Genomic DNA, 57671 nt, shown 5'->3' with positions numbered 1-57671 from the left:
CCGTTTCCGTCGCCAAACTGCGCCACGAGGCGTATATATGTGGGGGGGTGTAGGGCGTGGTAAAACATGGTTGATGGATCAATTTTATGATTCTGTTCCATTTCGCCGTAAGACACGCATGCATTTTCATCATTTTATGCAGCATGTACATCGTGAGCTAAATCGTTTGTCTGGTCAGCGCAATCCATTAGATTTGGTCGCGGATCAAATCTATAAAGATGCTGTGGTGATTTGCTTTGATGAATTTTTTGTATCCAATGTCACGGATGCCATGATTTTAAGCGATTTGTTCCAAAAATTGTTTGCACGTGGTATTACCCTCATTGCAACTTCAAATATTGCCCCAGATGGCTTATACAAAAACGGCATTCATCGAGATCGTTTCTTACCTGCAATTGAACAGGTGAAAAAGAATTGTGTGGTTTTAAATGTAGATGCAGGTGTCGATTATCGTTTACGTGTACTTAAGCAAGCACAACTGTTTAAGTATCCTCTTTCTGATGATGCTAAAATCTGGATGGCACAGCGTTTTAAAGCTATTACCCAAACACAGGGTTATTCGGATGAACCGATCACCATTAATCACCGTGTTGTAGAAACGTTAGGTCATACGGAAGATGTACTTTGGTGTGAGTTTTCAGAACTTTGCTTCAAACCGCGCAGTCCAGCAGATTTTATTGAAATTGCAAACTTATATAATACGGTTTTGGTGAGTAATGTACCGCATTTAACCGATAGTTTATCTGAAGGTGTGCGTCGTTTTATTTATCTGGTGGATGAGTTTTATGATCGTGGCGTCAAATTGCTTCTGACTTCTCAGGATTCCATCATTGATTTATATCAAGGTGAAAAATTGGCTTTTGAAATTGAACGTACTCGTTCCCGCTTGCTAGAAATGCAATCTGATGAGTATTTGCATTCTGAACACAGACAGATTCATCAAGCCGCTGAAAACAGCTAAGCTCGAAATAATGGATACTCAAGGCGTTCAAATTGAACGCCTTTTTCTTTGCATCTAAATCGTTATAAAAGAATGTACAAATTTCTTTGAGCCAATGCTTTCAATGCCATATTTTTTTGTTATAACTATGGTTCATTATGAAAAAGGAGTCGATTAGACTGATCTGAACTTAAGTCTAATTTCGGCATTTTAAAAATTTTATACACTGTAATTGGGTATACGAATTGCTGAAATGAAAGTTTTACCTCGCTAAATAAGAACCAACAAGATGGTTTGTTTTTGAAATGCTTATTATTTAGCAGCGTGATATTACTATTCAGCAAAGTATAAATCGGTATACTTGAAACTCTTGTTATAAAAAGTAGCAACATCAGGAAAGACAATGACGGCACGTATTCAAAAAGGCAAGTTAGCGATTGCTAAAGAACTTTACGACTTTATCGAAAATGAAGCTCTACCAGTTTCAGGTTTGGACAGTGAAACTTACTGGAAGAACTTTGAGCAAGTCGTTGTTGATCTTAGTCCAAAAAACACGGCGCTTTTGGCAAAGCGTGATAAGTTACAGGCTAAAATTGACGAGTGGCACCGTAATAACAAATTTGAATTAGAAGCTTACAAAGCTTTCCTTACAGAAATTGGCTACTTATTACCAGAAGTAGAAGATTTCCAGATCACCACTGAAAATGTAGATGAAGAAATTGCTTTACTTGCAGGCGCACAATTGGTGGTACCTGTACGTAATGCACGTTATAGCCTAAATGCAGCTAATGCGCGTTGGGGTTCTTTATACGATGCTCTATATGGTTTCGATGTGATTCCAGAAACGGATGGTGCTGAAAAAGGCAAGGGCTATAACCCAGTGCGTGGCGAAAAGGTAATTGCTTTTGCTAAAAATTTCCTTGATCAAACATTCGCTTTAACACAAGGCTCACATGCCGATGCAACTCACTATGCGATTGAAAATAAAGCACTCGTAGTGACCTTAAAAGATGGCTCGCAAACCAAGCTTAAGCAAGAATCAGCATTTGTTGGTTATAACGGCGAAGAAGCAGCACCAACCGAAGTGGTGTTACTCAACAATGGTTTGCATGTCATTATTGAAATTGATGCCAATAGTCCAATTGGTAAAACAGATGCTGCTGGGGTCAAAGATTTAGTTCTGGAAGCTGCAGTAACGACGATTCAGGATTTGGAAGATTCAGTTGCGGCTGTAGATGCAGAAGAAAAAGTTGAAGGTTACCGTAACTGGTTAGGTCTAATGAAAGGTGATCTAACAGAGTCTATCGAGAAAAACGGTAAAACGGTTACACGTAAACTTAGCGAAGATCGTGTTATTAAGAATCTGATTGGCGGTACAACGACGTTGCATGGCCGTTCATTGATGCTTCTTCGTAATGTTGGGCATCTGATGACGAATCCAGCGATTTTAGTCGATGGCAAAGAAATTTATGAAGGCATCATGGATGCTCTAGTAACGCCTTTGCTTACCATTCCAGATATTCGTGGCAACAATACATTGAAGAACTCGCGTAAAGGTTCTATGTATATTGTTAAGCCAAAAATGCATGGTCCCGAAGAAGTTGCATTTACGGTTGAATTGTTTGAGCGCGTAGAACAAGCATTAGGTTTACCTGCTAAAGCACTTAAAGTCGGTATTATGGATGAAGAACGCCGTACTTCTGTAAACCTGAAAAACTGTATTGCTCAGGCGAAAGATCGTACCATCTTTATTAATACTGGTTTTATGGATCGTACAGGTGACGAAATCCATACCTTTATGGAAGCGGGTGCGTTTGTTCGTAAAGGCGAAATCAAAGGACAAAAATGGTTCCCTGCGTATGAAAACCGTAATGTTATGATTGGCTTACAGACCGGTTTACGTGGTAAAGCACAAATCGGTAAAGGCATGTGGCCAAAACCAGATATGCTGTTAGACATGTATAAAACCAAAATTGAGCATCCAGAAGCAGGCGCAAGCTGTGCTTGGGTTCCATCTCCATCTGGTGCGGTGATTCACGCAATTCATTATCATCAATGCAATGTATCTGAACGTCAAAAAGAGTTACTCAATACGCAAGCTTTACCACTTGATGATTTGCTTACTCCACCGTTGGCTGAAAATACTAACTGGACAGCTGATGAAATTACCAAAGAACTTGAAAACAACTGTCAAGGTATCTTAGGTTATGTGGTTCGTTGGGTTGATTTAGGTGTTGGTTGTTCTAAAGTTCCAGATATCAATGATGTTGGCTTGATGGAAGACCGCGCGACATTACGTATTTCTTCACAACACGTTGCGAACTGGTTGCGTCACGGTATTGTGACCAAAGAGCAAGTTGAAGAAGTTCTGGAGCGTATGGCGAAAGTGGTGGATGGTCAAAATGCTAATGATCCAGAATACACGCCAATGGCGCCTAAATTTGTCAATGATATTGCCTTTAAAGCAGCTTATGACTTGATCTTCAAAGGTGCTGAGCAACCTTCAGGTTATACAGAGCCTTTACTACATGCAGCTCGTTTAAAATTGAAAGGTTATACAGGTGATTAATTTAATCACTTGTTGATAAAAAAGTCCCTCTGGGGACTTTTTTATTGAAAAATAAAAAATCAGCATCATTTAAATAAAGGGTAATCAAGATTTATTAAAATGTGCGCAAATTTTAAGCCTTTAACTTATAGTCAACTTCAAGCATTGAATCTACCTCCAATTCCTTTTGAATATTTGGATGAAGTTTATCCTGCTTATACGACACCTTTATTATTTAAATCTGAATTGGGTTTGGAATGGCGAGATGTGATGTTCGGTTTAGTGCCTAAATGGGCGACTGATTTATCTTCTGCAAAAAAAACCTACAATGCGCGTAGTGAAACCTTATTACAGCGTTCAAGCTTTTTTGAAGCCGCGGCTAAGTGTAACTTTGGTGTTATCCCTGTCACTGAGTTCTATGAAGCTAAATACATTGATGGGAAACCACAACGTTGGTGTGTGCGTCGTAAAGATGGTGAAGCTTTCTTTATTGCAGCAATTTATGAAATTTGTCGATTAGATGGTGATATTATTCGTTCGGCTGCCATGATTACAATGGACGCCATAGATCACCCGATGATGAAAGAATTTCATGAACCAGGAGATGTCAAACGATCGGTAATCGTCATTCCTCATGAACGTTTGCATGAATGGCTTGATTTAAAAACACCTGACATACAAAGTTTTATAGAGGGTTTTCCTGTTGATGAGTTTGAATGTATGCATGTGCCACGTCAAACTGCTACGAAAATATCACCACAATTAAACTTTTTTGATTAATGTGACAGATTTTTATAAATCTGTTTTAAGTTTTCAATGGTTTTTTCCAGTTGAAGAGGAGTCAAGCCATCAAAAGACTGTTCTAGCACGACACTGGTAATATCGTTAATTTTATAAATCATTTCCTTGCCTTTTTCAGTGAGTTCAACCCGAGTAATTCGCGCATCTTCAGGGCAACAAAAGGTATTGACTAACCCTTCATCTTTTAGGCGGTAAACGATTTTCGTAGTCGTAGACATTTTTGAAATGATCATCTCAGACAAATCTGAAACATTGGCTTTGGGTTTTGAATTTAATGCTAATAAAATACGCCGACGAGAATTATCCAAACCGTATTTTTTTAGGACATTATCAATGTTTAGGACATAACGTGCATGGACTTGTGTAATCCAGTAATATGGAAATTCGTTAAAGTCATAAGACTCTGCGGTTGGTAAAAACCTCGTGTATTTTTTACTCATTTCATAATTCCCAAGTTGGTGAATGTGTAATTATTGTTGCTATACCGTATTGTTCTAAAGTCGTTGTGTTAGCAGAATAATCATAATATTTTGTGATGTGTTTGGCAATATTTTTTGAATTTGTATATTTATTCCGGTGGAAATGCAGTGCTCAAAAGCACAATATGATAATTTATAGCAGTCATTATCCAGTTGTAAAGTATTAATATTTTGGATAAATTTGAGTGTTTCACTTTTTTATTTAATTATGTGCGGCAATTGTTAAAATTATTCGATAAATTAACTTTTTTGATTAAAGTTTATGATATATTTTTATCAAACTTAATTTAAGCTTAAAAAATTCACTCAATATACAAAAAAATAATTACAAGTAGAAAAAGTTATGCATAATGAAACCATCTTAATTGAAAAGGGTATCCGTGAATGGATCCATCGCCGTGTAGGTTATTTTTATTGATTTGTTCTCAAGTATTTGAGGTGATCTAATGATGGAATTTTTATTAGATCCTGGTATTTGGGTAGGGTTGCTGACCCTGATTGCATTAGAAATTGTTCTAGGAATTGATAATCTGGTTTTTATCGCTATTTTGGCCGATAAACTTCCTCCTGAACAGCGTGATAAAGCACGTGTTATTGGTTTATCGCTGGCGCTTATTATGCGTTTGGCACTTCTTTCTGTTATTTCATGGTTGGTTACACTCACAAAGCCTTTGATTGATGTTGCGGGAATGACATTCTCTGGACGAGATTTAATTCTGCTATTGGGTGGTTTATTTCTTGTTTATAAAGCGGTGACTGAGCTTCATGAAAAGATGGAAGGCAAACCTGAAATTAAAACGAATTCTTCAGTTGCCTATGCAAGTTTCTGGGCAGTGGTTGCACAGATTATCGTACTTGATGCTGTATTTTCGTTAGACTCAGTTATTACTGCGATTGGGATGGTGGATAATATTTATGTCATGATGACTGCTGTGACTGTTGCGGTGATTGTGATGCTCATCGCATCTAAACCTTTAACAGCCTTTGTAAATCGACATCCAACCGTTGTTATTTTATGTCTGAGTTTCTTGCTTTTAATTGGCGTGAGCCTGATTGCAGAAGGTATGGGCTTCCATATTCCAAAAGGTTACATCTACTCAGGTATTGGCGTTGCCATTCTGATCGAAGCCTTTAATCAGTTTTCACAGCGCAATGTCGAAAAAAATCAGTCCAAGATTCCATTACGTCATCGAACTGCCAATGCCATTTTCAAAATGATGGGTGAAAAAGATCGAATTTCGGCTGTGGATGAAAACTCGGAATCTCAAACATTATTTGTTAATGATGAGCGATATATGATTGGCGGTGTACTGACTCTCGCCGAACGAACTGTGGCATCGATCATGACCCCTCGTTCTCAGATCTCGTGGGTCAATATTGATGATGATCCTGAACTTATCCGTCAGCAGATTTTGTCTGTTCCGCATAGTTTGTTTCCCGTATGTCGTGGCAGTTTGGATAAAGTGATTACGGTTGCTCGTGCTAAGGATTTAATTGATGCGCTGGATCATCCAGATCATGTCAAAGTTTTATTAAAGCGACAGCGTCCAATCTTTATCTTTGAACGCATGAAAGTGATTGATGCGATTAATACCTTACGTGCTTCCAAAGGATCACTGGTTTTAGTGAGTGATGAGTTTGGTACAGTGCAGGGTCTGATCTCGCCACTAGATGTATTTGAAGCAATCGCGGGTGAATTTCCAGATGCCGATGAACAGCCAGAGTTGGTGAAAATCGATGAGCGTACATGGCAAGCAACTGGGCTTTTAGATTTGTATCAGCTTGAGCTTGAACTGGGTATGATCGAACTCATGCCAGAAGATGGTGAATATATCAGTGTTTCGGGCTTAATCATGGATAAAGCAGCTTCACCGATTCAGATTGGTACCACGATTGATCATGAAGGCATTCGATTTGAAGTTCTGGAAATGGATGAAAATAGAATCAAGACCATCAAGATTACTTATCCAGTCGACGATTAAGCTTTTTCAACCTATTTGATTCGCAGAAACCTCATCAGTTTTAGGCTGATGAGATTTTTTTATTTGAGCTACAAAATAAAGTTGGACTTTTAAAAACTGGCATGTACATTGCTTTTATAACAATATGAATTATTGCAGGAGAGATGTTCCTGTGAACACGCCGAAGGAGCAACGACCCCGGAAACTCTCAGGCAAAAGGACTGTAATAATCGACATCAATCTGGAGAGAAGTATTTAAAAATACTCACCGAAGGGGATGGTTAAAATAATTAATAGGAATTATTGAAAACCGAAGCTCTCAGGTACATAGACAGATGGGGCATTTTTGAGATGAGTTTCATTTCAAGGAGTTGTATATGTCTCATGTAATTGTGGTTGGTTCTGGAATCACGGGTGTCACGTCTGCTTATGAGTTGGCTTTATTGGGCTATGATGTCACCGTGCTCGATCGGCATTTATTTCCTGCCATGGAAACGTCTTTTGCCAATGGTGGTCAATTATCCGCATGTAATGCTGAAGTCTGGAATCAAAAATCAACGGTGCTGAAGGGCATGAAATGGATGTCAAAAAAAGATGCACCATTATTGCTCAATCCGTCTTTCGATGTTCATAAATATAGCTGGTTATTTGAATTTTTAGCCAGTATTAAACACTATGAAACCAATACACTCGAAACGGTAAGACTAGCTTTGCTGGCCCGTAAACGTCTGTTTGAAATTGCTGAAAAGGAGCAAGTCGATTTCAACTTGGAAAAGCGTGGAATTTTACATATTTACCATAGCGAAGCAGATTACAACATTGCCAAAAATGTTAATGATATGCTTTGTAAAGGAACATTGGCACGACATGCGGTGAGTCCAGAGGAAATTAAGCAAATTGAGCCTACACTCTCAGGTGATTACTATGGCGGTTATTACACACCAGACGATGCGACGGGTGATATCCATAAATTTACTGTAGGATTGGCTGAAAAAACCAAAAAATATGGCGTGAAATATCGCTTTGGGCTAGATGTACAACAAGTGCAACTTTCGGATCAGAAAGTGATTGTGTCTTGTCAGCCAAGCACAGAAAACATGCTTGAACCTAAAGATCAACCTATTCGCTTAGAAGCTGATGCAATTTTGATTTGTGGAGGCGTGGGGAGTTATCAACTGGCAGATATGCTGGGTGATCGAGTGAATGTTTATCCTGTGAAAGGCTATTCCATTACGATACATTTAAACGATCAAAAAAGTATTCAAAATGCGCCTTGGGTTAGTCTGCTTGATGAAAGTGCCAAAATTGTGACTTCACGTTTAGGTGAAGATCGTTTCCGTGTCGCAGGAACGGCAGAATTTAATGGTTATAATCGTGATATTCGTGCAGACCGTATTCAGCCCTTGATTAATTGGGTCAATGCCAACTTTGACATATCTACAGAACATGCTGTTCCGTGGGCGGGTTTACGCCCAATGATGCCGAATATGATGCCTGTCATTAAACAAGGAAAGCATCCGCGAGTATTTTATAATACAGGACATGGACATTTGGGCTGGACACTTTCAGCAGCAACAGCGGCTATTATTAGTCAGGAAATCGCGATGAAATTATCTGCCTGACGCTATAAAATTAAAGATTGAAAATAAAATGAGGGGAGACCAACCCTCATTTTTAATCATAAAGACGATAGATACCGCTGAACCGTTCGCAACCTTTCTGGTCAGTTTTTACCACTAAAATACTTTTCTGAAAATTAAAATTGTATTTACAATCATGCTCGTTATCAAAAATTTGCTCTTTTTTATCGGGTGTCGTATACGCCAAAAAAGAAACTATCTGGCTATCATTACTGTTATTGGGATTGCGATACGCCATGCCTTCAATTTTAATTTTGTCTTTGCCTAGTTGATGAACCTGTAAATGAATTGCTGGTTGGGCAATTTTGCCATGTTTAAACTTTAAAAAATGCTGGGTTAAACTTTGATTTAAAGAGGTATAAAAGTTGAGATCGTCATCTCGTAGTGCAAATTGTTGATCAATACAGTGTTGAGATTTACATTGTTGTAAACGATTGAACCAAAGCGAATGCGTGTCGTACAACAGTTTAATAGGCGCATCTGAAACCAGATAAGCAATTAGAAATTTATTATTGAGTTCATGTCGCGTTTCATGAAAATTTTCAGCGCAGATTTTCTTGCTCACAAATGACGCTTTATGATTGTCACAATCAAATTGATCCGTTGCATAGGCTGAGGAAAAGCAAAAACTGATCGTGAGTGCACAAACTACGTTTTTTAAAGGAAATCTATCTGTACGAGACGTCATGATCGCTTATACTTCCATTTCAGTGGCTAGACGTACTATAGCGAAACCAAAAGCCAGAATACAAGTTGTGTGATTTGTTTTATAAGGGAAAATAAATGATATTACCAATTCGCATCGGTCAGGGGCTGGATGTGCATGCTTTTGAAGATGGAGACCATGTGACTTTAGCAGGCGTAAAAATTCCACATACCCATGGTTTAAAGGCACATTCCGATGGTGATGTGGTGTTACATGCTTTATCGGATGCATTATTGGGGGCTTTGGCACTTGGCGATATTGGCCAGCATTTTCCCGATACTGATCCAGATTTTAAAGGTGCGGATAGTCGTGTCTTGTTAAAACATGTCTATCAGCTGATTTTAGATCGTGGCTATGTTTTAAATAATGCAGACATTACCGTAGCGTGTGAGCGTCCAAAACTTGCAAAGTATAATCTGGAAATGCGTCAGAGTATCGCCGATGTGTTAGAGCTAGATATTACTCAAATCAGCATCAAAGCAACCACGACAGAAAAGCTTGGCTTTACAGGCCGCCAAGAAGGAATCCTCTCAACGGCCACTGTTTTAATCACCCATCAAGTAAATTGATTTGGATCGATCAAAGATTGTTGTAAATCTTGAGTTGCCATACGACCTTGAAGTTGTAGGGCAACACTATGCATCAGTCCCGTCCACGTTTCATTCGGTTCCCAAATTTGATGCAATAGCTCTTGTGCAGAGCCGATATCCATTCCCATGAAATATTGGCGGTACAGTGCCATTAAGCAGCTGACACGATAATTTTTTGCGCAATGTATCCAGACGATCTCGTTTGTAACCAAATGGTCGATTAAATCCAGAACCAATAGGCACTGATCTGCTGCTGGCATTTCCCATAAAATAGGTAAATGAATATAGTTTAATCCTAGTTCCAGACAGATTCGGTCTTCCTGATCAAGGTGTGGATCGGCATCATTCAATGCAAGATTGATGACCGTGCTACAGCCATATTCTTTAATATGATGTAACTGCTCGGCTGTCGGTTGTCCTGAACTTAGTAGATGTTCATGGACTGGAGAAAAGTTCGGAATTTGGGATAAAGATTGTTCTAAAGTGGTCATAGAAATACTGATATATCGTTAGAATATAATAAGGTGTTCGTTTCAGTCAAAACTGAATGTTAACCGCATCATCATATTAGCTTTAAATTCCCTATAAAATCTACTGGATTGTTGATCAGAAAATATGATCATTGATCAGTAAGTATTCTTGAATCAGATGAATATAAAAAAAACCCTTAAGAGTTAAGGGTTTTTTTATTCAATGGTTGCTCAAATTAGCGTTTTGGAAGTAACTCTTTAAGTTTCTCATGCATTTCGAGTAAAACTTGTTCTGTAGTATCCCAATCAATACAGCCATCGGTTACAGATTTACCGTATTCAAGATCACATAAGTTTTCAGGAATATCCTGGCGACCGCCTTTTAAATGGCTCTCTACCATCACACCCACAATGGACTTGTTTCCGTCATTGATTTGTTCAACCACATTACGTAATACCAATGGTTGCAGGTAAGGGTCTTTATTTGAGTTGGCATGACTGGCATCAATCATAATTTTGTTACTGACTTTGGCTTTAGCCAAAGCCGTTTCAGCTTCCGCTACAGAGCCCGCATCATAATTTGGTTTACCATTGCCACCGCGCAACACCACATGCGCATATGGATTGCCACTGGTACGAATCACAGAAACCTGTCCATTTTCATTGAGACCAAGAAAGCTATGACCATGCTTAACCGATTGCATTGCATTGGTTGCAACTGTTAAACCACCGTCTGTCCCATTTTTAAAACCGACTGGAGAAGATAAGCCTGATGACATTTCACGGTGAGTTTGACTCTCCGTAGTACGAGCGCCAATCGCAGACCAAGAAATAAGATCTTGATAATATTGTGGTGAGTTTGGATCAAGCGCTTCGGTTGCACATGGCAAACCTTTTTGGTTTAACTCAAGTAATAATTGACGGCCAATGCGTAGCCCTTTTTCAATATTAAAAGAGTCATTCATATCTGGATCGTTAATTAGTCCTTTCCATCCTACAGTGGTACGTGGTTTTTCAAAATAAACACGCATCACGATGTAAAGTGTATCTTTTACTTTTTCACTCAAAGCTTTTAAACGATCAGCATATTCATGTGCAGCTTTTGGATCATGAATAGAACAAGGGCCAATCACAACAAAAACACGGTTGTCGCTACCATCTAAAATATTACGGATGGTTTCGCGGCCTTTGAGAACGGTTTGATACGCATCTTCAGTCAATGGCAGTTCAGACTTTAATTCTGCTGGTGTTACAAGAGGATGGATGCTTTTAATATTAACGTCGTCGATATCTGGCTGAGAGACTGGATTAGACTGTAGAGTATTCATTGCTGTCACTGATTCGATCATTGCTTAGGGTTATCTGTTTAACGAATATACCATGAAATAAGCGGTATCTGACTATATTTACAACGGATTAATCATTTAAAAAAAACGATTAATCCGTTAGATAGCTTATTTTGTGGTGGTTTTTTCGGCAGAAACAGGTTGAGTGATGGCAGGCTTTTCAACAGGTTTGGCTTTAACAGGATGAACAATAAAGTTCACACCCAGTGCAAATAGCGTAACCCCCAAGACCTTACGGATAATTTTTTCAGGTAAACGTGAACTAATTAAAGTTCCAATTATGATCGCAGGAATTGAACCTACTAATAACCACATGAGTAAGTGAAAATCGACATTACCCGCACTCATATGACTCAAACCAGCCACCAAAGTTAACAGTACGGCATGTACCACATCTGAACCAATAATTCGAATCATCGGCAGATTAGGAAACATAATAATCAGTGCCATGATACCAAAAGCACCAGCACCGACCGATGATAGCGTGACAAACACACCCAAAATAATGCCCATGATTATAATATAAATGCGTTTGGTTTCAGAAATAGTGTCATGTGCGATTTGTTCTGGAAGCTCTTTTTTCTTACGCAAACCCATAAAAAACTTTTCAATCGTGGCGCGAAAAATAATTGAAATACCAGTCAGGGTGAGCATAAAGCCTAACACCATAGTTAAAACCATTTTATAGTGCGAGGACTGACTTAAATAATGTTCGAGCACCCATGCGGTAGCAAAAGAAGCAGGAATACTGCCTACTGCCAGCCAGATGACAATCGGCCAGACAATATTGAGTTTTTTGGCATGTACCAGAGAACCGCAAAATTTGGAAATTGCGGCATAGAGTAAGTCTGTACCAATTGCGATATGAGGTTCAATTCTAAAAAGACTGATTAAGATAGGGGTCATTAACGAACCGCCACCAACGCCAGTAATACCTACACAGAAACCAACCAATACGCCTGCTAATATAAACTCAAGAGAACCAAACATGAATAAATCAGCCAAATATAAAAAACCTGCATATCTTATGACTTTTTAAGATAAAGGATTGTGAATAATAATGCTTTGCTTATGCAAAAAAACGCTAAAGACATGATTAGCGTTTGATAAATTAGCAAGTTAAGATTGGCAAATTAAATTTTATGTACTCTGGATGACTGGTTGCGCTTATCGGCTTTGGGTTTTAAGTCATTGAGGTACAATATAAGTGCAAAAACTAAAGGGGTAGCAAACAGCCACCAACTAACAAAGCCAATAGAAGTGCCATAAGCCGCAATAAACAAACTTCCTGCAATCAAAAATAAAAGGCATGCGAAGAGACGCAGAATGTTGATATGCTGGGTCATAAAATGTAATTTAGATTTTTTGGTTTTTTCAATCTGTTTACTGCTCAGCACATATAAAATATACATGCCGAACACGATCAAAAAGACACCCAATACAATACTCATGAGGCATTTACCTCAGGATTAGCAAGCGCTAACTTCTTTTCAAGCTTTTCTCTGGACTTGGTTTGTATCGGATGAATATTTCGAACAATAAATAATCCTAAACCAGCAAACAGAACAAAGACAATATCGACTCTTAAAAATAGCCAGTAACTTCTTAAGTCTGTAATCAGATGATTCTGGATTAAATAAATCACATTGAAAAAAGGCAGGGCGATAGCCAAAAGGATAAAAATGCTGAGTTGCGAACGCCATAGCCAGTGTTTTTTTGTAAAAATTGCCAAGATAAAACTAGCCAGCCAGACAATAAAAAAGGTATAGATTTCATAGTTAGGCATTGCAGGCTGTAACTCGACAAAGCGATTACTATAGAGATAAGCCAGCATAGAAATTGGTAAACCTACAAAAGTAGCAACATTTAGCCGATCGACCAAGTAATGTCCAAAATGAAATGCATCTGTTTTATTTTGAATTTGACGTTTCAGGCTCCAGAGTAACAACCCAGAAGCAATCATAAAGCAGCCTAAAATACCTGAAAAGAAAAAGGCAAGGCGTAATAATGGTTGGGCAAAAGTCGCCATGTGTAAACCATATACCCCAAAACTTAATGTGGCAATCGAACTATCATTTCGTGTGGCAGCCAATTGTTTTCCTGTCGTTGCGTCAAAGGTAATTTGTGGTTTATTGCCTGTAATGGAATGATCTTCAGTTTGACTAATCGTAATTTGGGCTTGATTAGTATTGGGTTTGTCCGCCGTAATGGAATCGATTTCTTTATTTCCCCATTGAGTTTGTGCTTTGGCAAGCAGAACTTCGAGAGGTAAATTTTTCATGTCTATTGGAGGTTGTTTGTTTTCTATGACATTGGTACGAATTTCTTTAAAGAATTGAAAAGAGTTCTCTGGATAAAGTTTCTTCATTCCGAACGGTAAATAGATATAAAAGAAAATTGCCAAACCAGTAAAGGTAATCATCAAGAAAAATGGTAGAGCAATGACGGATGAAACATTATGAAAATCTAGCCATGAGCGCTGCGACTTGAAAGTGCGTAACGTAAAGAAATCGGTAATGATTTTTTTATGGGTAATGATCCCTGAAATCAGGGCAATCAACATAATAAATGCTGCTATACAGACGATGATCCGACCAATAATGACGGGAAAACCAAAAAGTTGATAATGAAAGGTATAAAAGAAATCGCCACCTTGCGTGGCAGAAAGACTGAGCTCTTTGCCTGTAGTGGCATCGAGTGTTTTACTTTCATAGCCACCATCTGCTTTTTGCCAATAAATATTCGTGACAGGAGACTGTTCAGATGCAACACCGATATACCAAGTTTTAGCCCCGACGGCATGTTCTTGCAAATATTGATAGGCTGTTTTAATCGCAGTTTCTTGGTTGACATCATATTGAGCAAGTTTAGGCTGCATCCATAAATTAATTTCATGACGATAATAGGAGGCTGTCCCCATTACAAAAATAGCAAATAGTAACCACCCTAACAGTAATCCTGTCCATGAGTGTAACCATGCCATCGACTGTCGAATACCCTTATGCATGATTTAGCCTAATCCTAATGTCAGAAAAATACAGATGCCACTCACCACAACACTATAAATGGTCAGTTTTAATAAAGATTGAACGCAAAATGCGATGATGACAAAAACGGCATAAAATAAAATAGCGCAAAAAGCAGCTAAATAAACAGAGTCAGCTTTTGGCATCATCATATTAAAAATATAAGCCAAAGCCATACTAAAAAAAGCAGTGCATACAAAACCGATAATAAAGGCAATTACAAAGCGATAGAACACTGTAAATCGGTAAGTAATGGAAAGTGACTGTGTTTTACTCATAATGGCTTGCTTCTTTTAAAATGCTTAAGCCAAGCCTTGTACTAAAGACTTGGCTTAATAGACTTAGTATTTAAATTTTACAGCAACGGTATAGTTGGCAGGTTCACCATAAAAAGCTTGCCCATCTGGAAAACTATTTAGATATTTTTTATCTGTAATATTATTTCCATTGGCTTGCAAACTAATATGCTCATTCACATCATAACTAGCCATTAGGTCTACCAAAGCATAGGCATTTTGTTTGATCAGATTTGAATCACCTAAACTTACATCATAGAGTTTGATTGAATCTTGCCAACGTAAACCCGCTCCAATTTTTAATTTTGGTAAAACTGGAACAGTATAAGTTGCGAGTAAATTTAACGTTTGAGATGGATTATAGGTACGAGCTTCTCCACCATTCTTTTTGTCTTTAATGCTGAACTGCGCATAACCAAAAGATAAATTCACGTTATCTGTAATTTGTCCTGCTAAACCAACTTCGACACCTTGCGAATCTAAATCACTGGTTAAGACTTTCCGATTGAGTGGATTGCCATCGGAACTTCTTAATGGATAATTATTTTGTTCGGTTTTAAAGACAGCGAGTGTTCCAGTTAGTTTATTATCCAACCAAGAGCTCTTCATACCAACTTCGTAACTTTTCCCTTCAACGGCTTTCAATGCTTGGTTCGTGGTTTCATCAACCCCTGTTTGAGGCCTAAAAATAGAGGTATAACTTGCATAGCCCGTATATTCAGGAGTGAAGTTATAAGTAATCCCTGCATATGGAGAAAACTTATCTTTATCATATGACATGTCTGAGCCATAGCTATTACCATTACTTTCAGCTTGTACATAATTACCGCCTAATAATAATTTTAAATCATCTGTAAGATGCAAACGTGTAGCAGCGTAGAATGAATCAATTTTCTGTTTGTAATTTGCAGCATCTGAAAAATCTGACCACGTCACAGATTGAGGAGTCCAACTTGCCCAGTTTGTTGTAAGTTGGCGCAAATATCCTAGTGAATTATCATTATTGATATTAGAGTCGTTAATAAAACCACTGGATTGTTGATCATGTTGTTTATTTTCTACGTGATTGTAACCTAGAGCAGCTTCATGTTCCTGACCAAAAAGTGCATAACTCCCTTGTAAGTCAAAATTGAATAAATTCTGCTCGTTTCTCTCTTTGCCGCCCCAAGCTGTTAAAGATACATCGCTGCCTTGTACCGTTGGGCTTCCGTAATAGTAAAGTAATCTACTGTCATGTTCAGTTTTCGTATAGTTATAAGTGAGCTTAGCTGTCCATTTTTCTCCAAGTTTTTGCTTAAGCTCTGCAAATGCTTCTTGGGTTTTATGATCCCAATGCGTCCAATTTGGATTTGGATTATATGAACGGCTATAGGAAATTTGCTGACCATTATTATCTAAAAGTGGTAAAGCTCCCCAGTTGTTGGCATTTGGATTATTCTGCTGTTCGCTATAACCTACTGTTAGTGTAGTAGTGTCAGTTAAATCAGCATCTAAGATTCCTGCAAAACCATTTTTTTCAGACGAATACCGATCTAAATAAGAGTCGCCAGTCTGCTCAAAACCCATGATTCGACCGCGTACACGACCATCTTTAGTTAAAGATCCAGATACGTCTGCTTCATAACGCTGTGTATCCCAAGAACCATAACTGATTCCAGCATTGGCTTGAAATTCTTTAGTCGGGCGTTTTCGAATATTATCAATCGTGGCACTTGGATCACCGAAAGCATTGGTAAGTGCATCAGCACCTTTAATTACTTCGACTCGATCATAAAAATAAGTATCTGGATTGGTGTTGTTATAATTGTAATTCGAAAGTGGGAAACCTACGCCATCAGTCAAAATGTTTGATATTTCAAAACCGCGAGACATGTAGGTGGTACGTTCAGTTTCTTGATTCGAAACTGTGACGCCAGGAGTATTTTCAAGAACTTTACGCGTTGAGTTTAAATTAAAGTCATTCATTTGCTGACGAGTGACAACATTGATGGTCTGAGGTGTTTACTGAGCATCAATATTAAGCTTGGTTGCACTGCTACTTTTTTTGATGATGTAGGATTTAGTCTGTTCTGAACTTTGATTACCAGAAGCATCCGCCTGAAGTTCGATCACAGGTAGAGTTGTATCTTCTGCATGCGCAAGATGCACTTGGAAGATCGCTAGAGTGATCAGTGATAACTTAAATAAAAGTGGGTTGGATGTGGTCATGAGATAAAGTAATGTGAATAATTCTCATTTATTTTATTATTTAGCTAAATGCTCTACAATCTTCTTGTCATCGTTAATTGTGATAATCATCATATTTCTAAATGTAATTTTAGATAAACTTATGTAACAAATACACGAACACAAATAGAAAAAAATGCGGAATTTCTTGATTATAAAACCTATATGTTAGTATAGAACCCGCTATAAACTTGATGCAGGACGTTTGCAATTGTCTACACGAAAACTAAAAATTGGCATTGTGGTTGGGGAAGTTTCAGGTGATACCTTAGGCGTAAAACTGATGCAAAGTTTTCGTGAGCAGGGCATTGATGCTGAATTTGAAGGTATAGGTGGCCCGCAAATGATTGCGGAAGGATTTAAAAGCTATTATCCGATGGAAATATTATCGGTGATGGGGATCGTTGAAGTTTTAAAAGACCTGAAAAAGTTATTTGCAGTACGCGATGGATTGGTCGAACTCTGGACAGCGCAACCCGTAGATGTATTTATTGGGATCGACGCACCAGATTTTAATTTAAGACTTTCTAAAACAATGAAAGAAAAAAACTTACCAATCAAAACGGTACAGTATGTCAGTCCATCGGTATGGGCATGGCGACAAGGACGAGTACATGGCATCAAGAAAACCATTGATTTGGTTTTATGCCTATTTCCATTTGAAAAGAATTTTTATCAACAATACGGTGTGCCAGCAGCTTTTGTGGGGCATCCATTGGCAAAGCAACTTCCTTTAAATAATTCAGTTCAAGATGCAAAGCGAAATTTGGGACTTGATCCTGAGAAAACCTATATTGCCTTGCTACCGGGTAGTCGTCGGGGCGAAGTGGAACGGCTGTTACCTTTAGTATTAGGTTCAGCCCAGATCTTATCTACAAAATATCCAAATGTTGAATACTTGATCCCTGCAATTAATGATGCCCGCAAGACTCAAATAGAAAGTAGCGTTGCGCAATGTGATCCAGCTTTGATTGCAAAATTACATATTCTTGAAAATAGCGATACTGAATCAAACGTTGGTCGGATGGTGATGAGTGCCAGTGATATTGTGGCATTGGCTTCGGGTACAGCAACCTTAGAGGCGATGCTGTTACATCGACCAATGGTGACTTTCTATAAGCTCAATACGTTGACTTATTTTATTGCCAAGCTTTTGGTCAAAATTCCATATTACTCTTTACCCAATATCATTGCAGGTAAAAAAGTCATTGAAGAGTTGATTCAAAAACAAGCCACGCCTGAACGCTTGGCACAGGAAATTGAATCACTCATGAATATAGAAAAATCTCAGATTCAGGTGATGCAACATCTTTCGATGCATAAAAGACTCATTTCTGGTGATACTGAAGATCCCGTTCAAGCAATTTTAAGCTTAGTAGATCATTAAACATAAAAAATGGAGCAATGATTGCTCCATTTTTCTTGAGAAGGGCAGGTTTTAAGCGCGTAGAATCAACTCGTAACCTGTGTATTTACGTACATTGATTACGCCCATATCAAAAATTAAATATTGCCCTTTGATTCCGTGCAGAACACCACGAATTTTAGGCGTTTTATCTAGGTTTAATGATTTAATTTTTTCTGGATATTGTTCCACAGGATAGACAAACTCACGTGGCTGTTCATTCTCTAGCAATTCAACAGATTCATTAAACTCAAGATTTTGCCCAAATTCTTCACGAATGCTTTGAATTTTTGGCGCAAATTCTTCAATAATTTGATCACGCTGTTCAAGCAGGTTTAAGGGTTCAGCTTCACCTTTTAATAGTTTGCGCCAGTCAGTTTTGTCTGCGATTTGCGTACCAAATAAAATTTCGAGTTGGCCTGATAAGCGTCGTGAGCCAACTTTTAAAATCGGCAGTGCTTGGGTTGCTCCCTGATCTAGCCAACGTGTGGGCATATGGCTGACTCGGGTAATCCCAACTTTAAGTGCGCTAGAGTTTGCCAGATAAACAATATGTGGCTGAAAGCAAACCTTATGTGCAAAATCATCTTCACGGCAAGTCCCAAGATGATAATGACAGGTTTCTGGCTTCATAATGCAAAGATCACATTCAGCTTTGGTTTTAAAACATTTAAAGCAATGACCTTGTGAATAGGATTTCGGAGTTTTAGCACCGCAAGAGGTACAATAAATATTTCCTGTCCATTCAATCTCAACTTCTTGACCCGGAACGAAAGGGAGGTCAATTTCTGAACGGTCTAATATAAATTTGTATTCAACATTTGCCTTGCTTGCTTGCTGATCAGTTACACTACAGTCTTTAAGCGCTGCGTGCATTTTATGACAAATGCCTTGTAGTTCCATCGATTTAAACTCACATCAAAAAAGGTTGCAGTTATGGCTGAATTAAATGTCATCACTTCTATGCTAGACGATTTATCAAGTGAACAGCCCATACATACTGCACTCTGTATAGGTCAAAATATTGACCAGAATAGCGCAATCCAGTGGCACTATTTTAACGTAAATGAGTTTTTAAATCTGCCTTTTAGTCAGCGTTATGATCTGGGTTTTGTGGTTTTTGATACAGCATTGATGCGTGATATTTCAGAAATCCAAAAGTCTCAAATGCTAGTCAAATTACGTGATTTGATGGCAAAAAGAATCGTGGTGGTGAGTCAACGTCAGGATGAAAAATTACTTCGTGCTTTAGGCTTCACGCAATTGATTGATAAGACTTCACACGAAGCAGATTTTGCGCTTTGGCAGTTTAATATTTTAACCTATAAGCACGTACCTGACTGGTTTAACTCAAAATTTTGGGCAAATCCTGATAACTGGGATAAGTTTCGCTGGTAATTTAGAAGGGTCATTGATCTTGCAAAAATAAACAATTTGTCTTTTGGAAACTATCTGAAAACTGGTCTATCCTGAAGATGGAATGTTTTTCAGGATAAACATAAGATGACGGATTTAACTAATATTGTTGAAATCCTAGCCAAACAGGCAATGGGCGGTCAACAATCTTCTCAAGGCGGTCTAGGTGGTATTTTAGGTTCGGTTTTGGGTCAGTTAGGTGCAAACCAACAGACTCAAAATCAGGGCAATACTCAAACTCAAAATACGGACGCTGGACTCGGTGGCATTTTGGGTTCGGTATTAAATCAATTTGGTGTTGGAGCGAATAATCCGGCTTCAAGCAACCAAGGTTCAATCAATCAAAGTTCAAGTAATAGCTCAGGTGGGTCGACACAGGCATTATTGATTGCAGTCGTGCCTTTGATTTTGGCATGGATTCAGCAACAGGGTGGTTTACAGGGCGCTTTGGATAAACTTAGAAATATAGGTTTGGGTTCTCAAGTGCAAAGTTGGGTTGACCCTGAACAAAGTAATAATCATGTAGCTCCTCAAAATGTTCAGGAATTATTTGATGATCAGCAGGTCGAGCAGGTTGCTGAACAAACACAAGTTCCTAAGCAGGATATTTATGGAGCTATTTCATCTGTATTGCCTCAGATTATTAATTCATTGACCCCACAGGGCGATCAAACCAATCCGCAAGAAGCCAATCAAGATATTCAAAATGTACTGAATATCGTTTCAGGATTTTTAAAGAGATAAAATACAAGGCTTTCAAGCTATTTGCCTGAAAGCCTTTATTTATATGATCGGGATGCTTTTCTGAGGTTGTATTAATCCTGAAATATCATCGGGATAAGGGCAGATCTCGGTTTGTTCAACTACATCGATATATTCTAAATAACCCTGACCATATCGATGACATGAATATAAATGATCAATCGCTTCAAACTCAAAAGCCGCGGCATAGCCTAGTCCAACGCCATACTGAAACGTACTACTGATTTTGGCTTTAATCATTAAATAGGGTTCTTGGTTTTGATTGAATATTTTCCATTCAAAGCTTTTGGGTAAAAGCGTATATTGCCCAAAAGGTGACAAGGTCGGTTTGTCTTGATACTCAGCAATACTAAACTCAACGTTATCATAGACTTCGCATAGACCGCTTTTATGCCTGATATAGGCTTTATAGCTCATCGATTTTGCAGCTACGTCAATTTTAGATAGAATCAGTTGCCTCTGATCATCCAAGTTGATTATTTGATAAGTCACAAAATTTACTGGGACTTTATCTGCTAGAGATCGTGGGTGAGGGAGCAAACTATGTGGCGTCGCTGCTCTTGCAAATTCAAATGTTCCTGTACCAGAAACAGGATAGCGTTCACCTTGAATATGAAAAAATCCTTCATAGTGCATCACTAAACTTAGATCATCATATAACGGAGTTTTCATCATCCATGAGCTTTGACGACTCACATCAATCTTGAATTGAAGTTCGATACCTTGAAAATGTGCTTTTAACTGAAATTCTGGATAATGACCTTCAATTAAAAGCTCACGACCAAATAACATTTTATTTGAAGTATGTACTACCTCATCGCCATCTAAAGCATAATGTTGCAACAATGCTGAAGATTCAAAAGCGGTACTCATAAAAACGGTGGCATTTTTCCTCGGAGGAGTATGCTGTAACTCATCCTGATCATAGCAAAGTAAACCTGTTGTACCTAAAATCGCTGAGATATTTAGATACTGTAATGGCGAAGGAAGATGAGGAAAGTTAAATCCATAACGGGTACATGAATAAAAAGGATGATCAAAATACGGTTGGATCATGGCATCTTGTTGGAAGATTTGACGTGAAAAAGTTGTGGAATGATCTACTAATGGAGTGAGGTGATGTAGAGTTTTTGCCAATAGTTCGGCACGGGGAGATAATTTGGGAAGAGAGAAAAGATTCATAAAAATAGCCTGTCTAGTTATAAATTATACTGTTCAGTGTATAAATCTTTAAACGACAGGCTACAGACCTTATTGAGTCACTTTTAAGTCAGTTAAGGACACAATTTACTATGAATTGTCTGACAATTTTTGCTGTAATTGCTCAGCACCAATCCAGTGTTTAGAAAATTGATAAGCAGCACGTCCTGAACGTTGTCCACGTAATTGACACCATCTTAAGCTTTCGGCACGAACTTCATCGTTATACTCTAGCCCTGATTTTTTGATGTAATGTTCAACAATTTCAAGATATAAGACCTGATTCATTGGATAAAATGAAAGCCATAAACCAAAGCGATCTGATAATGAAATTTTCTCTTCAATGGCTTCTTGTGGATGCAATTCGGTGTACTGCGGAACATCTACTTTGGTAACTGGTGTATTCTCATGCATAAATTCTGGCAGAAGATGGCGACGATTACTGGTCGCATAGATAATAAAATTAGTTGAACCTGATTGGAGTGAACCATCCAGAACACTTTTTAGGCTACGATAGTTTTCATCTTCTGCATTAAACGCCAAGTCGTCACAGTAAACGATAAATTTTTCAGGGCGATCTTGAATGATTTTTTGAATGAGCGGTAAATCAGAGAGATCATCACGTTCAATTTCAATCAAACGAAGTCCACGATCTGCATATTGTGTTAATAGCGCTCTGACAATCGAGGATTTCCCTGTACCTCTCGAGCCTGTCAACAAAATATCATTGGCAGGTAAACCTTCAAGAAATTGCAATGTATTTTGGATAATCTTTTGTTTTTGTGTATCAATTCCGAGCAAATCTTCCAGATACATTTGCTTGGGTTGATAAATAGGTTTGAGCTGATGATGATGCCATTTAAAGGCTGGGGCATCAAAATCAGGCTCTTGATGAACCTCTGGCAAAGTTTGATGAAGTTGTTTTAACACCAAAGAAAGGGTTTCAATCAGATGATCTGGAAGTTCAAAGTTTGCCATTATGATTCCTTTGTAGTCATTGCCACAAGATGATACAGACTCTTGTGTGATGTTTCAAAGTAAACCTCTATAACCTAGAGTCGAACATTTTAGCAATTGACCCTAAGCTGTTCAGCTTGCATAGTGCATAAAATAATCCAGAATTAGGATTTGACTTGATATGTTTGAAACACTTCAACAGGATATGAATTTACATCAGCGACATCGTGTAAAAAAATTGAAATATCAATTAAAAAATGCCGAATCTTATGATGAGTGGAAAACTGTCGCCTTAAAATTGGATGAAGAAACAGGGGCGCAAGAATGGAAATATGATAACAGCTCGCCCTATTTCAATGCTGAAGTTATTTCCTATCGGCTTAATTTATTACGCAAATATCGTACTCAGCAGAGAGTGCTGGATGCACTTTATTTATTGCAAGAAGGCTTGACCCACGACATTGCAAATATTGGGCATCCGATGCTATTTACAGCAACTTATCTGGGGACTAAACAATTAATTGTCGACTATGTGGAAGAGGTCAGTCATTGTCTGAGATTCATTGCGATTAGTACCTGTCAGACACTTACCCTTAAACAAAAGATTAATTTTTTTGAAAACTGTCAAAAAGCCTATGGTCAGCCTGCTTTAATGTTTTCTGGCGGTGCAACACTGGGTTTGTTTCATTCTGGAGTTTGTAAAGCGTTAGTTGAACAAGACCTATTGCCAAAAGTGTTATCAGGATCAAGTGCAGGCGCAATTATGGCGGGGATGCTTGGTACTTCTTCGATTGGCGATATTCCTGAAATTCTAAAAGGGCAGAAGTTCTTCACTGACGCCTTTCATTTTAGAAAGTTAAGTGACATTGCAAAAGGGAATGGGGGCTTGGCAGATGTTAAGTATTTAAAAAACTTTTTAATTGAAAATCTGGGTGATTTAACTTTTGCAGAAGCCTATAAGAAATCAGGCTTACATACCAATGTGGCAGTGGCACCTTATGATGCTTCACAGAATCCACGGATTATGAATGGATATACCGCGCCTAATTTACTGGTTTGGAGTGCTGTTTTGGCATCTTGTGCTGTTCCTGTTTTATTCCCTCCAATCCGTTTAACCAGTAAACGCTACGATGGTGTTCATACTCCTTATATGGCCAATGCAAAATGGGTGGATGGAAGTGTTCGTAGTGATTTTCCTCAAGAAAAAATGGCGCGTTTATATAATCTGAACTATACCATTGCCAGTCAGGTCAACCCCCATGTCGTGCCATTTATGCAAAGTGATCAATCGCGTTATCGTAAAGATTTACTTAGTTGGCCGCAAAGAATTTTACGTCGTCAGGCGAAAGTGGTGGCAATGGGCTTCATGGACTTTACTCGTGAACGCTTAGGTCGTGTACAACCAGTACGCCGTTTATTGGATCATGGTTATGGTATCGTTGGGCAGCGCTATTATGGCGATGTCAATATTATTGGTCGCTTTAACCTGCGTAATTATAGTTATATGCTGCAAAATCCTCGCCCCGAATTATTTAAACTGTTGCAGCAAGAAGGTGAGAGAGCCACATGGCCTAAAATTTCCTCAATAGAAATTCATGCCCGTATTGGAAAGACCATTCAGCATTGTTTAGAAATGTTGTATTTTCAAGAAACGCAACATTTGACTAAAGAAAGTGTTAAAAAATAAATGCTGCGACAGTTTGATCAATTGTGTTTAAAGACCAAAGCTAAAAGTATGGCGCTTGGGCGTCGTCTTTATACTTTTAAATCTGAAGGAAAAACCTATTGGCTTAAGCTACAGTTGCAAAATTCTCATGCAACTAGCAAAGCAGGCTTTGAACATGAGCTCAGCTTTTATCAAAAGCAAGGTTCTTATGATTTTGTACTGCCTGTACAATTTCTCGAAATCGATGATTTTTTTCAAGAAGAATTATATAAGTGCGGAATGGTATTACCGCATGCCGATCCTTATTTTACGGATCATCAGATCTCTTTAATGACTTTGTCGCAAACTAAGCAATATATTGAAAAGGCACTACGGAGTTTAGCGAACATGCATGCTTCTGGCTGGATACATGGTGATTTAAAAACTGAACATTTTGCAAAATATCAAGAACATGTCTATCTCATCGATTTTGAGCAGTCTCAGCAAATAAATGCTAAAAATGCGTTAACCATGACAGCAACACCTCATTATATGGCGCCAGAGTTATTTCATGGTAGTCCCAAAACTATTCAAAGTGATTTATACGCTATAGGTGTTATTTTATATGAATGGCTCACAACACAACGATTCACTGCACGTAGTTATCAAGATTGGGCAGTTTTACATTGCCAACAACTCAACATAGAGCTACCTGAAAATAAACAATGTTTTTTTCCCTTACTCAATGGCTTATTAAACAAGCAGCAAAACTTACGATTTAATGATGTAAATCAAGCTTTAAAAGTACTTAACTTAACAAAAATGCCGATATAATAAACATAAGTTTTTGATTTGTTTTTTATTTAATCAACCAATTGGTTTTTTTATAAAAAATACTTGTCACAATCCAACCTTCTCTATAATATACACAGCCATCGGGGGCGTGGCGAAATTGGTAGACGCACTGGATTTAGGTTCCAGCGCCGCAAGGTGTAAGAGTTCGAGTCTCTTCGCCCCCACCATTTTAAGCAAGATAAAGCTTTGCTTAATTATAGTGAGAAGTGAAAACCTTCACATTATAAGATCTAGAGGATTGGTGTAATGGTAGCATGACGGTCTCCAAAACCGTTCGTCAAGGTTCGAGTCCTTGATCCTCTGCCAGAATTTAGTTGTAAAATCCCAAGTTTTGGGGGCGTGGCGAAATTGGTAGACGCACTGGATTTAGGTTCCAGCGCCGCAAGGTGTAAGAGTTCGAGTCTCTTCGCCCCCACCATATATTATCAAGAGTTGATTTGCTCTTGAATTAAGAACTTAGCTTCGATAAAAGCTTAATATTATAGAATATTAAGCTTTTTTTATTTGTAAAACCTATATTCATGAATTGTAGACATTAAAAAGGCTTAAACATAATGTTTAAGCCTTTGAGTGATTATTATATTATTATCAATCACTTATTTTATCTATACGCTAATTGTCCAAATAAGTAGACCATAATCATGAGTGTGAAAATGGTCGAGGAAACTAAAACGACTTCTACTGTTTTCACAACCCCACCTTTTTATAATTGTGAGTCTTTTTTATACAGTAAAAAACAACTTAATGCAATGAGAATAATTCTCAATGTAAGAAATGTATAGCAAAATTTAAGCTTAAGAAATTTCCAACTATAAAATTTACATTAAAAAATAGCATCAGATATGATGCTATTTGAACTCATCCATAATTTTTTAAATTTCTATTCTTATACAATCCTATATGGATTAAGTACATAGAGAAAATAGCTTATCAAGTTTATGCTTTTAAATGATCCTCAAATTCTTCACCAAGTTGAATGGCTAAATTATTACCAGATAAATCGCAGGTAACAAGACCATATTCTTTTTTGAAACTAAACGTAAAACCTTTGTTATCCGCTAAGTTTTTTACGGAATATCCCAGTTTTTCTAGCCAGATACGAAACGCAATTAAATTTTTAGCTTTGACCACTTTTCTCATTTGAATGTTCTCCATCACCACCACAATCGTTATTTTTATTAATAAGGGTAACTGTGATTTTTTTAAAGGGGAAAACTGTTTAAGAATTTTTCAATTCATGAAATTGCCATCAAATTGTATAAATAAAAGATCAATTTTTATGTTTTTTGCAAAGCACAGCGCTTAAAAAATTAAGACTATTTTTATTAATGTATTGATTTTTAATCATTTAATTTTTTATGCTAAAGATGAGGAATTAGCTAAATGAGTAGAGCATTCAAAAAAAATAGATGTAAAAATATATTTCATATTTTAAAAAAGATCGGTCATAAGGCAAAAGGGAGGGTTGCATCAACCAATGACCGATTGATCCTTCATCTTTAGAATTGATCTTTTAACGTTCGTATTCTAGCGAACTCTTCAACACAGTCAGTGCGTAAGAAAGGATTGGTTTCTAATTCTAGTTGAATACTGCTGGGTAAGGTGATTTGGCCATTTTCTCTGAGTTGTTGAACCTGTTGAACACGTTCTTGCAGCGCAAGATTATGAGGTTCAATTGTTAATGCAAATTGTGCATTGGCAAGAGTATATTCATGGGTGCAGTAGACTTGGGTTCGTGGTGGTAGTGCAGCCAAGCGATTTAAGGAGTGATACATTTGTTCAAATGTACCTTCAAAAACTCGACCACAGCCAAGTGAAAAAAGTGTATCACCGCAAAATAGACTATCAATTTGATCGATAAAATAGACAATATGACCAAGCGTATGACCCGGAGTTGCAATAATATCAACATTTAATTGATTAAATCTAAATTGATCTGCATGTTGTAAAGCATGAGTGATAAATGGAATTTTACTCAACTCTTCACGAGGGCCAAAAACAGGGATTGAATATTGGGCAATTAGAGCGGGCACGCCACCGATATGATCTTTGTGCCAGTGAGTGAGCCAGATTTGAGTTAACTTCAAATGATGTTGTTCACAAAAATTCTCTACCAATTTTGATTCAGTCGGATCAATAGCGACGACTTCTTGCGTTTCTGTATCTTCAAGCATCCATATGTAATTTTTTAAATCATTCTGGACATCAATAAAGTGAACCTGATAACGCATTTTTTTATCCTAAAAATCAATTAAACCGTTTAAATTGAAAGGCAAGTCTATACTTGTTCAATATCATCATAACAGATATTTTGAGTAAGCTTGGCATAGAATAAATGTTTAACTTTTAGAAAGTGATGAATTTATCATTCTTTCCTAATAATATAATGCAGTTAAATATAATAAGCTAATCTTATGATTTTACTGTGGATTTTATTGATCAACCATTTTATGATGCTTTTAAAAGAACAAATATCTAATTGAGCAACACTTTTGTTCAATCAAAATAACGACATTTAAATAAACGATTAATCAGTAGTTTCATGTATGGAGAGGAGATATGTCAGGAAGACAAAATCATGAAATCGTCGAAGTATTTAAAAAATATTTGCATCCACTTTCAGAAAAACTGACAGAAATGTTAAATGAACATTATAGCCATCAGACCGAACGACGCGGCTGTGGTTATACGCAAGCAACCCGTGTGATTGCAGAAATAGTGAATCAGCCCAGAGATCATCAAAACTTTCAGGATTTACGTTTGTTTGCAGATTATGATCCGAAACTTTTGAAATATATTTTAAATCAAAGTTCCTGCTATCACATTGATCTGGATTCATGGCGCGATCTGGATCAAGATCATGATTTGCAAAATGATCTCAAAGCCAATGATGTTTCAGTACATTTTCATCAGGCGGTATCGCAGGAAGCAAGTTTTCAGGCAAAACTTAGACGTCTTTATCTAGAGATGCAACTTGAAGAAAGTATTCTGATTTGCAAGTTGATTGAAGATATTATTCTTCCTAAACGGGCTGAAATGAATCCTTTAATTGAATTGAAAACCCTCCGAGAAAAACCCAAAGTGGGCTCATGTCCTTTAGCAGAGAAATATTTTTTAAAAGTGGCGCATCGACGCTTATTGCGACAGGGTGAAATTAATATTTTTGTCGATGCACATCAACAACCCGTCATGATTGAAAAACTAAATATGGGGGATAATCACTCCTGTATTAGTTTGCAGCCGTTAATCATGAATGGTGTGCGTTTACCCGCGGGTTGTCTTTTTTCTGTCAGCTATGATCATGCAAGTATTAGCAAACGAAAAAATAAAAATTATAAAGGCAATATTATTCCAATCGATGAAGTCGAGGGTTTCTGGTTTTTAAGATTAACGACGCTTGCAATTTCTCCAGCTCATCGGGCAAGAGCTTTTAGTCATCATTTTAAACAGCAGATTCAAAGTGGTTTGTTCCGTCCTGAAAGTACTGAACTGAGCCAATTAATGGAAGTTGCTCTTGAGCAAATCTAATCATAAAAAGGGATACTATGCTCAAAGCCTGTTATTCACCACGTTATTATGCAAATACTCATACCAACAGTATGGAAAAATTAACTGCGATTGCGAAAGTAGTCGAACAAAAACAATTAGCGCAATGCATTGATCCAGGCCTCATTGAGGTGGAATTACTTAAACAGTTGCATCGTCCTGATTATGTCGAAGCATTTATCGCGGGTAAACAACCAGAAGCTTCGATACAAGGATTTCGTGACTGGAATCCACAGCTTCGTGATGCAGTATTATCAATTAACGCAGGTCAATTATTGGGTGCTGAACTTGCTATGAAAGAGGGAATTGCTGCCAATATTGCACAGGGTTTTCATCACGCCAGTTATGAAGCTGGCGCCGCATATTGTACTTTTAATGGGCTGGCACTTATCGCTAAATATTATCCAAAGAAGACGATCTTTATATTGGACTGTGATCAACATGGTGGAGATGGAACAGCACAATTTACAACAAAATTACCAAATCTCATTAACTTTGGAATTTTTGGGATTCGTTTTGGGTGCCGTGCCAACAGTCGTAACTTTACTCGATATATTCATCCTAAACAGGGGAATTTTGAACAATATTTAGAGGCTTTACATGAAAGTTTTGAAATGATTGAACGCTTTCAGGCCGATTTAATTGTGTATCAGGCTGGAATGGATTGCCATCAAAAAGACAAATATGGCTCAAAATGGTTCACGACTGAATTGTTGTATCAACGTGATCAAGCTGTATTTAAAATGGCAAAACAAAAAGGCATTCCAATTTTATTTGTACTTGCTGGTGGTTATCAGCCACTTGAAGAGCTTGTCCCGTTACACGTCAATACCTTTATTGCAGCGAATGTTACCTATTTCTCAGATCATTAAAATCATTGGGCTATAAAAGAGGAAGCTGAGAAAGCTCCCTCTATAGCGGCTTTGGGTCCAACTAGCGAAGTTTGGAAAGCCAATTCCCTAGTGACTGTACCAATTGTACCAAGATTAACAAGACAATCACGGTCAAGAGCATCACGCTACTATCAAAACGTTGATAACCATAAGAATAAGCCAAATCACCAATACCACCTGCACCGACAGCACCCGCCATTGCGGTTGCACCAATCAGACTGATCGTTGCAGTGGTCATATTTAAAATGAGTGAACTACGTGCTTCTGGCAAAATAAACTTAAATACGATTTGCCATGGCGTCGCGCCCATCGCTTGTGCGGATTCGATAATGCCATCATTGACTTCAAGCAGAGAAGTTTCAATCAAGCGTCCCATGTAGGGGCCGATAAAAATCGTTAAAGGAACAATCGCAGCCCAAGTACCAATGGATGATCCGACAATCCATTTCGTCAATGGAATCACAGCAATCGCTAAAATGAAAAAGGGTAGAGAGCGCAAAGCATTAATAATCGGATTCAAACCATGATAAATGGCTTTATTGGGTAAGATCCCTTTGTCACGGGTGACAACCAATGCTACACCTTGAATTAAACCCCAAATTCCGCCAAATAGGAAAGACAACAGCACCATTTGTATGGTTTCTTGCATGGCATCAACAAATTGATCCATGCCGAGCGGACTGGTCCAGAATGGTTGTGTAATTACAGTGAGCCAATGCACAATGAATTCTTTCATTATTCATTCTCCGCTTGACTGATCAGAACATCATGCTTTTTCATATAGTCAACTGCTTGTGCAACAACATCGACACTGCCTAATATTTGGACAAACATCTGGCCAATAACCGTGCCATTAATTTCAGTCATATTGGAAAATAAAATATTAAAATCGATATCAAATTCACGGATGACCGTTTGAATCACAGGCTGATGTGCTGATTTGCCTAAAAACTGTAAACGGTAGATGGTATCGATTCCTTTATGTTGCAAATTATCCAGAATCTTGCGTGGTAATTGTTGCTGAAACACGGTTTGAATAAAGGTTTTGGTCGTTGGGTGTTGGGGGTGGCTAAAAATTTGCACGGTTGGACCATGCTCAATCACTTTGCCTGCTTCCATTACCGCAACCTGATCGCAAATACGTTCAATCACATCCATTTCATGGGTAACGATAACAATAGTAATCCCTTGTTCTTCATTAATTTTTTTAAGTAAATCGAGGACAGATTTGGTGGTTTGCGGATCAAGCGCTGAGGTCGCCTCATCACATAATAAAATTTTAGGATGATTCGCTAAAGCACGTGCAATACCAACGCGTTGTTTCTGACCACCAGATAATTCATCAGGAAAAGCATTACGTTTATGTTTTAGGTCGATGAAATCCAGCAATTCTTCCAGACGTGCCTGACGTTTGGCTTTATCGACACCTAAAAGTAGCAATGGCATTTCAATATTTTCTGCTACAGTTTTGGTTTGCAATAGATTGAAATGCTGGAAGATCATACCAATATGAGTACGTTCAGTACGCAAATCTTTAGCACTCAGTGCCGTCATATCTTTTTGATTGACGATGACCTGACCTTCACTTGGACGCTCCAGTAAATTGATCAATCGTACGAGAGTACTTTTACCTGCACCACTATAACCAATGATGCCGAAAATACTGCCAGCGGGAATGCTCAGGTTAATTTGATCCAGTGCAGGAATGGTTTGCCCATTTTGTGTGTAGAACTTGGAGATATTCTTAAATTCAATCATATGATCTAGAGTGCTAAAAAAAGAAAAACAGGCAACAGTGTGCCTGTTTATGAAGAGGATATTATATTACTGTTTTCCGCCAGTAAGGTAGCTGATTGGTTCGTTCACATCAACTTTTGTACCCTGAAATTTTTCCTGAATGAATTGTTTTACAGGTGCAGAATGATAAAGGTCTTTCAGCTTTAATAACTCAGGATCGTTTTGACGACCTTCTGCCACCGCAAGAACATTGACATTCATTTTGGTAGATTGATCTACAGGTTCATGGAAAATTGAATCTTTAAGCACATTCAAACCACCTTCCATGGCCAAGACATTACCCAATACAATGGCATCGACTTCGCTTTTTACACGTACAGAAGTCGCCATTGGAATTTCTTTAATCACGAGATTCTTCGGATTTTCAGTAATATCAGCAGGAGAGCCCTTAGCGACATCAAAATCAGGCTTTAACTTAATCAAGCCCGCAGTTTGAAGCAATAACAAGGCACGAGCTTCATTGGCAGGGTCATTTGGAACGGCAATCGTTTCGCCATTTGTGAAGTCTTCAATCTTCTTGATTTTATCTGAATAAATCCCCATTGGTTCTAAATAAGTTGTGGCCAATGGAGCAATTTTAGATTTATTTCCCGCATTAAATGCGACTAAATATGCATAAGATTGAAACGCATTGACATCGATTTCTTTGTTGGCAACCGCTGTGTTCATCGAAACATAGTCTGTGAAGTTTTTCACATCAAGTTCAATGCCCGCTTGTTTGGTCTCTGGAAGTTGTGCGATAAAACGCCAGATATCTGTATCTGAACCGCTAGAGGCAAGCGTAATTTTATGCAAAGCATTTGCAGGCGCAGCAGCTTTGTTATCTTCAGGTTGTTTTGAACAAGCTGCGAGAACAACGACTGCAATACTTAAAAAAACACTAAACAGTTTTTTCATTGCTTGAGTTCCTGGATTTAGTCAGGCTAAATCAATTTAAAAGTGAAAGCCCAATAGGGAATTGCGATGCTTGAAATTTAAGCACAAAAAATGCTTTTAAATCAAAAAAAGTGAGTATAAAGATATCTTGTTATATGTCAAAAAGAAAAAGGGTTAATCATTAATAATTTCTGATAAGGTTATTAAGTTACGATATAAGATTAAAATCTAGTCTGATGATATTAAGTATTTGATCATCAGTTAATCAAAATTTTGAAAACAAAACCTCTGTATGATCTAAGAGGATCAAACAGAGGTTGAGTATGTTTAGTGGTCTGCTTTTTCACGTGCAATAGCGCGATAGCCAATATCACTACGATATTGCATACCCGCAAACGTCACTTGACCGCAAACCTCTAAAGCATTCACTTGAGCTTCAAGCACGCTATCGCCCAAAGCGGTCACGCACAATACACGGCCACCTGAGGTCACGACATGACCATCATCTTTCATGCTCGTACCCGCATGGAAAATTTTAGTCCCTTCAGGAGATTGACCTAAACCAGAAATCACATCGCCTTTACGTACAGTTTCAGGATATCCTTCAGCAGCAAGTACCACACCGATTGATTTACGTTCATCCCATTCGGCTTGAGCGGGAAGTTTACCTGCAATACCTGCTTCAACCAGATCAACCAGAGATGATTTTAAACGCATCATAATCGGCTGTGTTTCAGGGTCGCCAAAACGACAGTTAAATTCAATCACACGAGGTTGACCCTGATCGTCAATCATTAAACCCGCATAAAGGAAACCTGTATAGATGTGACCGTCACGTGCCATACCTTCAACGGTTGGGCGCATGATTTCAGTCATGACACGATCAAAAACTTCAGAAGTCACCACAGGGGCAGGAGAGTAAGCGCCCATACCACCTGTATTTGGGCCTTGATCGCCTTCAAAAATTCGTTTGTGATCTTGAGAAGTCGCCATCGGTAAAATGTTTTGACCATCAATCATGCAAATAAAAGAAGCTTCTTCGCCTGCAAGGAATTGCTCAATTACCACACGCGAGCCTGCATCGCCAAACTTATTGCCAGCCAACATATCGTCAATAGCTGCAAAAGCTTCTTCATTACTCATCGCAACAATCACGCCTTTGCCCGCCGCAAGACCATCAGCTTTGATGACGATTGGTGCGCCATGCTTTTTGATATAGTCTTTAGCAGGCTCTACTTCAGTAAATACCTCGTAGAAAGCCGTTGGAATGTTGTGCTTTTTCAGAAAGTCTTTGGCAAATGCTTTAGAACCTTCAAGTTGTGCTGCATATTGGGTAGGTCCCCAAATTTTTAAGTCAGCCAAGCGTGCTGCATCGACGATTCCGTTAACCAAAGGTGCTTCAGGGCCAACAATAATCAGATCAACATGGTTATTTTTTGCAAAGTTGATAATTTCTGGATTGTTTAAAATATCAATTTGAACATTTTCACATTTGTTTTCGGTTGCAGTTCCTGCATTACCAGGTGCAACAAAAACTTTGGTGACTTTAGCATCTTGCGCGATTTTCCAAGCAAGTGCATGTTCGCGACCACCACTACCTAAAACAAGAATATTCATTGGGTTCATACTCCATGAATCCATAAACTGATCTGGACTTTTACACGATTCTTGATGTAGAAGACCCTCTTCATAAGAAGAGGGCGATCAGCTTAAAGTCAAAAAAATTTCTTATACTTTAAAATTCAGTCAAATTAATGACGGAAATGACGCATACCAGTAAAGACCATCGCAATACCATGTTCATTGGCTGCTGCAATCACTTCTTCATCACGCATCGAACCACCTGGTTGGATGATACATTTAATGCCTGCTTTGGCTGCATTATCGATCCCATCACGGAAAGGGAAGAATGCATCAGAGGCCATTACTGCACCTTCAACCACAAGTCCTGCGTGTTCTGCTTTAATCGCGGCAATACGAGCTGAGTTTACACGGCTCATTTGACCTGCACCAACCCCGATGGTTTGACGATTTTTTGCATAGACAATCGCATTTGATTTCACATATTTTGCAACTTTCCATGCAAAAATCAGGTCATCAATTTCTTGTTCTGTTGGTGCACGTTCAGTCACGACTTTCAGGTCAGATGCTTTGATCATACCCAAATCTTGATCTTGAACCAATAAACCACCATTAACACGTTTATAGTCTAACTGTGGAGCACGTTCATCAATGGTAGGAAGCTCACCACAGATCATGACACGAACGTTCTTTTTCGCGCCAGTCACTTCAAGTACGCCATCTGCAATACTTGGTGCAATGATCACTTCAACAAATTGACGATCCACAATGGCTTGTGCAGTTTCAACATCTAATTCGCGGTTAAAGGCAATGATGCCGCCAAAAGCAGATTCGGTATCGGTTGCATAAGCAAGATCATAAGCTGCTTTGATGCCATCTAATGACACAGCAACCCCACACGGGTTAGCATGTTTCACAATGACACAAGCTGGTTTTGCAAATGATTTTACACATTCAAGTGCTGCATCGGTATCAGCAATATTGTTATAAGACAATTCTTTGCCTTGTAACTGTTTTGCAGTTGAAACGGATGCTTCTTTAGCAGCAGGATCAACATAGAATGCAGCAGATTGGTGTGGGTTTTCGCCATAACGTAAGTCTTGAGCTTTAACCAATTGAGTATTAAAGGTACGCGGGAATAAATCTGCTTCGCCTTCTTCTTTACCTACACGTGCACCTAAATAAGAAGCAATCATGCCATCATATTGTGCAGTGTGTTCAAAAGCTTTTACCGCAAGATCAAAACGCGTAGCGTAAGATAATGCACCAGAATCTTTAAGTTCTGCAATCACAGTGGTGTAGTCAGATGCATTGACCACGATACCGACTGAAGCATGGTTTTTTGCTGCTGCGCGAACCATGGTTGGGCCACCGATATCGATATTTTCAATCGCATCTGCCAAAGAGCAGTCTGGTTTAGCAACGGTTGCTGCAAATGGATACAGGTTGACTACAACCAAATCGATAGGCGCAATATCATGCTCTTGCATGACAGCTTCGTCCAGACCACGACGAGCCAAAATACCCCCATGAATTTTAGGATGTAGGGTTTTTACACGACCATCCATCATTTCTGGAAAACCAGTATGTTCAAAAACTTCTACAACAGCGATATTGTTGTCTTTAAGCAACTTATATGTACCGCCAGTAGATAAAATTTCTACCCCTAAAGCTGCAAGATTTTGAGCAAATTCCACAATTCCTGTTTTGTCAGAAACAGAAATCAAAGCACGTTTAATAGTCATGATTAAATCAACGGTTTAAGTTTACAGATTAAAACAAATAGGCATAAAAAATGCCCACAGGACGTGAGCATTTTATCATTTATTCACTCATTAAGCCGTGAGCTTTTAACTTTTTGCGTAAAGTTCCACGGTTTAGGCCTAGAATCTCCGCAGCACGAGTTTGATTGCCACGGGTATATTCTAAGACGACAGATAAAAGAGGTTTCTCCATTTCTGCTAGCACCATGTCATAAACTTGTGATGGTTGCTCACCTTGCAATTGTGCAAAATAATGGCGAACTGCGCGATCCACGTGGATGCGAAGAGCAACATCAGATTGTGCAGTAAAAATAGGAGATTTGCTATTCATGCGAGTTAATCCGAAATCATATTACCGCTTGGGTAAAGCAGTATGTAAATGTGGTCTAAATAATGAACCCCGTTTTAGATCCTAAAACAGAGGTTCTAAAACATGGAAACAACAGCTTGCCACAACTCTGTATATTGTGCGAAAAATAAGCGTAACAATAGTTTAATATTTGTTACAGCCCAGATTCAAAAACAAAAAAGCCACGCAATGCGCTATCACTTGATAAAGCACAGATGACGACAGTAATTGTTGTGGATAAATCCGAAGATGTTGTAGGGTCAAGCTTTCGTGGCGCGTATGATACCATTGTCTAAGAAAAAGTGAGCAAATTAACTGCATTTTTTTTCATTTTTTTTATGTTTTTTTTAGTGATTAGGGGTGGACTATTTCTAAAGTATAATCATCAAAGCTTTTTCTGGGCTGATTAATGTTAAATTCGAACTTATAAGGCAGGTTTTTGGGAATACGCTGGATACCATTGAGGCTGGCGGCTAAATAATCTTGAGGCTTTAAAATAACACTCTTATTCTCATGTTTATTTTTTAAAGTCAGCTTGAGTAGAGGAAGCTGTAAGCTTTTATCATGATAATTGACCAAAACACCTGAAAAACGAGTTTTATGCTGCTCAATGCTCACGACTTTAACTTTATTAATAGTCAAAAGTGCATAGTTCTCTTCAAGTTTCTTACAAATAAATACACTGCATAATTGATTGAATACCGCGCCTAGTACAGGGCTATTATGCATCACTCTTGGGTTGAACCATAAAATTTGGAAGAACAGGATTCCCAATAAGACGACGTTAATAGAACTCCAGATTACATAATATAGCAGACTATGCTTTTTACGTTTTTTGGGACTATTGTCTAAACTTGGACTTTCGCTCTCCGCAAGATTGAGTTGGGGAAAACTGCTGATTTCTTCATTCTGAAAATAATTTAAATTATTGAGATAGGTCAGCAAATCAATATTTGAGTTTTCAATTCTACGATCAAAAATATCCAGAACATTAAAGCTACTGTATTGCAAAGCAGAGGGTGAAATCGCACATTGATTTAAAGCTGAATACTGAATCGAGCTGGCAGAATGATCTTCTGCCAGAATGAGATTAGTTAGTGCATTGAAGTTTAAATCACATTTGGGGCAACAAACCATACCCTGAGCAACTGTGAGCTGAGTTAGTGAGACTTTATATACTGTCAAACATTTGGGGCAGCGGGTTTGTTTTTCACTCATGGAACCGTCATCTACTTTTATTTGTTATTGGCGCTTCCCTGATATGCGACACCAGTTTTCTTCGCGCTTCTCGATGTGTACTATATCAAAAAACTCAGAATAAACACCAGTAACATCAGCAACTTGCTCTTCGATTACGCCTGCAAGTGCGAACTCTCCCTCAGATTTGAGCAAAGTTGCAAACTCTGGCGCAAGTGCCATGAGTGGCGCAGCTAAAATATTGGCCACTAAAACATCCGCTTTTTGCGATTTAAATTCTGCATTAAACTCTTCAGGTAAACCGACAAATAAACGATCTAATACATGATTGAGTTCAGCATTTTGTTTGGTGGCTAATACAGCTTGCGGGTCGATGTCAGTGGCATAGACTTTTTTTGCCCCAAGCAACAATGCTGCGACACCCAAAATACCTGAGCCACAACCATAATCGATCACAATTTTATCTTTAAGATCAGTTTGTCCTAACCATTGCAGGCAAAGAAAAGTACTAGCGTGATTCCCTGTACCAAAAGCCAGCCCCGGATCAAGTTTAATGTTAACCGCATTGCTGTCTGGAGCTTCTAACCATTCAGGTACGATCCAGAACTTTTTTGCGATTTGAATGGGTTCATAATAATCCATCCATGCGCGTTCCCAGACTTGATCTTCAAGTTGTTCATGACGTATAGGTGCATCAGGAAGTTGTTCTTTTAGAAAAGCTTCCAGTTTTTCTACATCGATAGGGTCTTGATCATCTTCCTGATAAATCCCAGTTACAATCACTTTATTCCAAAGCGGAGTTTCTCCAGGAAGCGGCTCAAGCAATACCTGATCTTCGGCATCATCTAGCGTTACACTTACTGCACCTAAGGACATAAGTAATGTTTCTGTAAAATCCACTTGCGCTTGATCAACAGTAATGTGTATTTGTAACCACTTCACGGGAATAAGACCTAAATTCGATTTGAAACAGCTATTGTAACGGATAAATGGATCACTCGAGAAATAATTTCAACGAGTGACCCATTGATTTGATGAGAAGGTTATTGATTTTTTGCAACTAAGTGAGTTTCGGCTCTTTGAGGCTCATAACGATTTAACAACGTTCCAAAAATAGCAGCAAATATGTACATAAATATTGAATAAACTGCCGCAGGCATTGCAATAGTGGTGCTTGCAAGTATGGTGAGAGCAATGGTCATGGCCAGCGTACTGTTATGGATCCCAATTTCAAAAGCACAAGCACGTGCTTGCGTACTACTGATCCCAAATATTCGTGGGATAAAGTAGCCGATCAATAAGCTTGCGATACAAAATAGAGATGTTGCCAGTCCAACCTGCATAATGTATTCCAATATACTATTTCGTTCTTTTGCCACAGCACCAATAATAATCAGTATTAAAAATACCACTGCAAAGGTACGCACTGGTTTATGTAATTTGTCCGCAACATTAGGTGAAAAATAGCGAACAAGCATGCCTAAACAAACAGGTACGATGATAATAAGAAAAACCTGAATGACTTTGCTAAACTGAAGTCCAAGCTGTTGACCATCATTAATAAAATGTTGAATAGACAGATTGACAATAAAAGGCAAGGTAAATGCTGCAATTACAGAATTGATTGCTGTTAAAGTAATATTGAGTGCAATATCACCTTTATAAAGATAGCTAAATAAGTTTGCTGTAGGCCCGTCCGGTGACGCTGCCAGTAGCATCACACCAACGGCCAAAAGGGGAGGAAGGGCTAATAGCTTACAAATTACAAATGCGATACTGACCAGAATCATCAATTGACAAAATAAGGCCAAGAAAACTGCTTTAGGATGTTTTGCAACACGCTTAAAATCCTGAGGTCGTAACTCCAAGCCTAGTCCAGCCATAATGATTGCAAGTGCTATAGGTAGAAAATCGTAATTATTCCAGAATCCATATCTTATTTCCTTTTGTTGTTTTATATCCTGGTGTCATAATGATTCTAACTAAAATTGAATATATTTCAATCGGATAAATTACATTTATAAGTAGAATTATTATTTTTTCATAAAAAAACACAGGCATAGTAAGCCTGTGTTTTACAGATTAAATTAAAGCAGTTTTACAATTATGGTGCAGGCGCTTTAAATTGCAATTTACCATTTTCATTCGGCTGACAAGTACCATTAAAAGTTACGCCTTTGTAGCCGTAAGTTGCCCAGTCACCTTGCTTTTTCTTGGCACATGCTTTGACCTGTGCATTAGTTTCTGCTTTGCTCACTGTTGCTTCTTCAGCATTTGCTAGCGTCATACCACCAAGAAGTAAAGCAGATACAGCGATTGTTTTTAACATGATGTTTTTCATTTCAATACCTTTTTTAAAGTTGATTTTAGGTTTTTAACTATAAAGCACTGACACAGTCTTATTCTAAGAGTCGGTTTTTAAAAAGTTAATTCGTTTTATGCTGAAATACTTATATAAAATGTCACATCTTGTATATTGCTGTAAATTTTGTGTCTTTATTTTTGTAAAAAAACCATATTGCTACAGGGTTTTTTGATATAATTTTTCGTCCTTTTTTCTTGGTGTTTTTCAGCCATGCATTACCCTAAAGTTTATGATGTTATTGTTATTGGTGGCGGTCACGCAGGTACGGAAGCGGCGCTTGCTGCTGCGCGTATGGGGCGACAGACCTTGCTTTTGACGCATAACATTGAAACATTGGGGCAAATGAGCTGTAACCCTGCGATTGGTGGTATTGGTAAATCGCATCTGGTTCGTGAGATCGATGCTTTAGGCGGTGCCATGGCATTAGCTGCGGACAAGGGTGGTATCCAGTTTCGTATTTTAAATTCGCGTAAAGGTGCTGCCGTTCGTGCAACGCGTGCTCAGGCCGACCGTGTGCGTTATAAAGCTGCCATCCGTTATACCCTTGAAAACCAACCAAATCTGGATATTTTCCAGCAAGCAGCCGATGATTTAGTCGTTGAGGGCGATACGGTGAAGGGGGTAATTACCCAAATGGGCGTACACTTTGAAACTAAAACGGTGGTATTGACCACGGGTACTTTTTTAGGTGGTGTCATTCATATTGGATTGGAAAAATCGAGTGGTGGTCGCGCAGGTGATCCTCCATCAATTGCATTGGCACATCGTTTACGCGAATTAAATTTACCCGTTGGTCGTTTAAAAACAGGTACTCCGCCACGTATCGATGCGCGTTCAGTTGATTTTTCTGTAATGACTCCGCAACCGGGTGATTTTCCATCACCAGTGATGTCATTTATGGGGGATGTTTCGATGCATCCAGAGCAAGTGAATTGCTACATCACACACACCAATGAAAAAACTCACGAGATTATTCGTGGAGGTCTTGATCGTTCTCCAATGTATACAGGTGTGATTGAGGGTGTAGGGCCGCGCTATTGTCCATCCATCGAAGATAAAATTCATCGTTTTGCAGATAAAGAGTCGCATCAGGTTTTTTTAGAGCCAGAAGGTTTGGATACACACGAGCTGTATCCAAACGGTATTTCAACCTCTTTACCATTCGATGTGCAATTTGAATTGGTGCGTTCAATTCGTGGTATGGAAAATGCCCATATTTTGCGTCCAGGCTATGCGATTGAATATGATTATTTCAACCCGCAAGCTCTGAAATTTACCCTTGAAACCAAGGCAATCAATAATTTGTACTTTGCAGGTCAAATTAATGGAACAACAGGATACGAAGAAGCAGGGGCACAAGGCTTGCTTGCAGGTCTGAACGCTGCGCGTCGTGCATGGGATCAAGAGCAGTGGACGCCAAAACGTGATCAAGCCTATATGGGCGTGTTGGTTGATGACTTAATTACACTTGGAACCAAAGAACCCTACCGTATGTTTACTTCTCGTGCAGAATATCGTTTGATGTTGCGTGAAGATAATGCAGATCAGCGTTTAACGCCAGTTGGTCGTGAGCTAGGTTTGGTTGATGATACTCGTTGGGCTGCTTACTGTGAAAAAATGGAAGCTGTTGAAACTGAAACAGCACGTTTGGCACATTTATGGGCAGCGCCGAATAACCCAATGGGCAAAAAGTTTGTGGAAATGACGGGTGCGGATTTAAGTAAAGAATCCAGTGCCATTGATTTACTTAAACGTCCAAATGTGAATTTTACCCAGATTGCTGAATTAACAGATTCTCAAGTATCTCCGCATGTGGGTGAACAGATTGAAATTGCAGTCAAGTACGAAGGCTATATCAATCGTCAACATGAAGATGTGGCTCAAATGAAACGTTTGGAAGAAACCAAAATTCCAGCAGATTTTGATTATGATGTGGTTTCTGGCCTGTCTCGGGAAATTACGCAAAAGTTAAAAACGGTACGCCCTGAAACATTGGCACAAGCCAATCGTATCCCAGGCGTGACTCCTGCGGCGGTACAATTAGTGATGATTACGATTCGTAAAAATAATCAAACTAAGAAAATTGCATAATAGATGATGTAAACGCAATCAGAATATAAAAAAGCCCAGTCTCAATTGGGCTTTTTTATATGAATTAAAATGATATATGAAAAAATCTTAAGAATTTAAATGCATTTATTCTGTCAATTTTGTTATTTCTCATGCGACCTGAAATTTCTTATAGTGGCTTTACGTTCAAAACCAAGAGGTAATCAACATGACCATGAAGTCGATTCGTTATAATGGTTATGATTTAGCATGCTTATGTTAAATCATGGTTCTCAGCACGAATTGGTATCCATTTTCTTTGGTGTCGGGGCTTGGGAAAATGGGTGCCAGTATTTTAATCAACAAGAAAAAGTAATATTGTTTGAATATCAAAAATTATAAAAACTCTAAGAGAGCAATGCTCTCTTTTTTTTATTCATTTTCAATTTCTCTGACCGCATGATGAACTTCAAGCGGCTCAATATGTAGAATTTTTTTACCAAAACTGCGTAGCCACCAGACCAATTGAGAGGTAAAAGGGAGCGTTGCTCGAATCTCTACAATATTTTCATCGATGGGCGTAATGCTTTGGTCTTTACTAAGCTGACTTTCATAAAAGCTCTGTGCCGTATTTTCAGTCATGGTCAGCTTTAACTCAACAATTTCAGTCGGTTTGTTGTAGTCAACACGAAAACCTAAAGCGCCTGAGTCAATATATTGATCAATATCAAAATTTACTGGGTGTAAAGCGCGCGAATTTAGTACAGATGCTGATTTAAAACGGTGCAAAGCAAAAGTTTGGACATCGGATTTATCGTGCCGTGTACAAATTAAATAAATAATTGCACCTTTTTGTACCAAAGCCAGCGGATTTAAAATATAGGTTTTTTCTTCAGCATGAATATTACGTGGTCGATAAATACATTCGATCTGTTTATCTTGGAGTAAACCTTCATAAACGGCTTGTTGTGCATGTTTATCGACCAAAGGCGGAATTAATGGTTGGCTTGCAGGCACAATTCGAACACGATTAATCCATTGGCGAACATTATTTTGAGTCGACAGGCTGCGACGTGCCAGATCAAACCATGGATTCATTTCTTCGATCAGACTGGGGGGTAACAGGTGTTTTAAATGTTCTTCGACCATCATAAATGTCACCGCTTGAGAACTGGTCATATGCGGCAGACTTTGAATAGGAGCATCAGAACGCCAGCGCCAGCCTTGTGGTACGGTCTTATTGCTTTCAATGGGAAAGCGTTGCGCAATCTGGTTTAAGTCACGCTGAATAGTGCGCAGGCTAATATCAACCCCTTCACGTTCCAGCATTTCTTGTAGTTCACGCGTTCCCATCCATTTGCCTGTCGAAAGGCGCGATAAAATTTGCCATTGTCGGTGCAAACTATTGGAGGTTTCTTTTTCTTGTAAAGACATAGTCGATCGTAAGTGGGTCAATAATGTTTTGAATAGCAACACAATAGAAAAACTTGATCGTTTTGGCAAGAATGTAACAGAAATATTGCTTATATCCCGATACAACTTTCTACAAGAACCTCATTGAAGCCAGTTCACTTTTTTTCCAAAAATAAGGAAAGCATCTGCATAAATGGCACTGTATTTGCTTTATAGGATAATGAGTCAACAAGAAAAAAGGCAGGTAATTATGTTAGAAGAAGATAAAGAGATGCATGCCCTAGGTGAGCAATATATGAAAGATAAATTGAGCGGAGTAATCAACAGCCAGTCTTTATTCATTGACCAGTTAAGTGTAAATACCAATTTGTTTGAGCAGTTAAAATCAAAATTTTTTAACGAAATGCTAGATGATGTCAGCTCAAGTGGTGAAGTTTCTAAAAAGATAGAGCAATGGCTGTCGGTGCATAGTCTCGAACAATTGAAGCAACTGAATGCTGAGGCAAAGCAACATTTTTTATATGAAGGGATTACCTTTACGGTTTATGGTGAAGAAGAAGGCACACAACGAACGATTCCATATGATCTCATTCCACGAGTGATCGAAAAAAAGCAATGGGAGAAAATATCCAAAGGCTGCGAGCAGCGCGTCAAAGCTTTAAATTTATTTTTAGATGATATTTATCATGATCAGCATATTTTGAAAGAACAGATTGTTCCTCAAATGCAGGTGATGACACATGAAGCTTTTCAGCCCCACATGTTAAATCATGATTTAAAAGGAAAAATTTATTCACAAATCAGTGGGATCGATATCATTCGTGATGGAAAAGGTGATTTTTTTGTTCTCGAAGATAATTTGAGAACACCGTCAGGCGTCTCTTATATGATTGAGAGTCGAAAAATCAGTAAAAAACTTATGCCAGAGCTATGTGCGGCAAACCCGTTACAAGAAATCGAACAATATCCAACATTACTCCGTGCGATTTTGGAGGAAAATGCTTATGTTGATCAGCCTTTTATAGTGGTGTTAACCCCAGGACGCTTTAATAGCGCCTATTATGAGCATGCTTTTTTAGCTCGTGAAATGGATGTGCCGCTAGTCAGTAGTCGCGATCTTTTTGTTGAAAATGATCACGTCTATGTCAAAACTATTCGAGGTCGTCAACGTGTCGATGTGATTTATCGCCGTGTTGATGATGCATTTCTCGATCCACTTGCTTTTAGACCTGATAGTACCTTAGGTGTCGCAGGTTTGATGTCTGCTTATTTGCAGCACAATGTTGTGATTGCAAATGCTCCGGGTACTGGGGTTGCGGATGATAAATCAATCTATCCTTATGTGGATGATATGATTAATTTTTATCTAAATGAAGCGCCAATTTTGAAAAATGTGCCAACCTTTCAATGTCGACGTGAAGATGAACTGGATTATGTAGTTGCCAATCTGGAACAACTGGTCGTTAAAGAGGCACAGGGTTCTGGTGGATATGGAATGCTGATTGGGCCACAAGCAACCAAAAGTGAAATCGCGGAGTTCAGAAAAAAAGTTTTGCAACATCCGCATTTATATATTGCACAGCCGACACTCGAATTATCTGTGGCGCCAACTTTGACTCAGGATGGCATCGCAGAGCGGCATATCGACTTACGTCCTTTTGTATTGTCATCGCCTTATCGAACCGAGATTGTACCGGGAGGCTTGACACGTGTGGCCATGAAAGCTGGCTCACTTGTTGTGAACTCATCACAAGGTGGTGGCATCAAAGATACTTGGGTTGTTGAAGCACTACATTCTTGATCAATGTTCATTTAGCAAGGAAGAAATTATGATTTTACTGAGTTCAAATGCACAACATATTTACTGGTTAGGCCGTTATTTGATGCGCATCAACTTTTTTTGCAATCGGATTCCATTTACACAGGATCAGGCTGCAATAGAATTTTGTCATGCTTTTTGTTTACCTGCTTATGATGCAGCATCACTGAATGAATTGGCACTAGATCCTGAGCAGCCGTATTCATTGATGAAACAATTTAGCTATGCGAGTGACAATATTCATGAATTACGTGCTGTTTTACCTGCAAAAGCCTATGCTGAACTAAACGCACTTATTCGAAATGCAGGTGAACAATCGGGTTATATTTGTAATGTAGTCCAAGAATGTAATGAGATTTTGGAAGCAGAAACAGATACCGATATTTTACTGTTTTTTGGTTTGGGTCAAAAAATTGAGCAATTAGATGAGACCTTACGCTTTAAACAAAATCCTGAAAATTTAATTGATGAACTCGATAAAACCGTTGCAGCTTTAAAAAATTATGGCTGGTTGGCTCTTGAAACAGCATGGCTTGATTTGAAGCAACAACCTGATTTGATGTCTTTTTATCATTTTCATGATCAACTTCATCTCATGTTTGAGGCGCCTGTATGAAACTTATGGTGAATCATCAAACGCATTACACTTATAGTGAAAATGCGTGTAACAGTATCCAATATATTAAGATGATTCCTCAAAGTTCACAGCACCAATACGTTCATTACTGGGACATTAGTGTTCCGGGTGAACGGGTACTTAAAAAGGATGTTTTTAATAATCTATGGCTGACTTGTTCACAGCGTTTTGACTATCAACATTTAACCATCATGGCGCAAGGAATCGTTGAATTACATTGTGGTGGAAATGAGGGACACCAAGCAAGTTTACCGTTGTCACTTTTTTTGCAGCCGACACATGCTACGTTGTGGGACGCGAATATGTTGGAATTTGCCACCCGATTTGTGACGATGGGTTCGTTGAGAGAACTTATTGTTTTAGCAGAACAAATTTTGTTGAAAGTTCCTTACTGCCCGCATGCAACCACAGTTCAGTCCACAGCAAAAGAAGTATTTTACGCAGGTTTGGGCGTGTGTCAGGATCATGCACATTTAATGATTGCCATGTGTCGGGCTTTAAATTTACCAGCGCGATACGTTTCAGGCTATTTGTATGATAAAAATACGCCTCATCTAGCAAGTCATGCATGGGCTGAAGTATTTTTGCATAAACAATGGTATTGTTTCGATGTGAGTAATCAATTGTTTGAACCTTCTTCACATATTTACGTCGCAATTGGTCGTGATTATTTTGATGTTGCGCCAGTAAGGGGTATTCGTGAAAAAGGTGGTGTGGAAAAAATGCGATCAACAGTGCAGGTACTTGCTTGTTGAATGGAATGAAAAAAATGACTTATTGTTGTGCTTTACGGCTTAAAGATGGCTTGGTCTTCATTAGTGATACGAGGACCAATGCGGGTGTAGATCAGATTTCAGTTTTTCGAAAACTTTACACTTTTGGGAAATTAAAAGAGCGCTTTATTGCGATTCAAACTGCTGGAAATCTTGCAACAACACAGGCTGTGATCGGTCATTTGCGAAATCAGCTTGAATTACAGGAACAACCCAATCTATACACCGTAAATACCATGTTTGAAGTTGCCCAATTGGTTGGGCGAACTTTGCGCAAAGTCATTGAAGATGTGACCGAAGATACGCTTGAACAAAGTAATTACTACTGTAGTTTGACTGTGGGTGGTCAAATTGGGGAAGGAGAGCATCAACTTTATAATATCTATCCACAAGGGAATTTTATTTGTGCAACTAAAGACACGCCTTTTTTTCAGATTGGTGAAAGCAAGTATGGTAAACCAATACTAGATCGTGCTTTAACTTATGATATGCCTTTGGATGAAGCACTGCGTTGTAGCCTACTTTCATTCGATTCTACCTTACGTTCGAATGTGTCAGTGGGATTGCCGCTTGATGTATTGGTGTATCATATTGATAGTCTGGAAATGCCAAAAGGTAAACGTGTTACTCAAGATGATGAGTATTTTCAAAAAATCAGTAAACAATGGTCGGAAATACTGCGTGCAGGTTTGCATGAAATTCCAAAACCTTCAGAGGATTATTTGGAATAATTGAAAACGGCATGCATAATTAATTTATTAACAGATAAAGAAATATAATTATGAATTATCAAATTTGTTATGCAAGTCAAACCACCTCATCGCATGAGCAACTTATGGTTGATCTGAGAGAAATTCTTACAACTGCGATGCATTTCAATTACATTCACAAAATACAAGGTGTCTTATATTTTGCTGATAACTATTTTTTTCAATGTCTTGAGGGCGAACAGCAACAAGTTTTGACGTTACTGGATTCTATAAAGAAAGATCCGCGTCATTCACATTTTCATGTTCTTGATGAAAGAAGTGCTGAACACGCCAACTTTAAAGACTGGTCAATGAAATATGTGCGTAAACGTAGTGAAGTAAAAAGTTTTTTTGCTGAGCTTGGGAGCAACACTTTTAATCCATATCTACTTAATCCAACTTCGCTAGAACGTTTGCTCGAAATTTTAAAAGATGTACAAGCAGAAACCCATGGTTAAACATGGGTTGATCTGATTTAATTTTCGATTTTTCGGCGAATCGGTCGGTTACTTAAACGGCAGAGTAACTCGTAACCAATCGTTCCATTTGCTTCGGCAACGTCGTCAACCAAACGATGCTGCCCCCAAAGCTCAACCTCATGATCTAAAGATACATTTAATCCCGTCACATCAATCGCGATCATATCCATGCTAACACGTCCGATTACTCGTGTAAGACGTCCATTCACTGCAACGTAGTTTTGTTTAATATAAGCGCGTGGATAGCCATCCCCATAGCCAATTGAAACAATGGCAATATCCATTGTTTCGTCGGCGGTAAACCATGAGCCATAACCGACTGAATCACCTGCTTGAATATGGTTAAGCGCAATGATTCGGGCAGTAAAGGTCATGACGGGTTTTAAATCCAGCTCATGTACGGTTTTGTCTGCAAAAGGACTAGCGCCATACAGCATAATGCCCGGACGTACATAATCAAAATGAAGTTCTGGCCAGTTAAAAATTGCAGCTGAATTGCAGCATGAAACCTCAATTGGCGCACAGCTTTCTTTAATGCTGAGTAGTTGTTGGATTTGTTGCTGATTCATTGGATGTTCTGGTACATCGGCATTGGCAAAATGCATTGCCAATACACAATGGAAACCTTCAGTTTTTAAACGTGTAATGACATCAACAATTTCATCTATTTTAAAACCTAAGCGGTTCATTCCACTATTGAGTTTGATCCAGACTTTTAAGCCTTGTTGAATATATTCAGCTTTATATTTTAATAACCATTCTACTTGCTGCTGCTGATGTACGACACATTCAAGTTGACGTTGTAAAACAGCATGCATTTCATTGGCATTGAAAATACCTTCAATAAGGGTAATCGCATGATTTGAGCCTTGAGCACGAAGCTCGAGTGCTTCTTCCAGAGTGGCAACACCGAAAGCATCGGTGTTATTTAAGGCTGCTAAACAGTCTTTGACTCCATGTCCATAGGCATTGGCTTTGACCATACTCACGATTTTTGAGTTTGGTGCAAGTTGTTTGACACGGTTTAAATTATATTGCAGCGCAGCGCTATCAATATAAACTGTTGCTTGGCGCACCCTGATTTCTCCTTTGGGATGGCATGGAAAAATTTTTAAAGAGGATAAATAATTAAGACCTTATTCCTCATCATCATACTGACTGTAATACTCAGGTGAGAGGTTACTAAAGCGGGTATATTGACCTTCAAAAGCCAAACGGACTGTTCCAATCGGGCCGTTACGCTGTTTACCAATAATAATTTCGGCAGTACCAGCTTCTTTAGATTCTTTATTGTAGACTTCATCCCGATAGATAAACATGATCAAATCGGCATCCTGCTCGATCGCACCCGATTCACGTAAGTCAGACATGACAGGACGTTTGTTGGGACGATTTTCCAGACTACGGTTGAGCTGAGACAGTGCTATAACAGGGCAATTCATCTCTTTCGCCAGTGCTTTTAAACTTCGTGAAATTTCTGAAATCTCGCCTACACGGTTATCACCCATACCTGGAACTTTCATCAATTGCAAATAGTCGACCATGATGCAGCCAATTTTACCATCATGCATTTTAGCAATACGTCGTGCGCGTGAGCGTACTTCCGTCGGGGGGAGTGCGGAGGAATCATCAATATAGAGATGCTTTTCCTGAAGCTGCAAGATCGTACCTGTGACTTTCGACCATTCATCGCCATCCAGTTTGCCTGAACGTAAATGCCCTTGGTGCACTTTGCCATAGGAGGAAATCAAACGCATTGCGATGGAATCAGCAGGCATTTCCATCGAATAAACCAGTGCAGGCAAATTGCTATTGAATAAAACACTTTCGACTAAGTTCATGGCAAAGGTGGTTTTACCCATTGAAGGACGTGCGGCGACAATGATGAGATCACCTGCCTGCATCCCATAGGTTTTATTATCAAGTTCTAAGAATCCAGTCGTTAGACCTGTGATATTGCCATCAAGTTTAGAAAGCTCATCGAGTTTGCTAATAACATCAGCAGTCACTGAGCTAATCGATTTTGGTCCCGCGTCTTTCTTATTGTTATTATGTTGTTCTGCCAATGAAAAAATATTGGTTTCAGCCAAATCCAAAATTTCACTGACTGCACGACCCTTAGTGTCATAAGCATTTTGCAAAATATCAGTACTGACTTTAATCATACTACGCAGTGTAGAAAACTCTTTAATTTTGCCTGCATAAGTTTCCAGATTGTAAAAACTCGACGGGGAGTCCGCCATAAGCTGCATCAGGTATTCTTCACCGCCAATGGCATCGAGTAAATTTTGCTTCACCAACCAGTCATTGACCAATACTGCATCATAAGGTGAGTTTTCTTGTGCCAGTTTCTCAATGGCACGGAAAATATATTTATGACGAGTTGCATAAAAATCACTTTCTTTGAGTAAATCACCCACTTGTTCAAATGATTCAGCAACGGTCATCAGCGCTGCTAGTACTGCTTGTTCAATGGCAAGGTTATGCGGAGGAGTGCGAAATTCTTTTAGTTGACCTGAGTCATTCACTTTATTCTCTGTATTGGGAGAATTTTTTGTAAAATTGGCATTCGCCTGTGACATAACAAGACCTAATCAAAAGATGAAACGATACCGATGGGTTATCTTAATCCAAATAAAGGTCATCAGGACAATTTAATTCGGTGAAAATTGTACAAGTGACGAAAAATTGTAGTGGTCGCGTGAGAGTTGATGCGATGCGTTTCATTTGAGTATCGAATCATGTCTCATAAAGGTATTACAGACAGCTTGCATTCAGCGAAGCAGTATTTGCAGATGGATGAAATCGAATTGCAGATCAGTTTGGAAATAGGGCAGTTAAGCATTCAAGAAAAAGGCATCTGATAAAGATGCCTGCTTTATTTAAGGCTATTTAACCCGAAATATACTGCTGTAATTGATCAATCAAATTCTTCTGATCCTGCATCGCTGCTTTAACTAAATCACCAATGGAGATGAGTCCAACCAACTTATTCTCTTCAACCACAGGTAAATGACGTAAATGTCGGTCTGTCATCAGTTGTAAACATTCTTCAACTGTATTTGAACGTGAAATAGTTAAAACCTTAGCAGTCATAATTTCACTCACCGTCGTATCATAAGAAGAGCGTTCCATCAGGGCAACTTTGCGGGTGTAATCACGTTCAGACAAGATTCCAACGACTTCATTATCCTGAGTGACAACTAAAGCTCCAATCCCTTTTTCTGCCATGATCGAAATTGCTTCAAGTACGGTTGCGTCTGGCGAAACAGTATAAATGGCTTGTTCAGCTTTATCTTGTATAACTTGAGCAACGTTTGTCATCTTTTATGTCCCTCTGGCTAGTGTTATCGTTTTAAATTAACTTAGCGCGATTTGAAGAAAATGCAAAGCCTTTGAAAGTATAAATGAATAATATTTTGCCAAATGGCGTTGGCGTTTTGTATTGAGTTTTACCGATTAAAACTCAATACACATTATTTTATGCAATTTTTAAATTCGATGCAGGTGCAAAGAAAAAATGTCGCATTTGTTGTGTCGATAATTTAAATTTGCGTTGATTCGAATTAAACAAAGCAGGCGTAACATTTAAACGGGTCAATGTAGGTAATAAAGACTCCTGAAAATCTTGGGGCGTAATTTTTTTGGGAACATAATTTGGCCAGTGTTTTTTAGCATAACGATGTGCTTGCACACCATTGAGCCAAAAAGGAAAAACAAAATCATCTTGATCTGATTTAATTGCCCAGCCTTGATGGTATAAACCCCAAAGTGCGCCGCAATACATCATGGTTTTTAAAATAGAAATTTTAATTATCAAGTCTTTAGATACAGGATTTAACTGTGTATAGGTTTTCATGGTTTTGCTGCGATTTAAATTCGTGTTTATTATAAAAAATAAATACTTAATTTCAGTTACTCGTTTGCTTTAAATCGTAATAAAGTTTTACAGCGGCATTAAAAAACGCCACCTAGGTGACGTTTGATTATGCTTGCATGGTGGCCATTCGTTGCCAGTATTGTGCTTTCAATGAATCTCGTTCTACACGAAAGCCTTGGTAGTAAAGTTCAGCCAGAAACATCGCTGCTTTACCGTGTCCTGCACGTGCTGCATCTTCAAGCTGCTTCACAGCGTCTTGAAAGTTCATCTGTGATTGAATTGTATTGACCGCAGATGCGTACACATGTTCTAAGTCATGATGAGAAATTTGTTGAATCATATTAAAAACTCCTTATAGTTGTAATTATGATCACATCAACTCGGCTTACTTGCCTCGCAAAACTAATTTAGCAGTTGATTGTTAAACTAATATTACAATAAGCGTGATAAGTCAAGTAATAAATGGGGCGTGTTGCCCGAATTACAAGCTTACATGATTAAACATTCAACAAAAATATTTTTTAGTAAAATCAATATAACAATTAAATATGACATGACAAGGAGAACAACATGCTAACAACGGTCGATGGTTTTAATTTTGAAGTTCCTCCAGATGAGTCTCAAATTGTGGCTTTGGCGCAATACCATCGCAAACAACTTGATGAGGCTATATTTCATCAAGAAATTCATTTAGGTGATTACTGTCTGGCACAGCGTAAGCGTGTGCATGATTTTACTCAACAGCTTGATCCACAAACCAAGGCATGGTTTTATCGCGTCTATGATGGTGAATTATTGCGTTTGGCGGATGAAGAAGACTTGCATCCAGCAGATGCAGAAACAGGCCTGAGCTATTTCGCTATTTTGATTGTTTTGGCGATTATTGCTTTTATTTTATATTTTGCCGTTATTCGTGCGTTAATCAGCTAAATTTTATTGTTTGTTCTGATGCCAAAGTACCTAATCTTCTATTTTGTTAGGAGAATGAGGCACTTTGACTTGTGTGCAACTGAAATGAGCCATACACTACATCCATTCGAGGTAAGGTATGCTCATATCAAAATATAATTTTTTAAAATTTGTAAATGAAATCAAATTAGATCGCATTTACAACAGTATCGTCGCCATCATGATTATCGCGATGTTACTGTTGGCTTTTATTGCATTACAACGTCCTATTTCTCATCCACAATATCAAATTGTCGTAAACTTATCCGACATGGCCAATAACCCAGAAACCCAAAAAATGGCACGTCGGTTATTGCATGAACAGACGATTAACCGCGCGGAATATTTTAAATTGATGCGGGCGTATCAGTTTGAGAATGCAAAGGCTCGTCACTATCCTGCGATGGCTTTAGAGGATGAATAATTTGGGGATCAATCTGTACAGGCTTAATCGGTTCTAAATGATTTTGAAGATCTTTTAATAATTGTTCTTTATCTAGCTTTTCACTGGCAACAATGACTGTAAGATGATCAGGGTGAATGTGTGTTCTAATTGCCCGTTGTACATCTTGTGCTGTCAATTTTCTAAGCTGTTCTGGATACTTCGATAAATAATCTGAGGGTAATCCATAAAAGCCAATGGAGCCAAGTTGTGCATTAATATTGGCATTGCTGCTATAGGTCATTGGAAAAGCCAGTAACATTCCACTTCGTGTTTCTTCAAGCTGTTTTTTATCGATAGGTTGTTTGACAAAATCAAGCAAAGTTTGATGTGCAACCTGAATACTATCCATCAACTGATCTTGTTGAGTTGAATAGTTTAAAGTAAAAATGCCACTTGTCTGCGTAAAGCTAAATGTACTATATGCACCATAAGTATAACCACGTTTTACCCGAAGCTCTTTCATGAGCAATGAGTTAAATCCTGAACCACCTAGCATTTGATTGGCAAGTTCTAAAGCTAGCTGATCTGGATCATTTCGACTTACACCCACATGTCCCATCGTGACATAGCTTTGCGTGGACTGATAAGGAATGTGCTGTATGTTAAAGCCCTGCTGTAGTTTGGGTTGAACAAGCGGCGGTGCAGCATGCCCTTGGGGTAAGGATTGAATGATTTTAATACTGAGATCACTGGCTTGTTGTGTGGTGAGTTGTCCTGTCATGGCGATATTCATATTTTGTGCGACCAATAACTCTTGGCGAAACTGTTTGAGCAATGCAGGAGTAATCTTACGAATGCTGGCATGAGTTCCCGTGATTGGTTCTGCATAGGGGTGTGTTCCATATAAAGTACGATAAAGTTTAATATCAATTAAACGATTCGGATTTTCTTGCAGCTGGCGTTGACCGACTTGCGTATTGCTATATATAAGATTTAAGCTGGATGGATTAAATGTTGCGTGATTAAGCACCTCTAGCATGAGGTTGATAGCGGACTGCATTTTCTGGGGATCTGACATCACTCGTAAACGCACGACAAACATATCCCGATATGCTTTGACACTAAATTGTGCACCGAGTTGTTCAAAGGTATTGGCGATTTGGGCAGCAGTATAGTTTTCAGTTCCTTCAGTCATAAGGTTGGCTGCCATATTAGCAATACCAAATAAACCTTTACCTATACGCTCATCTTGTGCCGAACCCGCATTAAAGGTGAGTTGTATATCCACAATCGGCAATGCTTGTGATTCAACAAATAGTGTTCGCACTTGATTGGCATTTTTTAGATCATGTACATACGGTGCTTGTTCAGCAGTGCTTTTCGAAATATTTTTGAGACTACTCAGTTGTGAAATGGATTTTAGTTGAGACGGATCATCTTGTTCAGCAACACTTTGATCCACAATATCTGCAAAGGCTGGACTAGAGAGCAGAGATGTCAACATGAGCATGAGTAGGGTATTGTTCATTATCAATCCTTTATTTTTCTTGTTCAGGTTCTAGGTATAAAGTGGTGAGATTGCTTTTAACAAAATAGGCATTAGCCACTCGTTGAATATCTTGTGGTGTTACCGTCTGATAATGTTCAGGCAAATCATCTACCAGTCGATAACTCAAACCATTAACTTCAAGTAATCCAATCATATGTGCCTGACCAATAATATCGTCTTGGCTATAGATCAGATTGGAAACAAAATTATTGGTGACACGCTCTAGTTCAACGGGTTCAATCAGTTCAGTTTTAAGTGAATCTATTTCTTTTTGAATGGCTTCTTGAGCAGATGAGAGACTGATTCCATCCGCAGGCAAGGCGGTAATCGTAAATAAACTGTCACCACGATTATAAGGATCATAATTGATACTTATCGAGCTAAGAATTTTTTTGTCACGTACCAGTTTTTGTTGCAAACGTGAAGAAATATTGCCATCCAAAAGTGCCTGAATAATTGTTAGTGCATAGGCATCTTGCGGATTTTTGGCGGTCTTGATAGAACGAACATTCCAGGCCATATATAAATTCGCTACATGGACAGGCAATTCAACCTCCATGTGCCGATAACCGACACGATCAAATTCCAACACGTCATTGCGCTCGCCTGAAACCTGTTTGGGAATCTGTCCGAAATACTTCTGAACCTGTTTGAGCGTTGCCTCTGCATCCACATCACCAATAATCACTAAGGTGGCATGATTGGGGCTATACCAGATTTTGTACCATTGTTTAAGGTCTTCTAACTGAATGTTTTGCAGATTTTTCATATAACCAATTACAGGTTGCCGTGCATGACTAGTGGGGAAAGCCAGCCATTTAAAACGTTCAAAAGCAAGCGCACGAGGATTATCGTCGGTACGTTGACGACGTTCTTCCATGACTACATTCATTTCAGTTGCAAAATCGCTTTGACGTAATACCAGATGGGTCATACGATCTGCTTCAAGTTCCAAAGCCATAGGTAGATAAGCTTTGGGATAAAGTTGATAATAATTGGTATAGTTGCTTGAAGTTGCCGCATTGACTCGACCGCCATAAATGCGGCTTAAACGCGTAAACTCATTATCAGGAACTTTGGTCGTTCCTTTAAACATCATATGTTCAAGCGCATGAGAGACCCCTAAAATATTGCCTGATTCGTCACTGCTACCAACTGCATACCAAATTTGACTAATTGCAATCGGGGCACGATGATCTTCCCGAATAATCACTTTCAAACCATTGGTGAGTGTGGTTTCAAAAGTGGTGCGTCCAAGTTGGCTTTGTGTTTCTGCATGACTTGTAGTCAGCGTTATGAAAATTAAAGAAAAATGAAGGATAGGGAATTTAAGACATTGTCGTAACGATTTGAACACAAGCCGTCCATAGGTATTTCTCATATTTCAATCTATTTTTAAAAAAATAACGTTTAAACTCAAGAATATCCTGTTGTGTTTTAGTGAAGATTCTTTATCTGGATGATCGCAAAACACCTTGTAATACCAATCATTTGCAGGGCTAATTGCACTTTAAAAGCAGTTTGAATAAGCTCAGGCAATATAGAGAATCTGTGCTAAACTCTTTGTTTTTTAACCCGCTGCTTTTCAAGGGAATCGGTATGCAACAGCAATCGAATATGCAAAATAAATTCTTGATTGATGCTGACATTGGGGATGACGATGTCACATTACCAAACTTACCTGCTGTCAATGTTCCAATTATTGATGATGCTGTAAAAACACAAGAATCCGCTTTACCTGCTGCTGTTAAATCTGAAACCTCTGATCTTGAAGATACTGAGCAAAGTTCAACTGAGACCCAATCTAAAGGTGGCTTCTTTAGCCGTATGAAAGATGGATTGACCAAAACTCGCCGTAATTTGGCGGATGGTATGGTCAACATCCTGATTGGCGGTAAAGAGATTGATGATGAGCTTTTAGAGGAAGTTGAAGAGCAATTATTGGTTTCTGACATTGGCGTAGACGCCACCAAAACCATCATTACCAATTTGACTGAGCGTACTGCGCGTGGTGACTTGATCTATTCACATTCACTTTATAAAGCGTTGCAGGAAGAACTGGTGGCTTTGCTTGCACCAAGAGTTAAACCTTTACATATCGATCCAAATAAAACACCTTATGTGATTTTAATGGTGGGCGTAAATGGCGTAGGTAAAACCACGACCATTGGTAAATTAGCCAAGCGTTTACAAGGCGAAGGTAAGAAAGTCATGTTGGCAGCAGGAGATACCTTCCGTGCTGCGGCGACTGAACAATTACAAATCTGGGGTGAGCGCAATAATATTCCAGTGGTGGCACAAGGGCATGGTGCAGATAGTGCATCGGTGATTTTTGATGCTTTTGAAAGTGCACGCGCGAAAGGAATCGATGTATTAATTGCCGATACAGCAGGTCGTTTGCATAACAAAAGTAACCTGATGGAAGAGCTTAAAAAAGTCAAACGTGTGATGCAGAAAATTGATGCGACTGCACCGCATGAAATTATGCTGGTGGTAGATGCTGGAACTGGTCAAAATGCCATCAATCAGGTTCAGGAGTTTGATCAGGCAGTTGGTTTAACAGGAATTACCATTACTAAACTGGATGGTACAGCGAAAGGTGGAGTGCTGTTTAATATCGCCAGTCGTACCCATGTACCTATTCGTTTCATTGGTGTTGGTGAAAAAATTGATGACTTACGTCCATTTTCAGCCAAATCTTTTGTGGCAGCATTATTTGAAACTGATAAATAATCTGATCTAAACTTTGAAACTCCACTTCGTGTGGAGTTTTTTGTTTTGATGATGCGCTAAAGCATGAAACTGTTCTAAAAATAAAACAGTATGTAATAAAATTAGTAATGAAGACGCCATAAGAGTTGCATAAACTAATCATCATTCCAGATCACGACCGATTAGGTCAAATGTACACAGGACATAACAAATGACATCGTTCTTAGATAAAATTAAAAATCGTCGCAGTATCTATGCAATCGGAAAAAATGTTGCATTAGAACAAGCTGAGATTGAGCAAATCATTAAAGATGCTGTAAAACACAGTCCATCTTCATTCAACTCACAATCTTCACGTGTAGTGATTCTATTTGGTGATTCGCATCATAAATTTTGGGAAATTGTACGTGAAACTTTAAGAAAAATTGTTCCTGAAGCTGCTTTTGCCGCGACAAGTGGCAAGCTTGATAGTTTCTCTGCGGGTTTTGGCACAGCACTATTCTATGAAGACCAAGCGGTGATTAAAGGTTTACAAGAGCAATTTGCATTATATGCAGATAACTTCCCAGTTTGGTCTGAACACTCAACTGCGATTGCTCAATTTGCAGCGTGGACAGCATTGGCAGAACATAATGTCGGTGC

At 38.6% G+C, this 57671-nt stretch carries 54 protein-coding genes, 3 tRNA genes, 2 pseudogenes and 1 riboswitch (2 of these 60 running past the window's edge); of the genes and pseudogenes, 27 read left to right on the top strand and 32 right to left on the bottom strand.

The genetic code is table 11. The features are described 5' to 3' along the window. The 3 genes from zapE to F944_RS08625 form a co-directional block, all read left to right on the top strand. Window positions 1–961, top strand: the 3' portion of a protein-coding gene (zapE, locus tag F944_RS08635; RefSeq protein WP_004989408.1) for a cell division protein ZapE. 185 nt of this gene lie to the left of the window's left edge; 961 of the gene's 1146 nt are visible here — the last part of the coding sequence; its start codon lies off the left edge, out of view; it ends in the stop codon at window positions 959–961. 382 nt (window positions 962–1343) lie between these two features. After that, entirely contained in the window at window positions 1344–3509 is a 2166-nt protein-coding gene (locus F944_RS08630; protein ID WP_004989406.1) for a malate synthase G, read from the top strand. Between the two features lie 99 nt (window positions 3510–3608). Beyond that, window positions 3609–4268 (top strand): SOS response-associated peptidase, encoded by a 660-nt coding sequence (locus tag F944_RS08625; protein ID WP_004989402.1) that lies wholly within the window; start codon window positions 3609–3611, stop codon window positions 4266–4268. Here the strand turns inward: F944_RS08625 and F944_RS08620 are convergent. Beyond that, window positions 4265–4729, bottom strand: a complete 465-nt coding sequence (locus F944_RS08620) for a MarR family winged helix-turn-helix transcriptional regulator (protein WP_004989398.1) — start codon at window positions 4727–4729, stop codon at window positions 4265–4267. The genes F944_RS08625 and F944_RS08620 overlap by 4 nt on opposite strands. A gap of 488 nt (window positions 4730–5217) precedes the next feature. On the opposite strand from F944_RS08620, the gene F944_RS08615 reads away from it, so the two are divergent. Both F944_RS08615 and F944_RS08610 read left to right on the top strand, forming a co-directional pair. After that, complete coding sequence (locus F944_RS08615) at window positions 5218–6750, top strand: TerC family protein (protein ID WP_010588716.1); 1533 nt, start codon at window positions 5218–5220, stop codon at window positions 6748–6750. Between the two features lie 125 nt (window positions 6751–6875). Further along, window positions 6876–6963: riboswitch (glycine riboswitch) on the top strand. Window positions 6964–7106: 143 nt separating this feature from the next. Next, a complete protein-coding gene (locus F944_RS08610; RefSeq protein WP_004989391.1) occupies window positions 7107–8351 on the top strand; it encodes a D-amino acid dehydrogenase in 1245 nt (414 codons plus the stop codon). A gap of 52 nt (window positions 8352–8403) precedes the next feature. Here F944_RS08610 and F944_RS08605 read toward each other — a convergent pair whose 3' ends face one another. Continuing rightward, on the bottom strand, window positions 8404–9057 hold the full coding sequence (locus F944_RS08605) for an A1S_1983 family putative colistin resistance protein (RefSeq protein ID WP_004989387.1): 654 nt from the start codon (window positions 9055–9057) through the stop codon (window positions 8404–8406). Between the two features lie 95 nt (window positions 9058–9152). On the opposite strand from F944_RS08605, the gene ispF reads away from it, so the two are divergent. Then, window positions 9153–9644, top strand: a complete 492-nt coding sequence (ispF, locus tag F944_RS08600; RefSeq protein WP_004989384.1) for a 2-C-methyl-D-erythritol 2,4-cyclodiphosphate synthase — start codon at window positions 9153–9155, stop codon at window positions 9642–9644. Here the strand turns inward: ispF and F944_RS08595 are convergent. The 7 genes and pseudogenes from F944_RS08595 to F944_RS08565 all read right to left on the bottom strand — a co-directional run bounded on the left by F944_RS08595 (window position 9632) and on the right by F944_RS08565 (window position 17011). Continuing rightward, window positions 9632–10156 (bottom strand): protein tyrosine phosphatase family protein, encoded by a 525-nt coding sequence (locus tag F944_RS08595; RefSeq protein ID WP_004989382.1) that lies wholly within the window; start codon window positions 10154–10156, stop codon window positions 9632–9634. The two genes, ispF and F944_RS08595, sit on opposite strands and share 13 nt — an antisense overlap. 215 nt (window positions 10157–10371) lie before the next feature. Beyond that, the gene (locus tag F944_RS08590) at window positions 10372–11463 is read right to left on the bottom strand and encodes a 3-deoxy-7-phosphoheptulonate synthase (protein ID WP_035245725.1); all 1092 of its coding nucleotides are present in this window, start codon (window positions 11461–11463) and stop codon (window positions 10372–10374) included. A gap of 126 nt (window positions 11464–11589) precedes the next feature. Beyond that, window positions 11590–12471: a sulfite exporter TauE/SafE family protein gene (locus F944_RS08585; RefSeq protein WP_004989379.1), complete on the bottom strand. Its 882-nt coding sequence runs from the start codon at window positions 12469–12471 to the stop codon at window positions 11590–11592. A gap of 143 nt (window positions 12472–12614) precedes the next feature. Next, the gene (locus F944_RS08580) at window positions 12615–12932 is read right to left on the bottom strand and encodes a hypothetical protein (RefSeq protein ID WP_004989378.1); all 318 of its coding nucleotides are present in this window, start codon (window positions 12930–12932) and stop codon (window positions 12615–12617) included. Further along, window positions 12929–14488, bottom strand: a complete 1560-nt coding sequence (locus F944_RS08575; protein WP_004989377.1) for a PepSY-associated TM helix domain-containing protein — start codon at window positions 14486–14488, stop codon at window positions 12929–12931. Before F944_RS08575 ends, F944_RS08580 begins: the two co-directional genes overlap by 4 nt. A gap of 3 nt (window positions 14489–14491) precedes the next feature. After that, window positions 14492–14785 (bottom strand): hypothetical protein, encoded by a 294-nt coding sequence (locus tag F944_RS08570; RefSeq protein WP_004989376.1) that lies wholly within the window; start codon window positions 14783–14785, stop codon window positions 14492–14494. Between the two features lie 63 nt (window positions 14786–14848). Next, window positions 14849–17011: pseudogene (locus F944_RS08565) on the bottom strand (TonB-dependent siderophore receptor). Between the two features lie 229 nt (window positions 17012–17240). Here F944_RS08565 and lpxB point away from each other — a divergent pair. Next, window positions 17241–18416 (top strand): lipid-A-disaccharide synthase, encoded by a 1176-nt coding sequence (lpxB, locus tag F944_RS08555; protein WP_004989370.1) that lies wholly within the window; start codon window positions 17241–17243, stop codon window positions 18414–18416. Window positions 18417–18467: 51 nt separating this feature from the next. On the opposite strand, the gene F944_RS08550 is transcribed toward lpxB, so the two are convergent. Further along, window positions 18468–19337: a DUF2797 domain-containing protein gene (locus F944_RS08550; protein WP_004989367.1), complete on the bottom strand. Its 870-nt coding sequence runs from the start codon at window positions 19335–19337 to the stop codon at window positions 18468–18470. A gap of 33 nt (window positions 19338–19370) precedes the next feature. Between F944_RS08550 and F944_RS08545 the strand changes: the two genes are divergently transcribed. Together F944_RS08545 and F944_RS08540 are read left to right on the top strand one after the other, a co-directional pair. Further along, window positions 19371–19832, top strand: coding sequence for a DUF6231 family protein (locus tag F944_RS08545; RefSeq protein ID WP_004989364.1), 462 nt, complete (start codon window positions 19371–19373; stop codon window positions 19830–19832). A 105-nt stretch (window positions 19833–19937) separates the two neighbouring features. Continuing rightward, window positions 19938–20594, top strand: a complete 657-nt coding sequence (locus F944_RS08540; RefSeq protein ID WP_004989362.1) for a YidB family protein — start codon at window positions 19938–19940, stop codon at window positions 20592–20594. Between the two features lie 39 nt (window positions 20595–20633). Here the strand turns inward: F944_RS08540 and F944_RS08535 are convergent, their stop codons facing one another. Both F944_RS08535 and F944_RS08530 read right to left on the bottom strand, forming a co-directional pair. Beyond that, window positions 20634–21794, bottom strand: coding sequence for a DUF6670 family protein (locus F944_RS08535; RefSeq protein WP_004989361.1), 1161 nt, complete (start codon window positions 21792–21794; stop codon window positions 20634–20636). 108 nt (window positions 21795–21902) lie between these two features. Next, window positions 21903–22790, bottom strand: a complete 888-nt coding sequence (locus F944_RS08530) for an ATP-binding protein (protein ID WP_004989360.1) — start codon at window positions 22788–22790, stop codon at window positions 21903–21905. Between the two features lie 160 nt (window positions 22791–22950). Here F944_RS08530 and F944_RS08525 point away from each other — a divergent pair, with 160 nt between their 5' ends. From F944_RS08525 to F944_RS08505, 5 genes are all read left to right on the top strand, one after another. Then, window positions 22951–24456 (top strand): DUF3336 domain-containing protein, encoded by a 1506-nt coding sequence (locus F944_RS08525; RefSeq protein WP_004989359.1) that lies wholly within the window; start codon window positions 22951–22953, stop codon window positions 24454–24456. Continuing rightward, window positions 24457–25248: a protein kinase domain-containing protein gene (locus F944_RS08520; protein WP_004989358.1), complete on the top strand. Its 792-nt coding sequence runs from the start codon at window positions 24457–24459 to the stop codon at window positions 25246–25248. It begins immediately after the preceding gene. A gap of 103 nt (window positions 25249–25351) precedes the next feature. Continuing rightward, a tRNA-Leu gene (locus tag F944_RS08515) sits at window positions 25352–25436 on the top strand. A gap of 65 nt (window positions 25437–25501) precedes the next feature. After that, window positions 25502–25575, top strand: a tRNA-Trp gene (locus tag F944_RS08510). 27 nt (window positions 25576–25602) lie between these two features. Beyond that, window positions 25603–25687, top strand: a tRNA-Leu gene (locus F944_RS08505). Window positions 25688–26205: 518 nt separating this feature from the next. On the opposite strand, the gene F944_RS08500 is transcribed toward F944_RS08505, so the two are convergent. Then, window positions 26206–26409, bottom strand: a complete 204-nt coding sequence (locus tag F944_RS08500; RefSeq protein WP_004989356.1) for a hypothetical protein — start codon at window positions 26407–26409, stop codon at window positions 26206–26208. A gap of 359 nt (window positions 26410–26768) precedes the next feature. Next, window positions 26769–27500: a hydroxyacylglutathione hydrolase gene (gene gloB, locus F944_RS08495; RefSeq protein WP_004989354.1), complete on the bottom strand. Its 732-nt coding sequence runs from the start codon at window positions 27498–27500 to the stop codon at window positions 26769–26771. Between the two features lie 328 nt (window positions 27501–27828). Here gloB and F944_RS08490 point away from each other — a divergent pair, with 328 nt between their 5' ends. Together F944_RS08490 and F944_RS08485 are read left to right on the top strand one after the other, a co-directional pair. Continuing rightward, a complete protein-coding gene (locus F944_RS08490) occupies window positions 27829–28797 on the top strand; it encodes a hypothetical protein (protein ID WP_004989352.1) in 969 nt (322 codons plus the stop codon). A gap of 17 nt (window positions 28798–28814) precedes the next feature. Next, entirely contained in the window at window positions 28815–29687 is an 873-nt protein-coding gene (locus tag F944_RS08485) for an arginase family protein (protein ID WP_004989351.1), read from the top strand. A gap of 61 nt (window positions 29688–29748) precedes the next feature. Here the strand turns inward: F944_RS08485 and F944_RS08480 are convergent, their stop codons facing one another. From F944_RS08480 to F944_RS08435, 10 genes and pseudogenes are all read right to left on the bottom strand, one after another. After that, on the bottom strand, window positions 29749–30444 hold the full coding sequence (locus tag F944_RS08480) for a methionine ABC transporter permease (protein ID WP_004989349.1): 696 nt from the start codon (window positions 30442–30444) through the stop codon (window positions 29749–29751). Further along, entirely contained in the window at window positions 30444–31466 is a 1023-nt protein-coding gene (locus F944_RS08475) for a methionine ABC transporter ATP-binding protein (RefSeq protein ID WP_004989347.1), read from the bottom strand. Before F944_RS08475 ends, F944_RS08480 begins: the two co-directional genes overlap by 1 nt. A 66-nt stretch (window positions 31467–31532) precedes the next feature. Beyond that, window positions 31533–32402, bottom strand: coding sequence for a MetQ/NlpA family ABC transporter substrate-binding protein (locus tag F944_RS08470; protein ID WP_004989345.1), 870 nt, complete (start codon window positions 32400–32402; stop codon window positions 31533–31535). Between the two features lie 306 nt (window positions 32403–32708). Then, complete coding sequence (gene purD / locus F944_RS08465) at window positions 32709–33998, bottom strand: phosphoribosylamine--glycine ligase (protein WP_004989338.1); 1290 nt, start codon at window positions 33996–33998, stop codon at window positions 32709–32711. Between the two features lie 134 nt (window positions 33999–34132). Then, the gene (gene purH, locus F944_RS08460) at window positions 34133–35707 is read right to left on the bottom strand and encodes a bifunctional phosphoribosylaminoimidazolecarboxamide formyltransferase/IMP cyclohydrolase (RefSeq protein WP_004989337.1); all 1575 of its coding nucleotides are present in this window, start codon (window positions 35705–35707) and stop codon (window positions 34133–34135) included. Window positions 35708–35786: 79 nt separating this feature from the next. Beyond that, the gene (fis, locus tag F944_RS08455; protein ID WP_001086304.1) at window positions 35787–36056 is read right to left on the bottom strand and encodes a DNA-binding transcriptional regulator Fis; all 270 of its coding nucleotides are present in this window, start codon (window positions 36054–36056) and stop codon (window positions 35787–35789) included. 372 nt (window positions 36057–36428) lie between these two features. Further along, the gene (locus F944_RS08450) at window positions 36429–37292 is read right to left on the bottom strand and encodes a DUF3426 domain-containing protein (protein ID WP_004989335.1); all 864 of its coding nucleotides are present in this window, start codon (window positions 37290–37292) and stop codon (window positions 36429–36431) included. Window positions 37293–37316: 24 nt separating this feature from the next. Further along, window positions 37317–38213, bottom strand: coding sequence for a 50S ribosomal protein L11 methyltransferase (prmA, locus tag F944_RS08445; protein ID WP_004989332.1), 897 nt, complete (start codon window positions 38211–38213; stop codon window positions 37317–37319). 101 nt (window positions 38214–38314) lie between these two features. Beyond that, a pseudogene (locus F944_RS08440) lies at window positions 38315–39204 on the bottom strand (bile acid:sodium symporter family protein). A 171-nt stretch (window positions 39205–39375) separates the two neighbouring features. Continuing rightward, window positions 39376–39612 (bottom strand): hypothetical protein, encoded by a 237-nt coding sequence (locus F944_RS08435; RefSeq protein WP_004989326.1) that lies wholly within the window; start codon window positions 39610–39612, stop codon window positions 39376–39378. Window positions 39613–39846: 234 nt separating this feature from the next. Here F944_RS08435 and mnmG point away from each other — a divergent pair, with 234 nt between their 5' ends. Continuing rightward, a complete protein-coding gene (gene mnmG, locus F944_RS08430) occupies window positions 39847–41727 on the top strand; it encodes a tRNA uridine-5-carboxymethylaminomethyl(34) synthesis enzyme MnmG (RefSeq protein ID WP_004989325.1) in 1881 nt (626 codons plus the stop codon). A 390-nt stretch (window positions 41728–42117) separates the two neighbouring features. Here mnmG and F944_RS17180 read toward each other — a convergent pair whose 3' ends face one another. Further along, on the bottom strand, window positions 42118–43119 hold the full coding sequence (locus F944_RS17180; RefSeq protein ID WP_004989324.1) for a helix-turn-helix transcriptional regulator: 1002 nt from the start codon (window positions 43117–43119) through the stop codon (window positions 42118–42120). 274 nt (window positions 43120–43393) lie between these two features. Here F944_RS17180 and F944_RS08420 point away from each other — a divergent pair, with 274 nt between their 5' ends. From F944_RS08420 to F944_RS08400, 5 genes are read left to right on the top strand one after another with little or no spacing between them, the layout of a single operon-like run. Continuing rightward, window positions 43394–44899 carry a circularly permuted type 2 ATP-grasp protein gene (locus F944_RS08420; RefSeq protein WP_370685022.1) on the top strand — a complete coding sequence of 502 codons (1506 nt, stop codon included), beginning with the start codon at window positions 43394–43396 and terminating at the stop codon, window positions 44897–44899. 28 nt (window positions 44900–44927) lie between these two features. Continuing rightward, on the top strand, window positions 44928–45533 hold the full coding sequence (locus F944_RS08415) for an alpha-E domain-containing protein (protein ID WP_004989318.1): 606 nt from the start codon (window positions 44928–44930) through the stop codon (window positions 45531–45533). Continuing rightward, entirely contained in the window at window positions 45530–46309 is a 780-nt protein-coding gene (locus F944_RS08410) for a transglutaminase family protein (RefSeq protein WP_004989317.1), read from the top strand. The genes F944_RS08415 and F944_RS08410 overlap by 4 nt, the downstream gene beginning before the upstream one ends. 14 nt (window positions 46310–46323) lie before the next feature. Further along, window positions 46324–47058 carry a proteasome-type protease gene (locus tag F944_RS08405; protein WP_004989316.1) on the top strand — a complete coding sequence of 245 codons (735 nt, stop codon included), beginning with the start codon at window positions 46324–46326 and terminating at the stop codon, window positions 47056–47058. 50 nt (window positions 47059–47108) lie between these two features. Beyond that, window positions 47109–47534 (top strand): BLUF domain-containing protein, encoded by a 426-nt coding sequence (locus tag F944_RS08400; RefSeq protein WP_004989315.1) that lies wholly within the window; start codon window positions 47109–47111, stop codon window positions 47532–47534. Between the two features lie 17 nt (window positions 47535–47551). Here F944_RS08400 and alr read toward each other — a convergent pair whose 3' ends face one another. Together alr and dnaB are read right to left on the bottom strand one after the other, a co-directional pair. Further along, window positions 47552–48631: an alanine racemase gene (gene alr / locus F944_RS08395; protein WP_004989312.1), complete on the bottom strand. Its 1080-nt coding sequence runs from the start codon at window positions 48629–48631 to the stop codon at window positions 47552–47554. Between the two features lie 60 nt (window positions 48632–48691). Next, on the bottom strand, window positions 48692–50137 hold the full coding sequence (gene dnaB / locus F944_RS08390; protein ID WP_004989311.1) for a replicative DNA helicase: 1446 nt from the start codon (window positions 50135–50137) through the stop codon (window positions 48692–48694). A 159-nt stretch (window positions 50138–50296) separates the two neighbouring features. Here dnaB and F944_RS17390 point away from each other — a divergent pair, with 159 nt between their 5' ends. After that, window positions 50297–50419 carry a hypothetical protein gene (locus F944_RS17390; RefSeq protein ID WP_004989310.1) on the top strand — a complete coding sequence of 41 codons (123 nt, stop codon included), beginning with the start codon at window positions 50297–50299 and terminating at the stop codon, window positions 50417–50419. Between the two features lie 28 nt (window positions 50420–50447). On the opposite strand, the gene F944_RS08385 is transcribed toward F944_RS17390, so the two are convergent. The 3 genes from F944_RS08385 to F944_RS08375 all read right to left on the bottom strand — a co-directional run bounded on the left by F944_RS08385 (window position 50448) and on the right by F944_RS08375 (window position 51775). Further along, entirely contained in the window at window positions 50448–50879 is a 432-nt protein-coding gene (locus F944_RS08385) for a CBS domain-containing protein (RefSeq protein ID WP_004989309.1), read from the bottom strand. A 157-nt stretch (window positions 50880–51036) separates the two neighbouring features. Next, window positions 51037–51414 (bottom strand): DUF2750 domain-containing protein, encoded by a 378-nt coding sequence (locus F944_RS08380; RefSeq protein ID WP_004989308.1) that lies wholly within the window; start codon window positions 51412–51414, stop codon window positions 51037–51039. A 127-nt stretch (window positions 51415–51541) separates the two neighbouring features. Further along, on the bottom strand, window positions 51542–51775 hold the full coding sequence (locus tag F944_RS08375) for an SEL1-like repeat protein (protein WP_004989307.1): 234 nt from the start codon (window positions 51773–51775) through the stop codon (window positions 51542–51544). Window positions 51776–52005: 230 nt separating this feature from the next. Here F944_RS08375 and F944_RS08370 point away from each other — a divergent pair, with 230 nt between their 5' ends. Next, window positions 52006–52365 (top strand): hypothetical protein, encoded by a 360-nt coding sequence (locus tag F944_RS08370; RefSeq protein ID WP_004989306.1) that lies wholly within the window; start codon window positions 52006–52008, stop codon window positions 52363–52365. A 118-nt stretch (window positions 52366–52483) separates the two neighbouring features. After that, a complete protein-coding gene (locus tag F944_RS16775) occupies window positions 52484–52807 on the top strand; it encodes a hypothetical protein (RefSeq protein WP_004989305.1) in 324 nt (107 codons plus the stop codon). Here the strand turns inward: F944_RS16775 and F944_RS08365 are convergent. Together F944_RS08365 and F944_RS08360 are read right to left on the bottom strand one after the other, a co-directional pair. Further along, window positions 52731–54296 (bottom strand): M16 family metallopeptidase, encoded by a 1566-nt coding sequence (locus F944_RS08365; RefSeq protein WP_004989302.1) that lies wholly within the window; start codon window positions 54294–54296, stop codon window positions 52731–52733. The genes F944_RS16775 and F944_RS08365 overlap by 77 nt on opposite strands. A gap of 10 nt (window positions 54297–54306) precedes the next feature. Beyond that, on the bottom strand, window positions 54307–55674 hold the full coding sequence (locus tag F944_RS08360; protein ID WP_004989299.1) for a M16 family metallopeptidase: 1368 nt from the start codon (window positions 55672–55674) through the stop codon (window positions 54307–54309). A gap of 242 nt (window positions 55675–55916) precedes the next feature. On the opposite strand from F944_RS08360, the gene ftsY reads away from it, so the two are divergent. Together ftsY and F944_RS08350 are read left to right on the top strand one after the other, a co-directional pair. Next, window positions 55917–57050, top strand: a complete 1134-nt coding sequence (gene ftsY / locus F944_RS08355; RefSeq protein WP_004989298.1) for a signal recognition particle-docking protein FtsY — start codon at window positions 55917–55919, stop codon at window positions 57048–57050. A gap of 190 nt (window positions 57051–57240) precedes the next feature. Continuing rightward, on the top strand, window positions 57241–57671 hold the 5' portion of the coding sequence (locus F944_RS08350) for a nitroreductase family protein (protein ID WP_004989296.1). Its footprint extends 166 nt past the window's final position; the window shows 431 of its 597 coding nt (coding positions 1–431); it begins with the start codon at window positions 57241–57243; its stop codon lies beyond the right edge, outside the window.

Source organism: Acinetobacter ursingii DSM 16037 = CIP 107286, assembly GCF_000368825.1.
Taxonomy (GTDB): Bacteria; Pseudomonadota; Gammaproteobacteria; order Pseudomonadales; family Moraxellaceae; genus Acinetobacter; species Acinetobacter ursingii.
The sequence above is the reverse complement of the archived record's forward strand: the minus strand, read 5'-3'. Positions and strand labels throughout refer to the sequence as shown.

Bases quoted from the DNA above. Each gene is read 5' to 3' on its own strand.
- F944_RS08630 (WP_004989406.1), top strand. From the start codon at position 1,344: ATGACGGCACGTATTCAAAAAGGCAAGTTAGCGATTGCTAAAGAACTT.
- F944_RS08625 (WP_004989402.1), top strand. From the start codon at position 3,609: ATGTGCGCAAATTTTAAGCCTTTAACTTATAGTCAACTTCAAGCATTG.
- F944_RS08620 (WP_004989398.1), bottom strand. From the start codon at position 4,729: ATGAGTAAAAAATACACGAGGTTTTTACCAACCGCAGAGTCTTATGAC.
- F944_RS08615 (WP_010588716.1), top strand. From the start codon at position 5,218: ATGGAATTTTTATTAGATCCTGGTATTTGGGTAGGGTTGCTGACCCTG.
- F944_RS08610 (WP_004989391.1), top strand. From the start codon at position 7,107: ATGTCTCATGTAATTGTGGTTGGTTCTGGAATCACGGGTGTCACGTCT.
- F944_RS08605 (WP_004989387.1), bottom strand. From the start codon at position 9,057: ATGACGTCTCGTACAGATAGATTTCCTTTAAAAAACGTAGTTTGTGCA.
- ispF (WP_004989384.1), top strand. From the start codon at position 9,153: ATGATATTACCAATTCGCATCGGTCAGGGGCTGGATGTGCATGCTTTT.
- F944_RS08595 (WP_004989382.1), bottom strand. From the start codon at position 10,156: ATGACCACTTTAGAACAATCTTTATCCCAAATTCCGAACTTTTCTCCA.
- F944_RS08590 (WP_035245725.1), bottom strand. From the start codon at position 11,463: ATGAATACTCTACAGTCTAATCCAGTCTCTCAGCCAGATATCGACGAC.
- F944_RS08585 (WP_004989379.1), bottom strand. From the start codon at position 12,471: ATGTTTGGTTCTCTTGAGTTTATATTAGCAGGCGTATTGGTTGGTTTC.
- F944_RS08580 (WP_004989378.1), bottom strand. From the start codon at position 12,932: ATGAGTATTGTATTGGGTGTCTTTTTGATCGTGTTCGGCATGTATATT.
- F944_RS08575 (WP_004989377.1), bottom strand. From the start codon at position 14,488: ATGCATAAGGGTATTCGACAGTCGATGGCATGGTTACACTCATGGACA.
- F944_RS08570 (WP_004989376.1), bottom strand. From the start codon at position 14,785: ATGAGTAAAACACAGTCACTTTCCATTACTTACCGATTTACAGTGTTC.
- F944_RS08550 (WP_004989367.1), bottom strand. From the start codon at position 19,337: ATGGAACTACAAGGCATTTGTCATAAAATGCACGCAGCGCTTAAAGAC.
- F944_RS08545 (WP_004989364.1), top strand. From the start codon at position 19,371: ATGGCTGAATTAAATGTCATCACTTCTATGCTAGACGATTTATCAAGT.
- F944_RS08540 (WP_004989362.1), top strand. From the start codon at position 19,938: ATGACGGATTTAACTAATATTGTTGAAATCCTAGCCAAACAGGCAATG.
- F944_RS08535 (WP_004989361.1), bottom strand. From the start codon at position 21,794: ATGAATCTTTTCTCTCTTCCCAAATTATCTCCCCGTGCCGAACTATTG.
- F944_RS08530 (WP_004989360.1), bottom strand. From the start codon at position 22,790: ATGGCAAACTTTGAACTTCCAGATCATCTGATTGAAACCCTTTCTTTG.
- F944_RS08525 (WP_004989359.1), top strand. From the start codon at position 22,951: ATGTTTGAAACACTTCAACAGGATATGAATTTACATCAGCGACATCGT.
- F944_RS08520 (WP_004989358.1), top strand. From the start codon at position 24,457: ATGCTGCGACAGTTTGATCAATTGTGTTTAAAGACCAAAGCTAAAAGT.
- F944_RS08500 (WP_004989356.1), bottom strand. From the start codon at position 26,409: ATGAGAAAAGTGGTCAAAGCTAAAAATTTAATTGCGTTTCGTATCTGG.
- gloB (WP_004989354.1), bottom strand. From the start codon at position 27,500: ATGCGTTATCAGGTTCACTTTATTGATGTCCAGAATGATTTAAAAAAT.
- F944_RS08490 (WP_004989352.1), top strand. From the start codon at position 27,829: ATGTCAGGAAGACAAAATCATGAAATCGTCGAAGTATTTAAAAAATAT.
- F944_RS08485 (WP_004989351.1), top strand. From the start codon at position 28,815: ATGCTCAAAGCCTGTTATTCACCACGTTATTATGCAAATACTCATACC.
- F944_RS08480 (WP_004989349.1), bottom strand. From the start codon at position 30,444: ATGAAAGAATTCATTGTGCATTGGCTCACTGTAATTACACAACCATTC.
- F944_RS08475 (WP_004989347.1), bottom strand. From the start codon at position 31,466: ATGATTGAATTTAAGAATATCTCCAAGTTCTACACACAAAATGGGCAA.
- F944_RS08470 (WP_004989345.1), bottom strand. From the start codon at position 32,402: ATGAAAAAACTGTTTAGTGTTTTTTTAAGTATTGCAGTCGTTGTTCTC.
- purD (WP_004989338.1), bottom strand. From the start codon at position 33,998: ATGAATATTCTTGTTTTAGGTAGTGGTGGTCGCGAACATGCACTTGCT.
- purH (WP_004989337.1), bottom strand. From the start codon at position 35,707: ATGACTATTAAACGTGCTTTGATTTCTGTTTCTGACAAAACAGGAATT.
- fis (WP_001086304.1), bottom strand. From the start codon at position 36,056: ATGAATAGCAAATCTCCTATTTTTACTGCACAATCTGATGTTGCTCTT.
- F944_RS08450 (WP_004989335.1), bottom strand. From the start codon at position 37,292: ATGAGTGAAAAACAAACCCGCTGCCCCAAATGTTTGACAGTATATAAA.
- F944_RS08435 (WP_004989326.1), bottom strand. From the start codon at position 39,612: ATGAAAAACATCATGTTAAAAACAATCGCTGTATCTGCTTTACTTCTT.
- mnmG (WP_004989325.1), top strand. From the start codon at position 39,847: ATGCATTACCCTAAAGTTTATGATGTTATTGTTATTGGTGGCGGTCAC.
- F944_RS17180 (WP_004989324.1), bottom strand. From the start codon at position 43,119: ATGTCTTTACAAGAAAAAGAAACCTCCAATAGTTTGCACCGACAATGG.
- F944_RS08420 (WP_370685022.1), top strand. From the start codon at position 43,394: ATGAAAGATAAATTGAGCGGAGTAATCAACAGCCAGTCTTTATTCATT.
- F944_RS08415 (WP_004989318.1), top strand. From the start codon at position 44,928: ATGATTTTACTGAGTTCAAATGCACAACATATTTACTGGTTAGGCCGT.
- F944_RS08410 (WP_004989317.1), top strand. From the start codon at position 45,530: ATGAAACTTATGGTGAATCATCAAACGCATTACACTTATAGTGAAAAT.
- F944_RS08405 (WP_004989316.1), top strand. From the start codon at position 46,324: ATGACTTATTGTTGTGCTTTACGGCTTAAAGATGGCTTGGTCTTCATT.
- F944_RS08400 (WP_004989315.1), top strand. From the start codon at position 47,109: ATGAATTATCAAATTTGTTATGCAAGTCAAACCACCTCATCGCATGAG.
- dnaB (WP_004989311.1), bottom strand. From the start codon at position 50,137: ATGTCACAGGCGAATGCCAATTTTACAAAAAATTCTCCCAATACAGAG.
- F944_RS17390 (WP_004989310.1), top strand. From the start codon at position 50,297: ATGTCTCATAAAGGTATTACAGACAGCTTGCATTCAGCGAAGCAGTAT.
- F944_RS08385 (WP_004989309.1), bottom strand. From the start codon at position 50,879: ATGACAAACGTTGCTCAAGTTATACAAGATAAAGCTGAACAAGCCATT.
- F944_RS08380 (WP_004989308.1), bottom strand. From the start codon at position 51,414: ATGAAAACCTATACACAGTTAAATCCTGTATCTAAAGACTTGATAATT.
- F944_RS08375 (WP_004989307.1), bottom strand. From the start codon at position 51,775: ATGATTCAACAAATTTCTCATCATGACTTAGAACATGTGTACGCATCT.
- F944_RS08370 (WP_004989306.1), top strand. From the start codon at position 52,006: ATGCTAACAACGGTCGATGGTTTTAATTTTGAAGTTCCTCCAGATGAG.
- F944_RS16775 (WP_004989305.1), top strand. From the start codon at position 52,484: ATGCTCATATCAAAATATAATTTTTTAAAATTTGTAAATGAAATCAAA.
- F944_RS08365 (WP_004989302.1), bottom strand. From the start codon at position 54,296: ATGAACAATACCCTACTCATGCTCATGTTGACATCTCTGCTCTCTAGT.
- ftsY (WP_004989298.1), top strand. From the start codon at position 55,917: ATGCAACAGCAATCGAATATGCAAAATAAATTCTTGATTGATGCTGAC.